This window comes from Serratia sp. CY33525 (assembly GCF_052169115.1).
Taxonomy (GTDB): Bacteria; Pseudomonadota; Gammaproteobacteria; order Enterobacterales; family Enterobacteriaceae; genus Serratia; species Serratia sarumanii.
The window spans coordinates 110,947-167,668 of sequence record NZ_JBJNLK010000002.1 but is presented as its reverse complement, the minus strand read 5'-3'; the positions used below and the strand labels follow the sequence as shown (position 1 = coordinate 167,668).

Here is a 56,722-nt window from a genome sequence, read left to right as displayed (position 1 = left end):
GCGCAGTTCGGCATCACCGCCCTGCTGACGCGCCGCTTCAAATACCTCTCCACCGGCGAAACGCGCAAAACCCTGCTGTGCCGGGCGCTGATGCCAGAGCCTGACCTGCTGATCCTCGACGAACCCTTCGACGGGCTGGACGTGCACTCGCGCGCGCAGCTCGCCACGCTGCTGAGCGAGCTTTCCGCCCAGGGCCAGACCGTGGTGCTGGTGCTCAACCGGTTCGACGACATCCCGGATTTTGTCCGGCAGGTGGGCGTGCTGGCGGACTGTACCCTGACCAACCGCGGGCCGCGCCGCCAGGTGATGGCGGACGCGCTGGTGGCGCAGCTGGCGCACAGCGAAAACCTCAGCGGGCTGGCGCTGCCGGAGGAGGAGGATCCAACGCAAAAGGTGGCGCTGCCGGCGGATCGGCCGCTGATCGTCCTGCGCGACGGCGTAGTCAGCTATAACGATCGGCCGATCCTCAATCATCTCGACTGGCAGGTTAACCCCGGTGAACATTGGCAGATCGTCGGCCCGAACGGCGCCGGCAAATCCACGCTGCTCAGCTTGATCACCGGCGATCACCCGCAGGGCTACAGCAACGATCTGACGCTGTTCGGCCGCCGCCGCGGCAGCGGGGAAACCATTTGGGAGATCAAGCGCCATATCGGCTACGTCAGCAGCAGCCTGCATCTGGATTATCGCGTCAACACCAGCGTGCGCAACGTGGTGCTGTCGGGGTTCTTCGATTCGATCGGCATTTATCAGGCGGTTTCGGATCGTCAGCGGCAGCTCACCGAGCAATGGCTGGCGCTGCTCGGGCTCGACGGCGCGCGCGGCGACGCCCCGTTCCACAGCCTTTCCTGGGGCCAACAGCGGCTGGCGCTGATCGCCCGCGCGCTGGTGAAACACCCGGCGCTGCTGATCCTCGACGAGCCGCTGCAAGGGTTGGATCCGCTCAATCGCCAGCTGGTGCGCCGCTTCATCGACGTGCTGATCGGCCAGGGCGCCACCCAGCTGCTGTTCGTCTCGCACCATGCAGAAGACGCGCCGCAGTGCATCACACACCGCCTCAGCTTCGTGCCCGACGGCGAGGGCGGCTACGGCTACCAACAGCAACGGCTGGAGGCGGCTTCCGCCTGAAGCGCGGCGTAAACATATCCGGCAACACTTCACCGCAGCACATCACATTTGGCCTTTTATCATAGAAAGAAAGAAGGCCATTTTCTGGAGACGCCATGTCCGCTGCGTTGATTATCATCGACCTGATCGAGGATCTGATCGGGCCCAAAGGGCGCGCCAACCACTGCCGCGAACAGGTGACGGCAAGCCACCTGCTCGCCAACGTCAATGCCGCCGCGGCCTACGCCCGGGTGCGAAAAATCCCGGTGATTTGGGTGCGGACGGGATTTGCCGACGATTATCATGACATCCCGCTCCACTCGCCGCTGTTCAACCATTTGAAACAGATAGGCGCGCTGCGGCTAAACGGCCCGGGCTGCCGCTGGGCGCCCGATCTGCATCAGGAGGAGACCGATCTGCAGTTTGATAAAACGGCGGTGAGCGCCTTCTCCGGTAACAATTTGTTAGCCTGGCTGCGGCAACATCGGTGCCATCATCTGCTGCTGGCGGGCGTCAGCACGTCGCTCACCATCGAGAGCACCGCGCGTCAGGCGCACGACGCCGGCTTCCAGGTGACCGTGCTGCACGATCTGTGCGCAGCCCCCACGCAGGAGCTCCACCAGCAGAGCCTGGACACCCTGCAAAACCTGGCGGAAATCGCCCGTTCGCAGGCCTGGATGCAAGGCTGACCTCAATACCGCCGGTCGTGTGGGCCGGCACCCTGCACGGATGCGTCACTGCCCCGACCTTTAGCGTCATCTTGGTGTGCTACTATCCGCTCTAGCGCTCAATTTCGCCATCATCGCACGCCGCATAGGCGCTGAGCGCCGTGTACATATTTTAAAGGGACATATCATGTGGGGCGTACTGGCTGCTTCGTTATTTTTCTTACCGTTTAACCGGCTGATAGCCTGGGTTATCCTGGCCGCCTCGGCGGGCATGGGGCTTTATCATGGGGTGTTGACGCCGCTCAGCCTGGGTTGCCTGTTGGCCATCGTGGCGCTGGCGGGGCTGCGTCACCATTTTCGCGAGCGGCGTAGTCTGGCGATCGCGTTCGAAGGGTTGGTGGTCGCCGGCTGCGTGGCGCTGTTCTTGCACCTGGTGCCGGGCATCCACAATCAGCTGATGATCGACGGTGAAAAAGCCGGCCCGCTCAGCGCGCCGTTCACCATGTATTACAACTTCGACAAGGCGATGGTGCCCTTCCTGCTGTTCGCCTGCTTGCCCACGCTGTTTTCCGCTGAACGCGGCGGCAACGTCGGCAAAACGGGCTGGATTGCGCTGCTGCTGGCCGTGCCGGCGCTGTTGCTGCTGGCCGTGGCGCTGGGCGGCTTAAAAATCGAGCTGCATGCGCCCGCCTGGATCCTGCCTTTCGTGATGGCGAACCTGTTCTTCGTCTGTATGGCCGAAGAAGCGCTGTTTCGCGGCTACCTGCAGCAGCGCCTCAGCCAGTGGCTGGGCGCCTGGCCGGCGCTGATCGTCGCTTCTCTGGTGTTCGGCGCCGCGCATTTGGCCGGCGGCATGCTGATGGTGATCTTCGCGACGCTGGCCGGGGTGATCTACGGCCTGGCGTGGATGTGGAGCGGCCGCCTGTGGGTGCCGATTCTGTTCCATTTCGGGCTTAATCTGACCCATCTGCTGTTCTTTACCTACCCGCTGTATCAGCATCCTTAACGGCTGACGCTGGCAGAGAGCCCTTCTCTGCCGGCAGGTCGGGTGAAAACGCTATCACCGGTAGCGCATCGCAATGCCCTCAATCACGTTGCCACCGGCTTTTCTCCGCCCATCAGGCGCTTTTTATCACAGTGTAAACGATTCCATTTTTCGCGTTAGATCACCTTTTTAACGCCGCGGGCGTGCTATCTTTTTGCGCAATGAGCTCTCCCTGTTCAGTAACGGGCGTATTAAGACGGTAATTGGAAGCGATTACACCCTCGTCGACGCCAAGAAAGGAACCGTATGACAGAATTTAACCCTATCGATCATCCGCACCGCCGCTACAACCCGCTGAGCGGCCAGTGGGTGCTGGTCTCACCGCACCGCGCCAAGCGCCCCTGGCAGGGCCAGCAGGAGGCCGTCCCGACGGAAACGCTGCCGGCGCACGATCCCGACTGTTTCCTGTGTCCGGGCAACGCGCGCATCACCGGCGATCGTAATCCGGATTATCGCGGCACCTACGTCTTCGCCAATGATTTCGCCGCGCTGCTGAGCGATACGCCGCCGGCGCCCGACAGCCAGGATCCGCTGATGCGCAGCCAGAGCGCGCGCGGCGTCAGCCGGGTGATCTGCTTCTCTCCCGATCACAGCAAGACCCTGCCCGAACTGACGCTGCCGGCGCTGGAGCAGGTGATCGCCGCCTGGCAGGCGCAAACCGATGAGCTGGGCAAGCACTATCCCTGGGTACAGCTGTTCGAAAACAAAGGCGCGGCGATGGGCTGCTCCAACCCGCACCCGCACGGGCAGGTCTGGGCCAACAGTTTTCTGCCGAACGAGGCCGAACGCGAAGATCGGCTGCAGCACGCGTATTTTCGGGAACACGCCTCCCCGCTGCTGCTGGACTATGCGCAGCGCGAGCTGGCCGCCGGCGAACGCATCGTGGTGAACACCGAACACTGGCTGGCGGTGGTGCCCTACTGGGCCGCCTGGCCGTTTGAAACGCTGCTGCTGCCGAAAGCGGCGGTGCAGCGCATTACCGATCTCAGCGCGGCGCAAAGCCAAGATCTGGCGCTGGCGCTGAAGAAGCTGACCAGCCGCTACGACAACCTGTTCCAGTGCTCCTTCCCCTATTCGATGGGATGGCACGGCGCGCCGTTCAACGGCGCCGACAACCGACACTGGCAGCTGCACGCCCATTTCTATCCGCCGCTGCTGCGTTCAGCCAGCGTACGCAAATTTATGGTCGGTTACGAGATGCTGGCGGAAGCCCAGCGCGATCTGACCGCCGAACAGGCCGCAGAGCGTCTGCGCGCCGTCAGCGATATTCATTACCGTGAAGCCGGAGCCCAAGCATGAGCCTGAAACCGCTTACCCATTCTCTGTTTACCGAACACTTTGGCTACGCGCCGGCGTTGACCATCCAGGCGCCGGGGCGGGTGAACCTGATCGGCGAGCATACCGATTACAACGACGGCTTCGTGCTGCCCTGCGCCATCGATTACCAAACCGTCATCGCCTGCGCCAAGCGCGACGACCGCCAGATCCGCGTGCTGGCCGCCGATTATCAGCATCAGCAGGATCAATTCTCGCTCGACGATCCGATCGTCAGCCACCCCGATCAGCGCTGGTCGGACTATGTGCGCGGCGTGGTGAAGCACCTTCAGCGCCGCAATGCCGACTTCGGCGGCGCGGATCTGGTGATCGCCGGCAATGTGCCGCAGGGCGCGGGGCTCAGCTCCTCCGCCGCGCTGGAAGTGGCGGTAGGCCAGGCGCTGCAGGCGCTCTATCAGCTGCCGCTGGACGGCGTAGCGCTGGCGCTGAACGGCCAGGAAGCGGAGAACCAGTTCGTCGGCTGCAACTGCGGCATCATGGACCAGCTGATCTCCGCGCTCGGCCGGCGCGACAGCGCTCTGCTGATCGACTGCCGCTCGCTGGAGACCCGTGCGGTGCCGATGCCGGACAACGTCGCGGTGGTGATCGTCAACTCCAATGTGCAACGCGGGCTGGTGGACAGCGAATACAACACCCGCCGCAAACAGTGCGAGGAAGCGGCGCGCTTCTTCGGCGTCAAGGCGCTGCGCGACGTCAGCCCCGAACAGTTTGAAGCGCGTCAACACCAGCTCGATCCATTAGTGGCCAAACGCGCATGCCATGTGATCAGCGAGAACGCCCGCACGCTGGCAGCGGCCGACGCGCTGGCGGCCGGCGATCTGCAGCGCATGGGTCAGCTAATGGCGGAGTCGCATGCCTCGATGCGCGACGACTTTGAAATCACCGTGCCGCCGATCGATAAGCTGGTCGAGATCGTCAAAGCGGCGATCGGCCCGCGCGGCGGCGTGCGCATGACCGGCGGCGGCTTTGGCGGCTGTGTCGTCGCGCTGATGCCGCAGGATCTCGTGGAGACGGTGCGTGCCGCCGTAGCGCACGAGTATCCGCGGCAAACCGGCGGATTACAGGAAACCTTCTATGTCTGCCAGGCTTCGCAAGGCGCCGGCCTATGCTGACCGCAACCACGGCAGTTGCCCCCGATGGGCAACCTTATCAGCTGACGCAGCTGCAAAACGCCGGCGGCATGACGGTGACGCTGATGGACTGGGGCGCCACCTGGCTGTCCGCCATCTTGCCGCTCAAATCCGGCGAAAGGCGCGAGCTGTTGCTTGGCTGCCGCAGCCCGGCGGACTACCAACGTCAGGGCGCCTATCTGGGCGCCACCGTCGGCCGTTACGCCAACCGCATCGCCAACGCCAGCCTGGCCATCGACGGAAACCCCCATGCGCTGGCCGCCAATCAGGGCGCCCACCAGCTGCACGGCGGCCCCGACGGTTTTCATGCCCGCCGCTGGCGCCGGGTACAGCATGATGCGCAACAGGTCTGCTATGCGCTGCACTCGGCGGAGGGCGATCAGGGCTTTCCCGGCAATCTCGACGTGCAGGTTTGTTACCGCCTGACTCATGACAATCGCCTGGAAATCAGCTATCTGGCGCAGGTCGATCAACCCTGCCCGGTCAATCTGACCAACCACGCCTATTTCAACCTGGACGGCGCCGGCACCGACGCCCGCGCCCAGCGGCTGCAGCTGTTCGCCGATCGCTATCTGCCCGTCGACGCCGAGGGCATTCCCTGCGCCGATCTGACGCCGGTAGACGGCAGCGGCATGGATTTTCGTCAGCCGAAAACGCTGCTGCAGGATTTCCTGCGCGACAGCGACCAGCAGCGGGTGAAAGGCTACGATCACGCATTCCTGCTGCATCGTACCTGTGGGGCGCTGGAGAGCCCGGCGGCCCATTTGTGGTCCGCCGACGGGCAAGTGCAAATGAGCGTGTTCACCGACGCGCCGGCGCTGCAACTCTACAGCGGCAATTACCTGGCCGGCACGCCGGCGCGCGATGGCGGCAGCTACGCCAACCATGCCGGCGTGGCGCTGGAAAGCGAGTTCTTGCCGGACAGCCCGCACCATCCCGAGTGGCCGCAGCCGGACTGCTGGCTGCAGCCGGGGAGCCGCTACCGCAGCGCCACGCATTATCAGTTTTATCCTATCTGACCCGCCACGCCCCTCGCCGTGCGGCCGGGGGCAATTTGTTATAAATGCTTACCTTTTAACGCTATCCCCCCACCGGCGCCCGCCTTCCCTTATTCCAAAGCGCGCACTACACTCAGGCTACCGTGATAAGCACAACGCCTTGTGCAACGTCACCTTTTTCGGCCGATGGCGGCCAATCAATAGCTGAAGGAACACCTATGCGTCTGATTACTGCACTTCCATTGCTGGCGGGCTTAATGCTGAGCACCAATCTGATGGCGGCCGACGCGACGACGGCGACGAAAACGCCTTCGCCGGCGCAGGCGGCTCAACAGAAACGCATGACCGACTGCAACCAGCAGGCATCCACCAAATCGCTGAAAGGCGCCGATCGTTCCACCTTCATGAGCACCTGTCTGAAATCCGAAGGCTCCGCCGCGACGGGCAAAACCCTGACGCCGCAGCAGCAGAAAATGAAGAACTGCAACGCCGACGCCAAGACCAAGGATCTGAAGGGCGACGCGCGTAAAACCTTCATGAGCAACTGCCTGAAAAAATCGGCCTGATTTTCCCCACGCCACGGCGCGCTCGAAGCGATTTTGGCGCGCCGTTTCCCCCCTCGCAGCGCCAGCCTGAACGATTCAGCTTTTTCCTTTCGCCAGCCCTTACTTTGCGGCAAGAAATTGGCTATGGTTAGACACTATCGATTGCCGAGCCCCGGCCCGCGGCAATATAATGATTTTCGTTATCATTGAAATGTCAGATTATTAAGGAGTTAAGCTATGGCTGTAACTAAGCTGGTTCTGGTGCGTCACGGCGAAAGCCAGTGGAACCAAGAAAACCGCTTCACCGGTTGGTACGATGTTGATCTGTCCGACAAGGGCCGCACCGAAGCGAAAGCAGCAGGCAAGCTGTTGAAAGAGGAAGGTTTCACTTTCGACTTCGCTTACACCTCCGTACTGAAGCGCGCGATCCACACCCTGTGGAACATCCTCGACGAGCTGGATCAGGCCTGGTTGCCGACCGAAAAATCCTGGAAGCTGAACGAACGTCACTACGGCGCGCTGCAGGGTCTGAACAAAGCGGAAACCGCTGAAAAATACGGCGACGAGCAGGTGAAACAATGGCGTCGCGGCTTCGCGGTGACCCCACCTGAGCTGACCAAAGAAGACGAACGTTACCCTGGCCACGATCCGCGCTACGCTTCTCTGACCGAGCAAGAGCTGCCGCTGACCGAAAGCCTGGCGCTGACCATCGATCGCGTTATTCCTTACTGGGACGAAGAGATCCTGCCACGCATCAAGAGCGGCGAGCGCGTGATCGTTGCGGCGCACGGCAACTCGCTGCGCGCGCTGGTGAAATACCTGGATAACCTGAGCGAAGACGAAATCCTCGAGCTGAACATCCCAACCGGCGTGCCGTTGGTGTATGAGTTCGACGAGAACTTCAAGCCAATCAAACGTTACTACCTGGGTAACGCCGACGAGATCGCTGCAAAAGCGGCCGCCGTGGCAAACCAGGGTAAAGCGAAGTAATTTCGCCCGTTAACGAAAAAGCCCCCGGTGAAAACCGGGGTTTTTTTTATTACTGCTGCGCCATCGCCTCGTTCACCGCGTCCAGCCGTTCCTGCATCGCCGGATGGGTGCTGAGCCAGGCCGGCAGCGCCCAGCCGTCAGCCGTTTCGCGTTCAGGTGCCTGCGCCAACGCGCGGTAGATCGCCGCCATTTGCGCCAGCGAACGCTCCTGGCGCTGCATTTCCGCTATCGCAAACGCATCCGCCTCACGCTCCATGCCGCGGGAAAACTGCATCTCATTCACGAAGGACGCAGACTGCAGCAGCGTGTCGCCGATGCCGCTGACGTCGCCGGTCATCCACATCAGCGTCAACGCCACCAGTGACGAACGCACCAGCATGCGCATCGGATGGCGATAAGCGTGATGCCCCATCTCATGCAGCATCACCGCCGCCAGAGCATCGTCGTTTTTCGACAGGGCGACCAGCCCATCGCTGAGCACCAGCGTGCCGTCCGGCAACATAAAAGCGTTCGGCGCACCGGGCGCCGCCATCAGCTTCAACGACAGCGGCGTACGCTCCTGGCGCATCTCGGTCGGCATCACCTGCCGGAACAGCTGCTGCAACGCCTGCTGCCGCTCGGCCGGCAATGCGGAGGGTTCAAAGCCGCTTTGGCTCAAAAACGTCTGCGTGTGTTCGCCCAGCGTCTGTTCCACCGAGGTAGGGATGCGCATGGCGATCTCGCTGCTCGCCCACGGCAGCACGACGTTAACGTAGGCCACGACCGCCAGCAGCGTCATCAGCAGCGCCACGACGACGCCGCGTTTGTGGCGCTCCAGGCGATGCACCCAGCCCGGCGAACGGCGCTGATAGAACCAGCGGCGGAAGGCCGCATCGTCATCCGGCACAAAGCGCGCGCCGTCCTTAAAGGTCAGCGTCAGCGGAATATTGCCCAGCGCCGCAGAGACGGTAATGTCCGCCAAGGGGATGTAACGTTGCTCATCCTGCCGCTGCAGCGTCACGCCCTCGCCGCTTTCGTTCACCAGCAGGCGAGCCGCCTCACGTGCGGCCCGCCCCGGCAACTGATAGGCGCCCTCGAGGATCATCGGCGCCTCAGAAGCTACCGCCCAGATCCAGCGCCTGCACCGCTTCTTCGGCCACCGCGCTGTTGGCGGTTTCCTGATGCGCCGCGATGTCCAGCAACGCCAGATCGCCTTCAACCGCCGTGCACTCCGCCAGATAACGGGCGTGGCGCACTTCCGCCACCGGCACGGCGAAACCGAGCGAGAACAGGGTGATCAGGGTATTGGTGATCAACAGCCCCATATACGGCAGCGTTTGCATGGAAGAGCGCAGTTTAACGTTGCCGTTCAGCGTCGCCTGGTTAAACAGATAGTTGCGTTGGGCGACGACCTGATAGCTGCCTGCGATCAAGGCGCCAATCAGCAGCACCACCATCATCAGCAGCAGGCTGCCAATATTTTCCAACACCAGCAAATCGGCGGTTTCATCCGTCAGCATGCCCATCAATACCATTTGGTACAGCGACAGAATGAACGACCCCATACACACCAGCGCCGCCAACATAAACGGCAGGAAAATGAGCAGGCCGATCAAGGCAAATTTGATAAAGGCCGACTTTTTCAGCTCGGCAATAAACGGCGTATTCCCGAAAAACAGGTTATTAACGTACAGATCGTGCTGCAGCGCGCTAATAATACCGTTGACGGCGGCGAATGCCGGTACGGCCAACAGCAGCGTCAACACCAACATCAGGCCGATGGCGTTGATGCTTTCAAAACCGCTGCCAATGCTGAGCAAAATGATTAAGGCGACATAAAGTCCGATAATCAGCAATAGCGGGCAGAACAGTAACGCCCAATAAGCGCGCCCGGTGCGGCAAACATAATTAAAACGCACGCCGCGATAGCTCGACATAATCGCATTGTAGCGCCAGCTGCGGATAACGATCCACGGCAGCAGGGCAAGCAACACCAGCAAAGCCAGCAGCCCCAGCAGTGGCGTTACCGCCAACAGGATATAAAATACGATGAGGCCGCCGATCACCAACAGCCGCCCTTTCAGAATTTGCAGCGGTTGCGCATGGTAATCGAAACGATCGCCGTCCAATTCCGTGTTGCCGTAAAAATAGCGGCGGCGGCGCACCGTCGCCCAGGCGGAATAGATGCCCAGCGTCACGATGGTCAATAATGCGTTAACCAACCAAATCGCGAAGTACTCGCCGCCTTTCCCATGGAATTTAATCCGGTGCAGCCCCAGCGGCTGCGAGGTATTGCTTGTCATAATTCTTTCGTCCTGAAAGGAATAGGTCATACCACTCCCCGCTTATTTGTCATGCGGGGTTTGTGGAATAAAAAAAGCGTCTTATATAAGCACAATGCCATGAGCAGTGACAATTATTCTTTTATTAAATAGGAATAATGCGAAGGTGGCCGCTTAATGATTTCATTGGCCTATTAAGTGTAAGCCTTAAATGAGTGGGATATATAGAGGTGCAATGACAAGGATAAAACAAGGGCCCGCTGCCGGGCCCTTGTCATTTTAGCTATTATCCGCGGCGCGCTTTCACCGCCACCGCCAGATCGCGCAGCACGGTTTCGGTATCCTGCCAGCCGATGCAGCCGTCGGTCACGCTCTTGCCGTAAACCAGCGGTTCGCCGCTTTCAAGGTTCTGGTTGCCTTCCACCAGGTGGCTTTCGATCATCACGCCGATGATCGCTTTTTCACCGCCGCTAATCTGCCCGCAAACGTCAGCGCTCACATCCATCTGCTTTTTGAACTGTTTGCTGCTGTTGGCATGGCTGAAGTCGATCATCACCTGCGCCGGCAGCCCGGCTTTGCTCAGGCCGGCTTTGACGTCCTTCACGTGCGCCGCGCTGTAGTTCGGCTCTTTGCCGCCGCGCAGGATAATGTGGCAGTCGCCGTTGCCGCTGGTGTTCACGATCGCCGAGTGGCCCCATTTGGTCACCGACAGGAAGCAGTGCGGCGCGCCGGCGGCGTTGATGGCGTCGATCGCCACCTTGATGGTGCCGTCGGTGCCGTTCTTGAAGCCGACCGGGCAGGAAAGGCCGGAGGCCAGCTCGCGGTGCACCTGCGATTCCGTGGTGCGCGCGCCGATGGCGCCCCAGCTCATCAGATCCGCCAGGTACTGCGGCGTGATCATGTCGAGGAATTCGCCGGCGGCCGGCAGGCCGCTGTCGTTGATCTCCACCAGCAGCTTGCGCGCCAGGCGCAGACCGTCGTTGATGTTGAAACTGTTGTCCATCTGCGGATCGTTGATCAGGCCTTTCCAGCCCACGGTGGTGCGCGGTTTTTCGAAGTATACGCGCATGACCACTTCCAGCTCGCCGCTCAGTTCTTCACGCAGCGCCAGCAGGCGCCCCGCGTACTCTTTGGCGGCTTTCGTATCGTGGATAGAGCAAGGGCCAATCACCACCAGCAGGCGATCGTCGCTGCCGCGGAGGATATTGTGAATTGCGCTGCGGGCCTGGGACACCGTCTTTGCTGCGCGTTCAGTGGCCGGGAATTTCTCCAGCAAAGCCACCGGCGGCAGGAGTTCCTTAATATCATTAATGCGTAAATCGTCGTTTTGGTAATTCATAGCTTTTCCATTCGGTATCGAGGGGTATTTCGCAGTGCGTAACGGTGTAGATCCCAACAATCTAGCCTGTGGGAATGGCGCTGTAAATCACCTTTGCCCCCCGCCGCTGGAACCGCCAAATTAACAGCAGATTGTGCTGTTTCATCAGGGGAGCGCAGAGCCTCCTTTTTCGCTATGCTAGCGATCGGAATATAAAGCGACCCGAGTTGAACATGCCCTCTCTGTTATTAGTTGATGACCACCCGGTGGTTCATGTCGCACTGGAAGCGGCGCTAATGAAATCATCCCGCCCCTACCGCCTGCAGGCGGCGCAGGACGACGTCCAGGCGCTGGCCCTGCTGGCCGAGGCCACTTTCGGCCTGGTGATCCTGGATATTGGCCTGCCGCAGGTCGACGGGCTGCAGCTGTTGAAAAAAATCCGCCGCCGCTACCCGCAGCAGCCGATCCTGATCTATACCGCGCAGGAGGCCGAGGTCTATGCGCGCATGGCGCATGCCGCCGGCGCCAACGGTTTCGTCAACAAAGGCAGCTCGTTGGCAGAGTTGTTGCAGGCGATCGAGCAGGTGCTGGACGGTGAAACCCACTTCCCCGCCGCCGCGCTGGCCGAAGAAGCGCCGACGGCAGACGGCGGGCTGCTCACGCCTAAAGAGCTCGAGGTGCTGGGCTTGTTGAGCCAGGGGCTATCCAACCTGCAGATCGCCGATCGGCTGCACATCAGCAACAAGACCGTCAGCACCCACAAGAAGAACATCCAGCGCAAAACCGGCGCCGGCAACCTGCTGGAGCTGGTGGCGGTGTTTAAAGAGCTGGCGCCATGATGCGCCGCGCCCTGCTGCTGCTGCTCCTGTGGTGCGGTCTGGCGCAGACGGCGGAGCCGGTGCGCTATCAGCTGGTCAGCAATCTGAATACCCCCGAGAATATGCTGATCGTCGGCGAGAAAAACCCCTGGCGCGACCGTACGCTGCGCGTCGGCATCGTCAGTGAGAACACCAGCCCGTACAACATCATCGTGGATGACGATCTGTATGGGCTGAATGCCGACTACCTCGGCTATATCCAGCAGGTGACCGGCATTCGCTTCGCCATTTACGGCTTTGCCGATCTGACGCAGCTGGAGCAGGCGCTGCACGACGGCAAGATCGATCTTCTGTACGGCATCCCGCAGAGTGAGGCGCTGCACGGCCTGGCGATCTCTCAGCCCTATTACGTCAGCAACCTGCGCGTATTGCGCGATCGCAGCAACGATCGCCCGGTGATGCTCAACTCCGCCAACGCCCGCGTCGCGATCGGCGCGCTGACCGACATGCAGTCCGGCGGCGCTCTGCAGGCGGTCGCGTCGCAGATCCAGCGCTACGACAACAATCTGCAGGCGGTCTACTCGCTGCTCAACGGCAGCAGCGACTACTTTATCGCCGACGAGGCCAGCGCCAGCTTTATCATCGATCAGCTGCAGCTCGGCCAGCTCTATCAGATTGAAAGCAACGAGAACCTGGGCAACCTGTCCTTCGTGTTCGCCGCCGACGACTCGCGGCTGATAGACACGCTGGACACCGCCATCGCCGACGCGCCGATGGAGCTGATGAACGCCCTGCAGGGCCGCTGGAGCAAGAAGATCCCCAGCTACCTCGACACCGGCAATGCCGATCTGACGACGATGGAGAAGAATTGGGTGGCGAGCCACCGCGTGGTTTACTACGCCGCCATCGAAAACAACTTCCCGTTCGCCTACCGCGGCTCCGACGGCCAGCCGCGCGGCTACGCCATCGACATTCTCAACATCATCGCGCAAAACACCGGGCTGCGTTTCGCGCCGCTGTGGGCGCGCAACGCCGAGCAGGCCGATCTGCTGGTGCAGTCCGGCCAGGCCAGCTTCCGCGCCGCCCTGCCGCTGGCGCGCGGCGTCAAGGCGCGCTACGGCGCCAGCATGCCGATCCACCGTTCGCTGTGGGGGGTTTACGTCGGCCAGCACGCCAACGGCATTTCCACCTGGAGCGATTTGGCCGGCAAGCGCATCGGCGTGCTGCAGGGCGATTTGGCGCAGGGGCTGGTGCCGGAACAGGAGCAAACCATCAGCTTCGCCGACAGCAAGTCGATGTACGACGCGCTGGCCAACGGCCAGCTGGATGCGCTGGTGGATAACGTCATCTCCGCCAACTTTTTGGCGCTGTCGCGCTATTCCGGCGCCATCAAGCTGGCCTTTGCCGCCAACAACATCCCCTACCCAGTGGCCTTCGGCGTGCGCCGCGATCAACCTCTTCTGTTGGCGATCCTTGATAAGAACCTGATGCAGATCCCGGCGGACACCCTGCAATCGCTGCGCGACGAGTGGATCGTCGATCGCAGCAACCTGATCGACGCGGTGAACGACAACCGCATGCCGCCGCAGACCACCTGGCTGCTGGCGCTACTGGCCGCCGCCACCGTGCTGCTGCTGGCGCTGACGCTGCGCCGTTTCATGCTGCAGCGCCGTGAAAAACGCGAACGCGAAGAACTCGAGCACGCGCGCCGCCGCGCCGAGGCGGAAAACCGCATGAAGAGCAAATTCCTCGCCACCGTCAGCCATGAGCTGCGCACGCCGATGCACGCCATCCTCGGCCTGCTGGAGCTGGAGCTCAAACGCCAACCCGCGCCGGAAGGCCTGCCGGTGATATACAGCTCGGCCTCATCGCTGCTCAACCTGCTCAACGACCTGCAGGATCACGCGCGGTTGGAAACCGGCTCGCTGACGCTGGCGCCGAAACCGGTGGTGCTGCGCCCCTGGGTAGCGCGCATCGACGCCCTCTACCGGCCGCTGATCGGCGAGCGGCCGTTGACGCTGAGCGTGGTGGCGGATCCGGCGCTGCCGGAGGCGGTGATTATTGACGGTGAGCGTTTACTTCAGGTGGCTAACAACCTGATAAACAACGCGATAAAGTTTACGCCGCGCGGCGCCATTCAGGTCGAGATCGGCTGGCGCGCGCAGGATGAGCGGCAGGGGGAATTGCATCTGACGGTGAACGACAGCGGCTGCGGTATCGCCGCCGATGAAATAGACAAGCTGTTCCAACCGTTTTACCGCGCGCGCGGCGCGCAACGCATCTCGGTGCAGGGTACCGGTTTGGGGCTGTCGATCTGCAAAGAGATCGTCGAACAGATGAGCGGCCGCATCGAGCTGCGCTCGCAGCCGGGCGTAGGCACCCGCGTCGAGGTCGCGATACCGGTCGAGCTGAGCGGCGCGGCGCCGGTTGCCGCCCCGGAGGAAAGCCCCTTTGCTCTGCCATCTTCCGCCTTGCGTACCGCGCTGATCGACGATCACCCCACCAATCTGTTGCTGATGGAACGCCAGCTGCGCCACTTCGGGCTGCAACCCGCCCGCTTCGAACAAGGCTATGCGCTGTTGAAGGCCCAACGCCGGCAACCGTTCGATCTGCTGTTTATCGACTATAACATGCCGCGCCCGGACGGCCTGACGCTGGCCAGGCTGATCCGCCGCGACGAACAGCGGCTGCAACGCCCGCCTTGCCGCATCGTGCTCTGTTCGGCAGACGTGCAGGAGTTTACCCGCATTCCTCCGGGGCTGGTGGCGATCGACCACTTCCTGACCAAACCGATTTCACTGGCGGCGATCGGCCAGGTGCTGGCTCAGCAACCGCAGGTGCAGGAAGCAAAGTCAGTCCTTACTGACCTGCGACAAACGCTGGCCGAAATGGCGGGTGGCGATCGCGCCATGCTGCAGCGGCTGGCGCAGACGCTCGGCGATACGCTGCGGCAAGACCGGCAGCGGCTCGCGGACGCCGTCGCCGCGAACGACTGGCCGCGCCTGGAGCAGGCGGCGCACCGCATCAAGGGCAGCCTGCTGATGCTGCAGCTGCCGGAAGCCGCGCAGCTGTGCCAGCAGCTGGTGGAAACCGCACGTCGGGGCGCGCTTGCCGCCGCCGCTTATACTAAATTAAAGGCGTTAGTGGCGCAGATAGTGCCGGAGCTGGACGCTCTGCTCGCCGCCGCCCCCTCTTTGGCTATGCATAAGGATGAATAATGTCGGACACTCCACACGTACACCTGCCGAAAGACAGTAATAGTAAACGCCTACTGACCGCTTTTTTAGTCACCGCCGTCTTTATGGTGGCCGAGGTGGTCGGCGGCCTGTTGTCCGGCTCGTTGGCGCTGTTGGCCGACGCCGGCCACATGCTGACCGATGCCGCCGCGCTGCTGGTGGCGCTGATGGCGGTGCACTTCTCCCAGCGCAAGCCCAACGCGCGCCACACCTTCGGCTACCTGCGCCTGACCACCCTGGCGGCCTTCCTCAACGCCGCGGCGCTGCTGGTGATCGTGGTATTCATCCTGTGGGAGGCGATACGGCGTTTCTTCGAGCCGCAGCCGGTGATGGGTACCCCGATGCTGATCATCGCCGTAGCGGGGCTGCTGGCGAACCTGTTCGCCTTCTGGCTGCTGCATCGCGGCAGCGAAGAGAAAAATATCAACGTGCGCGCCGCCGCGCTGCATGTGCTGGGCGACCTGCTCGGCTCGGTGGGCGCCATCGTCGCCGCCATCGTCATTCTTGCCACCGGCTGGACGCCGATTGACCCGATCCTGTCGGTGCTCGTCTCCTGTCTGGTGCTGCGCAGCGCCTGGCGGCTGCTGAAGGAGAGTTTCCACGAGCTGCTGGAAGGCACGCCGCAGGAGGTCGATATCGCCAAGCTGCAAAAAGACCTGTGCCTGAATATCCCGGAAGTGCGCAACATCCATCACGTGCACGTCTGGCAGATCGGCGAACAGAAGCTGATGACGCTGCATGCGCAGGTGATCCCGCCGCATGACCACGATGGGCTGTTGCAACGCATTCAGGCTTTTCTGTTGGAACACTACAAGATTGGCCACGTGACCATTCAGATGGAGTACCGGCACTGCGAGACGCCGGACTGCGGTATCAACCGGGCGCCGGAGCCGAGTGAACACTCACATGCCGAAGCCCACTCCCATCTGGGACATCGGCACTAAGCCAAGAGGGCGTCATCACGGCGCCCTCTGCGTTGTTAAGGTGCGGAAGAGAGCGGGTTGGAACCATTGCGCCCGGCGCTCTTGATCCATAGCCAGGAGCCGTTCAGGGCAATCAGCGTCAGAATGACATACTCCAGCGCCATCGCGTACACCCCCTGGTAGGCGAAGATCGCCACGCTGATGACATCGATAACCACCCACAGCAGCCAGTTTTCCACGTACTTGCGCGTCATCAGAATCATCGCCACGATGGAGAGCACCATCATCGCCGAATCCCAGAACGGGAACGCGTCCGGCTGCAGCTCAGGCATCTGCACGTTCAGCCCCAGCCCTTGCATCACCGCCACCGCGATCTGCGTCAGCCAGGCGAACACGCGGTCGATATTGAAGGTCATCAGGCCGATGCCGATGACGCAGACCGCCGCCCAGGCCAACGCTTTCGGCAGCGGCAGCCAGCGGATCTGCAGCTCAGCCTGATTATCCTGGGTCTGGCGGCTCCAGGCATACCAACCGTAAATATTGGCGCCGAAAAAGAACAGCTGCAGCAGCAGGCTGGCGTACAGCTGGATCTGGAAGAAAATCACCGCGAACAGCGTGACGTTGATCAGGCCGAACAGGTAGTTGATGATTTTTTCCTTGCTGGCGTACCAGATGCACAGCAACCCGAACAGCGTGCCGATGGCTTCGATCCACGACAGATCGTAACCGCCCGCGCCAAGCGGAATGTGCACCAGAATATTGCTGGTACTGAAGAAGCTCATGAGGTCATCCTTTTAAACGGTTAAGCGTTGCCTTTAACCTGCATTTTAAGCTGAGCGGCGAAATCCAGCATGCGGTTCAGCGGCACCAATGCCTTCTCACGCAGCGCGGCGTCCACGTGGATCTCATGCTGCGCGCCCCCCTGCTCCAGCCCTTCGGCAATCGCCTTCAGACCATTCATCGCCATCCACGGGCAGTGCGCGCAGCTGCGGCAGGTCGCCCCTTCTCCGGCGGTCGGCGCTTCGAACAGCTCCTTGTCCGGACAGGTCTGCTGCATCTTGTAAAAGATACCGCGATCGGTGGCGACGATCAGCTGTTGATGCGGCAATGTTTTCGCCGCCTGGATCAGTTGGCTGGTCGATCCCACCGCATCCGCCAATTCAACCACCGCCTGTGGCGATTCGGGATGCACCAGGATGGCCGCCTGCGGATAGAGCGCCTTCATGCGCCGCAGCGCCTGAGTCTTGAACTCGTCATGGACAATGCAGGCGCCTTGCCAGCACAGCACGTCGGCGCCGGTCTGCTTTTGCACGTAGCTGCCGAGATGGCGATCCGGCGCCCAGATGATCTTCTCGCCCAGGCTGTCCAGGTGTTCGATCAGCTCGACGGCGATGCTGGAAGTGACCACCCAGTCAGCGCGCGCTTTGACCGCCGCCGAGGTGTTCGCATAGACCACCACGGTACGATCGGGATGGCTGTCGCAAAACGCATGAAACTCCTCTTCCGGGCAGCCCAGATCCAGCGAACATTCGGCAAACAGCGTCGGCATCAGCACCTGTTTTTCCGGGCTGAGGATCTTGGCGGTTTCCCCCATGAAACGCACGCCGGCCACCAACAGCGTGGAAGCCGGATGGGCGCTGCCGAAGCGCGCCATTTCCAGCGAATCCGCCACGCAGCCGCCGGTTTCTTCCGCCAGCGCCTGGATTTCCGGATCGGTATAATAGTGGGCGACCATCACCGCATTGCGCTGCTTGAGCAGGGTTTTGATCTTCTCGCGATAAAAGGCTTTTTCGGCTACGTCCAGCGGTACCGGTTTAGGCGGGAAGGGATACACCGCCGCATTGACATCAAACATTTCACTCATCGCTGCAATCTCATGCTAGGCTGGGCGCCTGCCGCGTGAATATCGCCTGCCGCAACGCCCTTCGTTTTATATACTAAACAAAATACCTAAATTTGCGCGAAAAGTCCGCTGATATTTTCATATTTGCGCATCCATTGTTTAATGAATTAAAAACACGGACGCTGGCCGTGCAGTTCACAGCGGATAATGGCCTGACGAGACCGTATAGCCCGTTCAGAGAACAGCGGGATGATGATCGGTGCAGTGTTGAAACGAGAAAGCACGAATGTAGATTACGGTGCTGCAGATGCGAAAAAAGCGCCAAAAGGCGCTTTTTTCTGAATTGGTGGGTCGTGCAGGATTGATTCGGCCTTTGGCCTCACCCTGCGGGCAACGCTGCGCGTTGTCGTATCGCTGCGCGATGCTCGAACCTGAGCGCAGGCTCTCACCCGCACGACTCGGTGAACTCTGTTGGCAAGAGGATAAAGCAGAATCTGGTGGCGTAGATGCGAAAAAAGCGCCAAAAGGCGCTTTTTTCTGAATTGGTGGGTCGTGCAGGATTCGAACCTGCGACCAATTGATTAAAAGTCAACTGCTCTACCAACTGAGCTAACGACCCGCAGTGTGGTGGGTGATGACGGGCTCGAACCGCCGACCCCCTCCGTGTAAAGGAGATGCTCTACCAACTGAGCTAATCACCCACTGCTGTGGTACTGCTATTTTTCACACCTTGCTCTATCAAAGAGTGGTGGGTCGTGCAGGATTCGAACCTGCGACCAATTGATTAAAAGTCAACTGCTCTACCAACTGAGCTAACGACCCACTGATGTGGTTTACTGCTGATGGCGAATGGGTTACTGAAACCAACTCGCGGAAAACAAGGATGGGGATGTTCAGGACAACTCGACGGGTACTCGACTCGGACCTTTACTTTGCCACATCAAACCGATTCTGAAGCTGCCATTCTTTCTTAAAGAATGGTGGATCGTGCAGGATAACTTGGCCTTTGGCCTCGCCCTTGCGGGCCATCACCGGAGTGATGTTGTCTCGCTTCGCGAGACTCGAACCTTTACGGTTCTCATCCTTTACGATTCTCTATCGCAGCCATTCTTAAAGAATGGTGGGTCGTGCAGGATTCGAACCTGCGACCAATTGATTAAAAGTCAACTGCTCTACCAACTGAGCTAACGACCCATAACAGTGGTGGGTGATGACGGGCTCGAACCGCCGACCCCCTCCGTGTAAAGGAGATGCTCTACCAACTGAGCTAATCACCCACTGTTGTGGTTACTGCTACTTCAGAAATTGGTGGGTCGTGCAGGATGACTCGGCCTCTGGCCTCGCCCTGACGGGCCATCACTTCGTGATGTTATCCTTCCCGATTCCACTTCATTTCTTGCTTCAAAATTGGTGGGTCGTGCAGGATTCGAACCTGCGACCAATTGATTAAAAGTCAACTGCTCTACCAACTGAGCTAACGACCCAATTTCCCTGCCGCTTTAACATCTTGCAAGATGTCTTGGCAACGGCGGCATATATTACTAATTTATCTTGGCAGCGCAACCTAAATTTTTTACCGATGCGTTCAACTGCTTGTTCTTCACGCGAATGAGCCCAGAAATCGGTCAAATCGACTAACTTCTGGGCTCATTTTTCTGACTGTTAACCGCCTACGCGACTTTTCGCCTGTTTGGCCGCCGCACTGGTTGGGTACTGTTTAATCACCTGCTGGAACACGGCTTTGGCTTTATCGGCCTGCCCTTTCTCCTGCATGATGATACCCACCTTGTACATGGCGTCCGGCGCCTTCGGTGATTTAGCGTAATTCTTCACCACCACCGCAAAATAGTAGGCCGCGTCGTCTTTTTTACCCTTGTTGTAGAACAACTGGCCCAGCCAATAGTTGGCGTTGGGCTGGTAAGTAGACTTCGGGTACTGTTTTACGAAGGACTGAAAGGCGGAAATCGCCTGGTCATACTGTTTTTTTTCCAGCGCCAGAGAAACAGCGGCGTTGTAGTCGCTGTTCTCATCACCGCCGCTCGGCGTGGCGGAGGCGGCTGCGGGAGCGCTGCCGCCCGCATCGGAAGATGCGCCTGCGGCTGCCCCGCCGGCAGCACCCGCGGCCGCAGAGGCGCTCTGAGCGCCGCCCTGGCTGAGGCTATCCATCTGCTGATAGATTTGCTTCTGGCGTTCAACCACCTGATTCAACTGATACTGGCTTTCCTGGATTTGCCCACGGAGAGAATCAATGTCGCGTTGGTTATCAGAGAGTTGTTGCTGGAGTTGATTTAAAAGCTGGCCTTGAGCATTGCTGATACGCTCAAGCGAGGTGACGCGGTCTTCGACCGAGCCGGAGCCGACATTACTGATTGGCGCTTGGGCAGTAGCGGCCCAGGGGGCCGCTACGCCAACCAGTAACGACAGACTCAACAGGTGACGTCTGAAGTTACTGTTCATGCGATTCTCTTAGTAAACCAGAACGGCACGACGGTTTTTAGCATAAGCCGCTTCGTCGTGGCCCAGTACTGCTGGTTTTTCTTTACCGTAAGAAACGATAGAGATCTGGTCAGCGGAAACGCCTTTACCCTGCAGGTACATTTTAACGGCGTTAGCACGGCGCTCACCCAGAGCGATGTTGTATTCCGGCGTGCCGCGTTCGTCAGCGTGGCCTTCAACGGTCACTTTGTAAGACGGGTTGTTACGCAGGAATGCAGCGTGCGCGTCCAGCATCTGAGCGAATTCGGAGCTTACGTCATACTTGTCCAGGCCGAAGTAAACGATGTTGTTCTTCTGCAGTTCTTGCATCTGCAGACGAGCTTGTTCTTCGGAAGACAGGTTGCTGCTGCCGTTTTCCATACCAGTGCCAGCGCCCATACCAGATTGGTCGTTGTTTGCGCTTTTGTTAGAACTACAAGCTGCTACAGCCAGAACTGGCAGTGCCAGCAGAAGCCCTTTCAGCACTTTGTTCAGTTGCATTTCTTTGATCCTTTTATAGTTTGCCATACATATTTACACATGCATCACAGATACGGCGACCAGGCAGGGAATTTGACCTGTCCATCAGTTGCCGGAAGACGCGCTTTGAAACGCCCATCAGTTGACACCAACTGCAGCACGGAGCCCATACCTTGCGTGGAGCTATAGATCACCATGGTGCCGTTTGGCGCAATACTAGGCGTTTCATCGAGGAAGGTACCGGTCAAAACCTGAACGGCGCCCGATCCAAGATCTTGTTTGGCGATGTGTTGCGCACCACTGTTGGTGCTGACCATCACCAGGAATTTACCGTCGGAGCTGACTTCAGAATCCTGGTTCTGAGCGCCTTCCCACGTCAGGCGCTGTGCGGCACCGCCGCTGGCGCTGATTTTATAAATCTGCGGACGCCCGCCCTGGTCGGAGGTAAACGCCAGAGACTGGCCATCCGGGAACCAGGTCGGTTCGGTGTTGTTGTTGCGGCCATCGGTCAGCTGCGTGATCTGGCCGGAGCCGAGGTTCATCACGTACAGGTTCAGGCTACCGCTCTTGGACAGCGCGAAGGCCAGTTTGCTGCCGTCCGGCGAGAACGCCGGCGCACCGTTGTGGCGCGGGAACGAGGCGATCTGGCGGATGGCGCCGTTAGCCAGGGTCTGCACCACCAGCGCGGAACGGCCGCTCTCAAAGGTCACGTAAGCCAGTTTGCTGCCGTCCGGCGACCAGGCCGGGGACATCAGCGGCTCAGGCGAACGGTGCACCGTAAACTGGTTGTAACCGTCGTAATCCGCTACGCGCAGCTCATACGGGAATTTCCCGCCGTTGGTCTGCACCACGTAGGCGATACGGGTACGGAACGCGCCCTTGATGCCGGTCAGCTTCTCGAACACTTCGTCGCTGGCGGTATGGGCAGAATAACGCAACCACTGTTTGGTCACTTTATACTGGTTCTGCGCCAATACGGTGCCCGGCGAACCCGAGGTGTCCACCAGTTGGTAGGAGATCAGGTAGCTACCGTCGGCGCCAGGTTGAACCTGGCCGACAACCACGGCGTCGATGCCCAGCGCAGTCCAGGCCGCCGGCGTCACTTCAGACGCGGAGGTCGGTTGCTGCGGCATGCGCGCCACGTCGATCGGGTTGAATTTGCCGCTGTTGCGCAGATCCGCACCGACAATCTTGCCGATATCTTCCGGCGGCGTGCCTGGGCCCGCCCATTTAAACGGCACCACGCCAATCGGACGAGCGGAGTCGACCCCTTGGGTGATTTCAATGCGAACTTCCGCGTGCAGCACGGACGCCCACAGAATTAAAAAACCTAGCGCTACTCGAAATGCCTGCTTCATCTCATCTCCCTTATCCAGGCGGGATGCCTGCGATAAATTAGCAGAATTTTAACAAACCAACTTACGTAAAACTACATAATCCCTGTTGGTTACCTTAGTACATCCCTGTGATCTTACTCAGCTCAAACAACCATTATTGCGGCTTGAACGTAAGGGGAGCATTCTTAAACACCTCATACACCGCCAGAGAAGTCGTTACCGAGGATTAAAATCAATTGGTGCATTTTTAAATGCCTCGTAAACCTCTTTACTTGGTGGTTTAGGCATTTTCGCCTGCCGAGCTGCAGCTGCAGCTGCTTGGCAAAGTGCAGGATCGCCACCCTCTACTTTCACACCAATCACGAGACCATCAGGGGCCATATTGATTCTCAACGTACAAGTACGTCCCTTGTATGAGTCCCAATCATAGAACTTGTTCTGCACCGCAATTTTTATCTGGTTACCGTAGCTGGCCAAATCCGCCCCGCTGGCCCCAGCCGTTTTGGCATTGCCCTGCCCGGCCGGTTTACCGTCGCCCTTCGATTTGGCACCGCCGCCTTTCGGCGCGTTCTTGCCGTCCGCCAGGCCACCAAACAGATCGTTGACCTCCTCCGATTGCTTCGCAGCCTCAGCGGCGGCCTTCTTCTTGGCGTCCGCGGCGGCTTTCTTGGCGGCAGCGGCTTTCTCGGCTGCAGCTTTCTTCTCGGCTTCCGCTGCGGCTTTTTTCTCGGCTTCAGCGGCCGCTTTCTTCTCCGCAGCTTCTGCGGCTTTTTGCTCTGCGGCGGCGGCCGCGGCTTTCTTCGCCTCTTCCGCCTGTTTCTTGGCGGCGGCAGCGGCGGCCGCTTCTTTCTTGGCTTCCGCTTCGGCTTTCTTCTGCGCGTCCGCCTGCGCTTTGGCTATCTTGTCCGCTTCAGCCTTTGCCTTCGCGGCGGCGGCCTCGGCGACCTTCTGTTGCTCTTTGGCCTTGGCTGCGGCGGCTTCCGCCGCTTTTTGCTGCTCGGCGGCCTGTTTCTGCTGCTCCGCCGCCTTCTGCTGTTGCTCAGCCTGCGCTTTGGCGTCCTGCGCGGCTTTCTCCTGCGCCGCCAAACGCTCTTTCTCCAGCTCTTTCAGGCGCTGCTGTTGCTCCGCCTGCTTCTGCTGAAGCTCTTCGGCCTGTTGCTCCGCCTTTTTCTGGCGCTGCTTTTCGGCACGCTGCGCATCGTTGCTCTGCTGCTGCTGGCGATTGTACTGCTCCACCACCGCGCCGGGATCGACCATCACCGCGCCCACCACGGTGCCATCACCGCCACCGCCGGCGCCCATGTCGACATTTTCCTGCAGCGATCCCCAAATCAGCAGGGCAATCAGTATGAAGTGCAGAACGACCGAAACAATAACGGCGCGGTTCAGCTTATCGTTTTGCTCAGTTGCCTTTACCAAAATAGATTCCCAAAAACTGGTGTTGCTTATACGGGGTTCCTGGGCCGCAGCGCAGGAACCGGGTTGCCGTTCGCCTTACGGTCAGATTGGCTGGGTCATCAGCCCCACGGAAGCCACGCCCGCCTGATGGAGAATATTCAATGCCTTGATAATCTCATCGTAAGGGACTTCCTTCGCACCGCCGATCAAAAAGACCGTTTTCGGGTTAGCCGCCAAACGCGACTTGGCTTCGGCCGCGACTTGCTCAGGCGGCAACAGCTCCATACGGTTGTGATCCACCACCAGGGTGTATTGACCTACGCCGGAAACCTCAAGGATCACCGGCGGATTGTCATCGCTGGACACCGTTTTGGAATCGGTGGCGTCCGGCAGGTCAACCTCCACGCTCTGCGTGATGATTGGCGCGGTTGCCATAAAGATCAGCAGCAGCACCAGCAACACGTCGAGCAGCGGAACGATGTTAATTTCGGACTTCAGCTCGCGCCGACTACGTCCACGTACTCTCGCCATGCTACCTCCTACTTATTTGCTGTCGCTGGAGAAGGCCTGACGATGCAGAATAGCGGTGAACTCTTCCATAAAGTTGTCGTAATTCTGCTCAAGCTTGTTGACGCGCTGGTTGAGACGGTTGTAGGCCATGACCGCCGGGATGGCGGCGAACAGACCGATCGCGGTGGCGATCAGCGCTTCGGCGATACCCGGCGCCACCATCTGCAGCGTGGCTTGCTTCACCGCGCCCAGTGCGATAAAGGCGTGCATGATCCCCCACACGGTGCCGAACAGGCCGATGTACGGGCTGATCGAACCGACGGTGCCGAGGAACGGAATATGGGTTTCCAGCGTTTCCAGCTCGCGGTTCATCGAAATGCGCATCGCGCGCGACGCCCCTTCGATCACCGACTCCGGCGCATGGTTGTTGGCGCGGTGCAGGCGGGCGAACTCTTTGAAGCCGGAATGGAAGATCTGCTCGGAGCCGGTCAGGCTATCGCGACGCGCCTGACTTTCCTGGTACAGACGGGAAAGCTCGATACCGGACCAGAATTTGTCTTCAAAGGCTTCGGCGTCACGCGTCGCCGCATTGAGGATGCGGGTGCGCTGAATGATGATCGCCCAGGAGGCTACCGAGAAGCATATCAAAATCAACATGATAAGCTTAACCAGCAGGCTCGCCTTCAAGAATAAATCTAGGATGTTCATGTCAGTCACTGCTTAAACTCCGCGACAATAGACTTAGGAAGCGCTCTCGGCTTCATTTGGTGTGGATCAATACAGGCAATCAGGACATCTGCCTGGCTCAGTAGGGCCCCGTCAGAATTGACAATGCGTTGAGCAAACGTGAGAGAAGCCCCGCGCAGACAGGTGATTTCGCTCTGTACCTCCAGTTGCTCGTCGAGACGAGCCGGAGCCAGATAATCCACCGTCATGCGCCGGACGACAAAAGCGACTTGTTCACTGAGCAGCTGCTGTTGATGAAAGTTGTGCTGACGCAGCATCTCTGTGCGCGCTCTTTCAAAAAAGGCGACGTAGCGGGCGTGATAGACCACACCACTGGCATCGGTATCCTCGTAGTAAACGCGAACCGGCCATCGAAACAACGTATTACTCACTCTACTTCCCAGCAATGCAATTTAACGCTGCTACTATACGCAAGACGGATCGGGTTGGGAATGGGTTACAAGATGGGAATGAAAATAATTATGGGCCGTGAGGGCCCATAACATGGGGACATCGGGGAGATTATAAAGAAACGTAAAGTAATCCTGCGCACAAGATCACAATTGCGGGAAGCGGCGCGAAAAAGGCCCGCCAAATGCTGCGCTGCGGGCGGAATCCGAAACCGTGGATCACCCCGGCGCACACCGCCCAAATCAGCAGCAGCCCTTCCCAAATCTCCAGCGAACTGGTTTTGGCGGCGAAACGCGTCGGATCCCAGAACACGCACCCCGCCAAAACCAACGCCAGCACCAGGGAAAGGGCCCGGATCGGGCCCTTGTCGGTGACAGCGTACAGCTTGTCAATCACGGACGAGCTCATCACTTACCGTCTTGCTGAGCTTTAGTCGCTTCGCTCTGCTCAAGCGCCAGCGCCGTGATGATGCCGAAGGCGCAGGCAAGAAGCGTTCCGAGAATCCAGGCAAAATACCACATGGTTTAGCTCCTTATCCTTAGTACAGCGAATGCTTGTTGTTTTCGATGTAGTTCTTGTCGAGGCGACCGAACATTTTGTAGTACGACCAGCTGGTGTACGCCAAAACGATAGGCACAAAGATCGCCGCCACGACGGTCATCACTTTCAGCGTCAACAGGCTCGACGTCGCGTCCCACATGGTCAGGCTGACGTTAGGCACGGTGCTGGACGGCATCACGAACGGGAACATGGTGACCCCGGCGGTGAGGATGACGCAGGCGATGGTCAGCGACGAGGTGACGAACGCCAGCGCGCCTTTCTCCAGACGCGAGAACAGGATGGTGAACAACGGCAGCACCACGCCCAGCGCAGGCAACGCCCACAGCAGCGGATACTTGTTGAAGTTGATCAGCCAGGCGCCGGCCTGATGCGCCACTTCTTTACGCATCGGGTTGGATTCCGCCAGGGTGTCCAGCGCCGACGTCACGACGAAACCGTCGATGCCTTTCACCAGCCATACGCCCGCCAGCAGGAAGCACACCGCCATGATCAGCGTCGCGATCTGCGCCGCAGCGCGTGAACGCAGGTGGATCTCGCCGGTGGTGCGCATTTGCAGGTAGGTCGCCCCCTGGGTGACCAGCATGGTCAGGCTGACCACGCCCGCCAACAGACCGAACGGATTCAGCAGTTGGAAGAAGTTGCCGGTGTAGAACAGGCGCATGTACTCGTCCATGTGGAACGGCACGCCCTGCAGCAGGTTGCCGAACGCCACGCCGAAGACCACGGCGGGCACAAAGGAGCCGATGAAGATGCCCCAGTCCCACATGTTGCGCCAGCGGCTGCTCTCCAGCTTGGAACGGTAATCGAAACCGACCGGGCGGAAGAACAAGGCGGCCAGCACCAGGATCATGGCGACGTAGAAGCCGGAGAAGGCCGCTGCGTAGACCATCGGCCAGGCGGCGAACAGCGCGCCGCCTGCGGTGATCAGCCACACCTGGTTACCGTCCCAGTGCGGGGCGATGGAGTTGATCATCACCCGGCGCTCGGTATCGGTTTTCCCGATGATGCGCACCAGAATGCCGACGCCCATGTCGAAACCGTCGGTGACGGCGAAGCCGATCAGCAGTACGCCAACCAGGACCCACCAAATAAATCGCAGTACTTCATAGTCAAACATACGTGGACTCCTGTTTAGCGCGCTTCCTGCACGGCGGCAGTCGGTTGTTCAAAGTGATAGCGGCCGGTTTTCAGGCTGCTTGGACCCAGACGCGCAAACTTGAACATCAGGTACAATTCAGCCACCAGGAACAGGGTGTACAAGCCGCAGATCAGCCCCATCGAGAACAGAATGTCGCCCGCGGTCAGCGAAGAGTTGGCGACCGCCGTCGGCAGCACCTCACCAATCGCCCACGGTTGACGGCCGTATTCCGCCACGAACCAGCCGGACTCGATCGCGATCCAAGGCAGCGGCAAACCGTACAGCGCCGCGCGGTGCAGCCATTTTTTCTGGCCGATGCGGCCGCGGATCACGTTCCAGAACGACAGGCCGATGATCAACAGCATGATCACGCCACAGGCCACCATGATGCGGAAGGCGAAGTACAGCGGCGCCACGCGCGGAATGGAGTCCTTGGTCGCCAGCTGGATCTGCGCTTCCGTCGCGTCGGTGACGTTCGGGGTATAGCGCTTCAGCAGCATGCCGTAGCCCAGGTCTTGCTTGGTTTTGTTGAATTCGGCGCGCACCGCAGGATCGGTGTTGCCGCCGCGCAGCTCTTCCAGCAGCTGGTAGGCTTTCATCCCGTTGCGGATGCGCACTTCATGCTGCGCCATCAGATCTTTCAGGCCGGTGACCTGAGTGTCCGTGGAGCGGGTGGCGATCAGGCCAAGCGCATACGGGATCTGAATAGAGAAGGAGTTTTCCATCTTGTCCTGATCGGGAATGCCGAACAGGGTGAAGGACGCCGGCGCCGGCTGGGTGTCCCATTCCGCTTCGATAGCGGCCAGTTTGGTTTTCTGCACGTCGCCCATTTCGTAGCCGGATTCATCACCCAGAACGATAACGGACAGAATGGCAGCCATACCGAAGCTGGCAGCGATGGCGAAGGAGCGCTTGGCGAAGGCGATGTCGCGGCCTTTCAGCAGGTAGTAGGAGCTGATGCCCAGAACGAACATCGCGCCACAGGTGTAGCCGGAAGCCACGGTGTGAACGAATTTCACCTGCGCAACCGGGTTAAGCACCAGTTCGGAGAAGCTGACCATCTCCATGCGCATGGTTTCGAAGTTGAAATCCGACGCGATCGGGTTCTGCATCCAGCCGTTGGCGACCAGGATCCACAGCGCGGACAGGTTGGAGCCGAGGGCCACAAACCAGGTTACCGCCATGTGCTGCACCTTGCTCAGACGATCCCAGCCGAAGAAGAACAGGCCGACCAGCGTCGATTCAAGGAAGAACGCCATCAGACCTTCGATAGCCAGTGGGGCCCCGAAGATATCGCCGACGTAGTGAGAGAAATACGACCAGTTAGTCCCGAACTGGAACTCCATGGTCAAACCGGTGGCCACACCCAGAGCAAAGTTAATCGCAAATAACTTTCCCCAGAATTTGGTCATGTCTTTATAGATTTGTTTGCCAGACAGGACATATACCGTTTCCATAATTGCCAGCAAGAACGCCATACCGAGCGTTAATGGGACAAATAAGAAATGGTACATCGCCGTTAAAGCAAACTGTAAGCGCGACAGTTCGACAATATCAAACATCTTGACTCCTTGCTCCTCGCAGGAAGACTCCGACACGCGGTTATCGGCACGCCTCTTTCAAAGCCGCCAGTAACGCCCCGCAGTGAATGCCCTTAAACACAACAAATTTGATCCAGCTTCTCCGCTTTCAACCGCACACTCGGCCAATAGCCCCTCGGGCCCTCGACAAGCACGCCACTGAAAACCGACAACGGGTAACAAATGCAACAAGATCAACCATCCATAATCACAACATGGATGATACTCGCCCAATCCCACACAATAAATAGGTTTTTACGTGACGTGGGTTAGACTTTTGGTTACAGGTCAAATCTTAGCCGAAAGAGGTACTTCGGGCTAATTTGATCTGAGACAATTTAAGCCTATCCGCATCTTATTTCCATATTCATCAGCACATTTCGCATAATTTTCTTAGGGTCATGTTGCGCAATGGTTTAATTGTTTTTTAATGATATTTTTGTGTTAAATAAATGTAATTTAAAAGAGCCGCCATTGTATTATTACGCGCTTATTATGCGACATAATTAACCTTTTATTTCCAATAAGCCGTGACAGTGATAGCAGTCACAAAACAACAAATCTCTCTCCAATATTAGTCTATTTCTCGCGATGGGATCGTAAAGGTTGCGATTTTGTAGCAGAATGACCACTTATGTTAAAATTGCATTGAGTGACAATAACTTATGAAAAAAATCATCTTTGCCTCTGTCTTGGGACTCTCGGGAAACGCCATGGCCGCCGAAACGGTAAATATCACCCTGCTGGGCACCTCCGATCTGCACGGCACCTTCGTGCCCTGGGACTACGCCAGCGACACGGAGAATCTGGCGGGCAGCCTGAGCCAGATAGCCACCCAGGTGAAAAAGGTGCGCGCCGAGCAGCCCAACCTGATCCTGGTGGACGCCGGCGACACCATTCAGGGCAACTTCGTCGAAACCTTCAAGCATGAGGCCGTCAGCCCGATGATGCTGGGCCTCAACGCGCTCAATTATGACGTCTGGGTGATGGGCAACCACGAGTTCGACTTCGGCCTGCCGGTGCTGGCTACGCCGCTCAAGCAGTTCAAGGGCGCGGCGCTGGCGGGCAATATCGTCTGGGACAACGGCAAGCCCTATCTGCCGGCTTACACCATCGTCGAACGCCAGGGCGTGAAGATCGGCATTATCGGCATGGACACGCCGATGACCGCGGAATTCGCCAAGGGCACCGATCGCATCAAAGGGCTGAACTTCACCGATCCGGTGCAGGCGGTGAAGCAGGTCATCAGGCAAATCGACGGCCAGGTCGACGCCATCGTGCTGGTGGCGCATATGGGCATCGACAATGAGAACCAGCGCCCCAGCACCGGCGTGGCCGACATCGCCAACGCCAACCCGGAGCTGGCGGCGATCGTCGCCGGCCATATGCATGTGAAGATCGACAAAGCGGTGGTTAACGGCGTCATCATCACCGAGCCGGATAAATACGGTCGCGCGCTGTCGCGCATCGATCTGCAGTTTGAACGCCGCGACGGCAAATTCACGCTGATCGACAAAAACAGCTACACCTACCCCATCAAGGGGATGACGCCGGACAGCGCCATGCAGGCGCTCTACCAGCCGTACCATGACATTTTGCGCGCCAATGCCAACCGGGTCGTGGCGAAGCTGAGCGGCAGCGATCTGGTGCCCGCCGACGAATTCCGCGGCATTCCCCAGGTGCACGTGCAGGATACCGGCATCAGCGCGCTGTTCCAGCAGGCCGCCCGCCACTATGCGCCGCTGGCGCAGGTGATCGCCCTGCAGATCGACAACGATCGCGCCAAACTGGACGTCGGCGACATCAAGGCCAAGGATATCGCCTTTAACTACCAATACGCCGGCGGTGAGATCACCGTGTATCAGCTCAACGGCAAAGCGCTTAAACGCTACATGGAGTGGTCCGCCGACTATTTCAATCAGCTGCAGCCGGGCGACGTCACCTACAGCTTTAACCCGGCGCGGCGATCGTCCAAATATTCCACCAACGATTTCTTCGACGGCGTCACTTACACCATCGATCTGCGCCAACCCGCCGGCGCGCGCATTGTCGATCTGCGCCTGACGGACGGCACGCCGGTCACCGACGATATGCCGATCCGTCTGGGCATGAACAGTTACCGCATGGGCCACCTGACGCAAAAGGGTGGCGCGCTGGAGGGGCAATCCTTCCCGGTGCTGTTCGACAGCAAAGCGCAATACGGTGAAGAAGAAGGCACCATCCGCCACCTGACCCTGCGCTACCTGACGGAGGTGAAACACGGCCAGTATCAGGGCGTGCCGCCGCAGCGCTGGAAGCTGGTCGGCATGGAGGGTTACGAACCGCAGCGGGCGATCGTCAAACGGCTGCTCAATGAGGGCGTTATCCAGGTACCGACCACCGACGACGGCCGCTACACCAACATCGCGTCGATCAACGTCAAAAACGCGCTGTTCCGCAACGCCGACGATTACCGCGCCGCCCTCACCTCGCTGGAGCAACAACGCCAAGCCGCCGTGGATCCGGTGCAACAGCGCCGCCTGCAGGATCGGATCGCGCTGATCAAGGCGCTCAACGACTTCTGATCGTCGCCCATAAAAAAGGCCACCCAATGGGTGGCCAAACATGTCGAGATAGTGTTATTTCGTACTAAATGCTTAGCGCTTCAGCACCGCTTTTACCGCGTCGCCGATGTCCGCCAGGCTGCGAACGGTTTTCACGCCCGCCGCTTCCAGCGCAGCAAACTTCTCGTCCGCCGTGCCTTTGCCGCCTGCGATGATGGCGCCCGCGTGGCCCATACGCTTGCCTTTCGGCGCGGTTACGCCGGCGATGTAGCCGACAACCGGTTTGGTGACGTGTTCTTTGATGTAAGCTGCCGCTTCTTCTTCAGCGCTGCCGCCGATCTCACCGATCATCACGATCGCTTCGGTCTGCGGATCCTGCTGGAACATCTTCAGGATATCGATGAAGTTGGAGCCCGGGATCGGGTCGCCGCCGATGCCCACGCAGGTGGATTGGCCCAGACCGGCATCGGTGGTTTGTTTCACCGCTTCATAGGTCAGGGTGCCGGAGCGGGAAACGATGCCCACTTTGCCCGGCAGGTGGATGTGGCCAGGCATGATGCCGATTTTGCACTCGCCTGGGGTGATCACGCCTGGGCAGTTCGGCCCGATCATACGCACGCCGGCTTCGTCCAGCTTCACTTTCACGGTCAGCATGTCCAGGGTCGGGATGCCTTCGGTGATGGTGATGATCAGTTTGATACCGGCATCGATCGCTTCCAGGATGGAGTCTTTGCAGAACGGCGCTGGAACGTAGATCACCGAGGCAGTGGCGCCGGTCGCTTCAACCGCTTCGCGCACGGTGTTGAACACCGGCAGGCCCAGGTGCTGAGTGCCGCCTTTGCCCGGGGTTACGCCGCCAACCATTTTGGTGCCGTAAGCGATAGCTTGTTCGGAGTGGAAAGTCCCCTGGCTACCGGTGAAGCCCTGGCAAATTACTTTGGTGTTCTTATCGATTAAAATGGACATTATTTACCCTCCACTGCTGCAACAACTTGCTGAGCCGCATCAGTCAGGCTGGTCGCAGCAATGATATTCAGGCCGCTGTCCGCCAGTTTCTTGGCGCCCAGTTCGGCGTTGTTCCCTTCCAAGCGCACCACCACCGGGACGTTAACGCCCACTTCGGCCACTGCGCCGATGATGCCGTCGGCGATCAGATCGCAACGTACGATACCACCGAAGATGTTAACCAGAACCGCTTTCACCTTATCGTCGGACAGGATGATTTTGAACGCTTCGGTCACGCGCTCTTTGGTCGCGCCGCCGCCAACGTCCAGGAAGTTGGCCGGTTCGCCGCCGTGCAGTTTAACGATGTCCATGGTGCCCATCGCCAGGCCGGCGCCGTTAACCATGCAGCCGATGTTGCCGTCGAGGGCAACGTAGTTCAGCTCCCACTGAGCCGCACGGGATTCGCGCTCGTCTTCCTGGGAAGGGTCACGCATTTCACGCAGTTCCGGCTGGCGGAACAGGGCGTTGCCGTCGGCGCCCAGTTTGCCGTCCAGGCACACCAGATCGCCCTGCTTGGTGATCACCAGCGGGTTGATCTCAACCATCGCCAGGTCGCGCTCCAGGAACAGCGTCGCCAGGCCCATGAAGATCTTGGCGAACTGGCTGACTTGCTTACCGGTCAGGCCCAGTTTGAAGGCCAGCTCACGGCCCTGATAAGGCTGTGGACCCGCCAGCGGATCGATGGTCATTTTGTGGATCAGTTCTGGGGTTTCTTCCGCCACCTTCTCGATTTCCACGCCGCCTTCGGTAGACGCCATGAACACGATGCGACGGGTCGCACGGTCTACGACGGCGCCCAGATACAGTTCTTTATCGATGTCGGTCGCCGCTTCAACCAGGATCTGGTTAACCGGCTGGCCCAGCGCGTCAGTCTGGTAAGTCACCAGACGCTTGCCCAACCAGGCTTCCGCGAAGGCACGGATATCTTCTTTGCTGTTGACGACTTTAACGCCGCCCGCTTTACCGCGGCCGCCAGCATGAACCTGACATTTCACCACCCACGGGCCGGAGCCGATTTTGGATGCGGCTTCTTCTGCTTCACGCGGAGTGGTACAGGCGTAACCGGTCGGTGCCGGCATGCCATACCGAGCAAACAGCTGTTTTGCCTGATATTCGTGTAAATTCATGATGTTCTATCCATTCAGTTCTGAAGGTTTTTAGCCGGACCATTATTACGCGGTAAACCGCATGGTTTTCCGGCCACATAGCACAGAGTGCGGGCGCGGCATGCCGCGCCCGGCAAGGGTTACTAGACGTCCAGCAGCAGACGAGCCGGATCTTCCAGCATCTCTTTGACCGTCACCAGATAACCGACGGATTCTTTACCGTCGATCAGGCGGTGGTCATAAGACAGCGCCAGATACATCATCGGCTGGATCACCACCTGACCATTGACCGCCATTGGGCGATCTTTAATGGCGTGCATGCCCAGGATGGCGCTCTGCGGCGGGTTGATGATCGGGGTAGACATCAGGGAGCCGAATACGCCGCCGTTGGTAATGGTGAAGTTACCGCCGGTCAGCTCTTCCACGGTCAGTTTGCCGTCGCGGCCCTTAACGGCCAGCTCTTTGATTTTCTTCTCAATGTCAGCCATGCTCATGGCGTCCACATCGCGCAGTACCGGCGTCACCAGGCCGCGCGGGGTCGAAACCGCGATGCTGATGTCGAAGTAGTTGTGGTAAACCACGTCGGAACCGTCGATCGACGCGTTCACTTCCGGGAAGCGCTTCAGTGCTTCAACCACCGCCTTGATGTAGAAGGACATGAAGCCCAGACGCACGCCGTGGCGCTTCTCGAAGGCTTCGCCGTACTGCTTGCGTAGATCCATGATCGGCTGCATGTTGATTTCGTTGAAGGTGGTCAGCATCGCGGTGCTGTTCTTCGCTTCCAGCAGACGCTCGGCGACGCGTTTGCGCAGGCGAGTCATCGGCACGCGTTTTTCGCTGCGGCCGGCCAGAGCAGGCTGCGGCGCGGCTTCAGCAGCGGCGGCCGGTTTGGCGGCGGCGCCGCCTTTGGCCAGGTGTGCTTCCACGTCTTCACGCGTGATGCGGCCACCCACACCGGTGCCTTTGATGGCGCCGGCATCGAGATCGTGTTCGGCGATCAGGCGGCGAATCGCCGGGCTGAGCGCGTCATTGCTTTCTTCTTCCAGGCTCGCGGTAGCGCGCTGGGCAGGCGTGGCTTCTTTCTCCTGGCTCTTCTCAGCGGTCGGCTTGCCGGAGCTGTCGCCCGGACGGATGCGGCCGAGCAGCTGGCGAGACAGTACGGTCGCGCCCTCTTCTTCCACGATAGCATCGAGAATGCCCGCTTCACTGGCCGGCACTTCCAACACCACTTTGTCGGTTTCGATTTCAACCAGGACTTCATCACGCTGCACGCTGTCGCCCGGTTTTTTGTGCCAGGTGGCTACGGTCGCATCGGCAACCGATTCAGGAAGGTCAGGAACCAGAATATCTACGCTACTCATTTAGCTTTCCCTTAAGTTTTTTATCATCTGCTTGCCGGCCCCTCGGCCGGCAAGCGAGCGAACATTAGTCAATATTCAGCGCGTCGTTCACCAGAGCCTGCTGCTGCTTCTGGTGTACGGACATATAGCCCACCGCCGGAGAAGCGGAGGCCGGACGTCCTGCGTAACGTAAAGAAGCCCCGAACGGCACCACTTCACGGAAGTTGTGTTGGCTGCAGTACCAGGCGCCCTGGTTCAGCGGCTCTTCCTGACACCAGACGAAATCATGCACGTGCGAGTATTGCTCCAGCACGGCCTGCACGGCCTGATGCGGGAACGGATACAGCTGCTCGATACGCACGATGGCCACGTCTTTCTGCTCGTTCTTGCGACGCTGTTCCAGCAGGTCGTAGTAGACCTTGCCGGAGCACAGCACGACGCGCTTGACCGCTTTCGGATCCAAGTCGTCGATCTCGCCGATCGCCGGCAGGAAGGTGCCGTTGGCCAGTTCGTCCAGCGAAGAAATCGCCAGCGGGTGACGCAGCAGCGACTTCGGCGACATCACCACCAGCGGGCGGCGCATACCGCGCAGCGCCTGACGGCGCAGCATATGGTAAACCTGCGCCGGCGTGGACGGGACGCACACCTGCATGTTCTGCTCTGCGCACAGCTGCAGATAGCGTTCCAGACGTGCGGAAGAGTGCTCTGGGCCCTGGCCTTCATAGCCGTGCGGCAGCAGCATCACCAGGCCGCACATACGGCCCCATTTTTGCTCGCCGGAGCTGATGAACTGGTCGATAACGACCTGCGCGCCGTTGGCGAAGTCACCGAACTGCGCTTCCCAGATGGTCAGCGTGCGCGGTTCCGCCGTGGCGTAGCCGTATTCGAACGCCAGCACCGCTTCTTCAGACAGCACGGAATCCCAGACCTTGAATTCGCCCTGGCCGCTGTGGATGTTCGCCAGCGGAACGTAGACCGAACCGTTTTTCTGGTTGTGCACCACCGCGTGACGGTGGAAGAAGGTACCGCGGCCGGCGTCTTCGCCGGAGATGCGGATTGGAATGCCTTCATCCACCATGGTGGCGTAGGCCAGCGTTTCGGCGGCGCCCCAGTCGAACGGCTTGTTGCCCGCTGCCATCTCGGCGCGGTCCGCGTAGATTTTCGCCACGCGCGACTGCATTTCGATCGCTTCCGGCACGGTGCTGATGCGGCGGCCCAGCTCCTGCAGGCGCTTCATCTCAACCTTGCTCGGGTACTCTTCGTCCCACTCGTGGTTCAGATACGGTGACCAGGTGAAGGAGTGCAGGTTCATCGGACGCCATTCTTCAACCACGCAATCGCCGCGGTCGAGCGCGTCGCGGTACAGGTTGACCATTTCCGTGGCATCTTCCAGGCTGGCCACGTTCTGTTCGGTCAGAACGTCAGCGTAGATTTTGCGCGGCGTGGGGTGTTTCTTGATCTTCTGATACATCACCGGCTGGGTGGCGCTCGGCTCGTCGGCCTCGTTGTGCCCATGGCGACGGTAGCAGACCAGATCGATCATCACGTCACGCTTAAAGGTGTTACGGAAATCCAACGCCAGGCGGGTGACGAAGGCCACGGCCTCCGGATCGTCCGCGTTGACGTGGAAGATCGGTGCCTGAACCATTTTGGCGATGTCGGTGCAGTATTCGGTAGAGCGCGCATCCAGCGGGTTGGAGGTGGTGAAACCAACCTGGTTGTTGATGACGATACGCACGGTGCCGCCCACTTCGTAGCCGCGAGCCTGAGACATGTTCAGGGTTTCCTGAACCACGCCCTGGCCGGTGATGGCGGCGTCGCCGTGAATGGTGATCGGCAGCACCATGTTGCTGCGCGCTTCGTCCAAGCGATCGCGACGGGCGCGAACCGAGCCCATGACCACCGGGCTGACGATCTCCAGGTGCGACGGGTTGAACGCCAGCGCCAGGTGAACCATGCCGCCTTCGGTTTCCACGTCGGAAGAGAAGCCCTGGTGATATTTCACGTCACCGGTGCCGAGGTGTTCTTTATGCTTGCCGGCGAATTCGTCGAACAGATCGGCCGGCTTTTTGCCCAGCACGTTGATCAGCACGTTCAGACGGCCGCGGTGGGCCATGCCCAGCACCACTTCGCGCGTGCCGTTCTTGCCGGCGTGGCGCACCATCTCTTTCAGCATCGGCACCAGCGCGTCGCCGCCTTCCAGCGAGAAGCGTTTGGCGCCCGGGAATTTGGCGCCCAGGTAGCGTTCCAGGCCTTCCGCCGCGGTCAGCTCGTTCAGGAAACGGCGTTTTTCGTCGGCGGTAAAGCTGGCGCGCCCCACCACCGACTCGATGCGCTGTTGGATCCAGCGTTTCTCTTCGGTGTTGGTGATGTGCATGTACTCAGCGCCGATCGACCCGCAATAGGTCTGCTTCAGCGCGGCGTACAGATCGCCCAGCTTCATGGTTTCTTTGCCGATGGCGAAAGAGCCCACGTTGAAGGTTTCCTGGAAATCGGCTTCAGTCAGGTTGTGGTAAGCGGGATCAAGGTCAGGAACTTGCTCGCGCTGCCACAGGCCGAGCGGATCGAGGTTGGCATGCTGATGCCCGCGGAAGCGGAAGGCGTTGATCAGCTGCAGTACCTTGACCTGTTTGGCGTCGGTTTCCGGATCGGTGATGGTGGTATTGTAGCGCGCGGAGTCTTTCGCCAGGCGGCGGAAGTAATCGCGCGTTTGAGAGTGAAGCTGATCGGGTTTGACACCCGCGGTTGGTAGCTGTTGAAAAATGGAACGCCAGCTATCTTCAACGGAACCCGGATCGGTTAAGAAGTCTTCATAGAGCTGCTCTATGTAAGACTGGTTCGCGCCCGCCAGATAGGAGGAATCCAGCCAGGCCTTCATTGCGCCGTTCTGCATCATGATCCCTTAAGCTTTGAAGCTTTAGTTTTCGCCGTGGTTAACATAATTACCGTGATGAATACGGTTTGCCGTAAAACGGTTCACTCGACGTACTTGCGGCCATGACGGCCCGATACGTTCTGTTATGGACCTTGCGGTCCCTTACAAGGAACCTCTAAAAACCGGCGGAAGAACCAGGCTGCATAGCGCCGCAGCCGCGGGTCAGTTTTTAGAGGTTCCCTCCCCTATGGGATGTGCGCCGGAAAAGAGCCCGGCGCAGCATCTCATTCCGTTTATGCGCCGCGTTGCAGCAGCATGGACTTGATATGCCCGATCGCACGCGTCGGGTTCAAGCCTTTAGGACATACACTGACACAATTCATAATGCTATGGCAGCGGAAAACACTAAAAGCGTCGTCCAGATCATCTAAACGTTCTTGCGTTTCCGTGTCGCGGCTGTCGATCAGGAAGCGATACGCCGCCAGCAGACCGGCAGGCCCGATGAACTTGTCCGGGTTCCACCAGAACGATGGGCAAGAGGTCGAGCAGCAGGCGCACAGAATGCACTCGTACAGACCGTCCAGCTTGGCGCGCTGCTCCGGCGACTGCAGGTGCTCACGCGCCGGCGGGTTCTTGCCGTCGTTCAGCAGGTATGGCTTGATCTTTTCATACTGGGTATAGAACTGGCCCATATCCACCACCAGATCGCGTACCACCGGCAAGCCCGGCAGCGGACGGATCACGATCTTGCCGTTGCCTTTGCGCAGCGACGAAATCGGGGTGATGCACGCCAGGCCGTTTTTACCGTTCATGTTCAGGCCGTCGGAACCGCACACGCCTTCGCGGCATGAGCGACGGAACGACAGGGTCGGGTCTTTTTCTTTCAGCTGGATCAACGCATCCAGCAGCATCATGTCGCGACCTTCTTCCGCTTCCAGGGTGTAATCCTGCATGTGCGGCGCGTCATCGACATCCGGGTTGTAGCGATAAATGGAAAATTCGAGTTTCATCTGTCGATCTCCGCAATTAGTAAGAACGCACTTTCGGCGGGAATGCCGGGCGCAGCTTCGGTTGCATGTTCACTTCACGACGCGTCATGCTTTCCGATTGCGGCAGATACAGCGAATGGCACAGCCAGTTGGCGTCATCGCGTTCCGGGTAGTCGAAGCGGCTGTGCGCGCCGCGGCTCTCGGTACGGAAGTTGGCCGACACGGCGGTGGAATACGCGGTCTCCATCAGGTTATCCAACTCCAGGCACTCGATGCGCTGGGTGTTGAACTCGCTGGAGGTATCGTCCAGGCGTGCGTTCTTCAGACGTTCACGGATCACTTTCAGTTCTTCCAGGCCCTTGGCCATCGCATCGCCTTCGCGGAATACCGAGAAGTTGTGCTGCATGCAAGACTGCAGCGCCTTGCGAATTTCGACCGGGTCTTCGCCGGAACGGGTGTTGTTCCAACGGTTCAGACGATCCAGCGAGGCTTCCACGTCGGAGTCGCTGGCGTCACGGCTCACGCCCTGCTCTTCCAGCGATTCCTGCAGGTGCATGCCGGCGGAACGGCCGAACACCACCAGGTCGAGCAGCGAGTTGCCGCCCAAGCGGTTGGCGCCGTGCACCGATACGCAGGCGATTTCGCCCACCGCGAACAGCCCCGGGATCACCACGTCTTCGCCTTTCTCGTTCACGGTCAGCGCCTGGCCGGTCACCTTGGTCGGAATGCCGCCCATCATATAGTGACAGGTCGGGATAACCGGGATCGGCTCTTTCACCGGATCGACGTGCGCGAAGGTGCGGGACAGTTCCAGAATGCCCGGCAGACGGGATTCCAGCACCTCTTTGCCCAGGTGATCCAGCTTCAGCTTGGCGTGCGGGCCCCAAGGACCGTCGCAGCCGCGGCCTTCGCGGATTTCGATCATGATCGAACGGGCAACCACGTCGCGGCCCGCCAGATCTTTGGCGTTCGGCGCATAACGCTCCATGAAGCGCTCGCCGTGTTTGTTCAGCAGGTAACCGCCTTCGCCGCGGCAGCCTTCGGTCACCAGCACGCCCGCGCCGGCGATGCCGGTCGGGTGGAACTGCCACATTTCCATGTCCTGCACCGGCACGCCGGCGCGCAGCGCCATGCCGACACCGTCGCCGGTGTTGATGTGGGCGTTGGTGGTGGACTGGTAAATACGGCCTGCGCCGCCGGTCGCCAGCACGGTGGCCTTGGCTTTGAAGTAAACCACTTCACCGGTTTCGATGCAGATAGCCGTGGTGCCAACCACCGCGCCGTCCTGGTTTTTCACCAGATCGAGCGCATACCACTCGGAGAAGATGGTGGTGTGGTTTTTCAGGTTCTGTTGGTACAGGGTGTGCAGCAGCGCGTGGCCGGTACGGTCGGCTGCGGCTGCGGTACGCGCCGCCTGCTCGCCGCCGAAGTTCAGCGACTGGCCGCCGAACGGGCGCTGATAGATGCGGCCGTCGTCCAGACGAGAGAACGGCAGGCCCATGTGTTCCAGTTCCAGAATCGCTTCCGGGCCGGTTTTACACATATATTCGATGGCGTCCTGGTCACCGATATAGTCGGAACCTTTCACCGTGTCGTACATATGCCATTCCCAGTTGTCCTCGTGGCTGTTGCCCAGCGCGACGGTGATGCCGCCCTGTGCGGACACGGTATGGGAACGGGTCGGGAAAACTTTGGACAGCAGGGCACAGGTCGAGCCCGCTTGGGAAATTTGCAGCGCGGCACGCATGCCCGCACCGCCGGCGCCGATTACGACGGCATCAAACTCTCTGACTGGCAGTTTCATTTAAGCACCCCACACTACGATTGTTCCGTACAGTAAATAGACCAGCAACGCGACCACGACAGCCAGCTGCAACACCAGGCGAACCGCCAGCGGCTTGACGTAGTCCGTCAGCACCTGCCACAGCCCGATCCAGGCGTGCACCAGAATCGACAGCAAGGTCAGCAGAGTGAACACTTTCGTAATGGAAGTGGCGAAGAAACCGCGCCAGATGTCATAAGTGAGTTCCGGAGCCGTGACGAAGAAGCCCAGGATATACAGGACGTACAGGGTGATAATGATAGCGGAAGCGCGCAGCAGCAGCCAATCGTGCACGCCGTTGCGCCCTAATGCAGAAACGTTGTTTACCATACGAGGACTCCAGCCAGAACTGACAGCACGACGGTCAGGCCGATCGCCACCTGGGCGGAACGGGTACCGGCGGCCAAACTCTCTTCGATGTAGCCAAAATCCATTAACAAGTGACGGATGCCACCGCAAATGTGATAGGCCAGCGCCGTGAGGATGCCCCAGAATATGAATTTGACGATGAAGCTATTCATGATGGCGGCCGCCTGCAGGAACCCCTCTTGGGAAGAGAGTGACAGGCCCAGCAGCCAGAGGAGGATACCCACGGCAACGAAGGTAATTACGCCAGAGACTCGGTGTAAGATAGACGCTATCGCAGTTACGGGGAACCGGATCGTTTGCAGATCCAAGTTGACAGGTCGTTGTTTTTTCACGTATTTGCCCACACAGCTCTTATTATTTTCCTTCCTCCGGGCCTGGGCGGGGATCAGACAGCGTTAAGAGCCTAAAACCCTTACACGTCACGCGCTCAAACATCAACATCCTCTGTGCTCAAACGGCGCGCATTTATAACGCTGGGTGCTCCTACTTCAGGGTAATCCGGAGACCTGGCGGCAGTATAGGAGGATCACATTCTGATTACAATTCTCATACAACCGCTTTGATAACATTTCCCCCGAACAGTGATTCAGATCACGGATTTCACAATTAGTGCAAAATTAATTATCTGATTTGACAAGAGATCAACATTTCCATTACATATAGGGGCACAAACGGTCCTATGATGCGCTATGGGTCAGCAGATACACTTCCCCCCGGGTTCGAGTTGTGCAACAGTGTATTTGACGAACCTATCCCAATAGCCGTTGTTTCCCGCTCGATTTTGCCGGCGTCAAAAAGCAAATAAAGCAAATAAAAACAGATTATTGGGATAGGTTCACATCTCTTCGAACAGCTCATAGGTAAGATTAACAGACTATAACGAATTACTATGAATCGTTAACAACTGGTCACCCGTCTCGTTCGCCTGGTCAGCACTCTGTACCCTACCCGCGCACAGTTGCGCAGTCGCTCACAGAGTTAGCGTCCGCACCATTTTTTTGCGGGCAACCTGCAGAGATTTAAGGTATTTCAGTTGTTAGTGGTTTTTAAAATAAGGCGCTAAGGAGACAGTAAATGACTGATAAGAAAGCGACGCTAACCATTAACGACAGCGAAGCTCCGATCGAACTGGGCGTATTGACACCGACACTGGGCCCCGATGTCCTCGATGTCCGCGCTCTGGGTTCCAAAGGTTATTTCACATTTGATCCCGGCTTTACCTCCACCGCTTCTTGCGAATCCAAGATTACCTTCATCGACGGCGACAAAGGCGTGCTGCTGCACCGCGGCTTCCCTATCGAGCAGCTGGCGAAAGAATCTTCCTACCTGGAAGTGTGCTACATCCTGCTCTACGGCGAGACCCCAACGCCGGAAGAGTTCGAGACCTTCAAGACCACCGTCACCCGCCACACCATGATCCACGACCAGATCACCCATCTGTTCCGTGGCTTCCGTCGCGACTCGCACCCGATGGCGGTGCTGTGCGGCGTGACCGGCGCGCTGGCGGCGTTCTACCACGATGCGCTGGACGTCAACAACGAGCGTCACCGTGAAATCACCGCGTTCCGCCTGCTGTCCAAAATGCCGACCGTGGCGGCGATGTGCTACAAATACTCCCTGGGCCAGCCGTTCGTTTACCCGCGCAACGATCTGTCCTATGCCGGCAACTTCCTGCACATGATGTTCGCCACCCCGTGCGAAGAGTACGTGGTGAACCCGGTGTTGGAACGCGCCATGGACCGCATCCTGATCCTGCACGCCGACCATGAGCAGAACGCCTCTACCTCTACCGTGCGCACCGCCGGCTCTTCCGGCGCCAACCCGTTCGCCTGCATCGCGGCCGGCATCGCTTCCCTGTGGGGGCCGGCACACGGCGGCGCCAACGAAGCGGCGCTGAAAATGCTGGAAGAGATCAAGACCGTCGAGCACATTCCGGAATTCATCAAGCGCGCCAAGGACAAGAACGACTCCTTCCGCCTGATGGGCTTCGGCCACCGCGTGTACAAGAACTACGATCCGCGCGCTACCGTGATGCGCGAAACCTGTCACGAAGTGCTGAAAGAGCTGAACAAGAAGGACGACAACCTGCTGCAGGTCGCGATGGAGCTGGAACACATCGCGCTGAACGACCCGTACTTCATCGAGAAGAAACTGTACCCGAACGTCGACTTCTACTCCGGCATCATCCTGAAGGCGATGGGCATTCCTTCTTCCATGTTCACCGTGATCTTCGCCATCGCGCGCACCATCGGCTGGATCGCCCACTGGAACGAAATGCACGACGAAGGCATCAAAATTGCCCGTCCGCGTCAGCTGTACACCGGCTATGCCGAACGCGATTTCAAATCCCAGCTGAAAAACAAGTAAGCCGCTTTCCCGGCTGAAACCGCACCGCGCCGCCCCTTCGGGCGGCGTTTTTTTTGGTTATTTCTGGCAACCCGGGCACCAATAAAACGGCCGCGACGACAGATCGGTACGCACGATCATCCCGCCGCAGCGTTCGCAGGGCTCGCCGCTGCGATGAAACACCTTGAAGCGAAACAGCGCGCCGTGATGCCGGTTGTCATCCGCCTGCCCGCGCGTCTGGTAGGAAAGGCGCGGCACTGCCAGCAATGCTTCCGCCAGGCGGCGCAGCGCCTCCGGCGGCAGATCCTGCGGTTTGTGCTGCGGTGCCAGTTCGGCCTGCCACAGGATTTCGGCGCGCAGATAATTGCCCAATCCGGCGAGAAACGCCTGGTCGAGCAGCATGCCGCCCAGCTGCCGGCGGCGAAAACGCGGCGTCAGCAACCGCTCCTCCACATCGTCTACCGTCAACGACATGTCCAACACGTCGGGGCCGATGCGTTGCAAAAACGGGTGTTGCTCTATCTCCTCGCGCGGCCCGACGGTAATGTCGGAAGCGCTGTAGAGCAATATCGCGCTGCGGGCGGTTTCCAGCCGCACCCGCAGATCGCGCCTGGTCTCCGGCGTTTCCCCGGCCGCCGCCACTTTCCACACGCCATACAGCTGGTTGTGGCTGTACATCGTCAACCCATTGGAGAAATGGGTCAGCAGCGCCTTGCCGCGCGGCTCGATGGCGACGATGCGCTCGCCGAGCAGACGCTGGCGATAGTGTTTCAGCTGGGGAAAAGCGAAATCGACGGCGGTCAACGGCTGATCGATCACCGCCGCCGCCAGTTTGTCCGCCGCCCGGCGAATCTCCGGTCCTTCCGGCATAGACCACTCCTTACGTAGACCCGGCGCAGCCCGATGCGCCGGGGATTTTCTTGATTAATGCGTCGCGCCGCCCACCACTTTCAGATCGTGTTCCACCTGCAAAGCGATGGAAACGGCCAGCTCCAATGCAAACAGCACCGTCGAAGCCGCCATGCTCGGCGCGCCGGGGTGCGCCGCCGCCTGCTCCGGCAGATACGGGATATGGATAAAGCCGCCCTTCACCTCGCGCTGGCCGCTCAAACGGTGCAGCAAGCCATACATGACATGGTTGCACACGTAGGTGCCGGCGGTCTGCGAAACGGCGGCCGGAATGCCGGCCTCACGCATCGAACTGACCATCGCCTTGATCGGCAAGGTGCTGAAATAGGCCGCCGGGCCGCCGGCGACGATCGGCTCGTCCACCGGCTGTTGCCCCTGATTGTCGGGGATACGCGCATCGTCGACGTTGATCGCCACCCGTTCAATCGTGATGTCGGTGCGGCCGCCGGCCTGGCCGATAGCCAGCACCATCACCGGCTGCACCTCGTCGATCGCCGCATTGAGCGCGTCCAGCGCCGCGCCGAACACGCACGGCAGCTGGCGCGCCACGATGCGCGTGCCGACCAGCTCCATATCATTGAGCTGCTTCACCACTTCCCAGGAGGGGTTAAGGCGCTCGCCGCCAAACGGCTCAAAGCCGGTAATCAATACTTTTTGCATCCTTACTCCTACAGGAACATCAGGAAATACAGCAGAAACACGTTAACCAACAGCAGCAGCACGCCGGTCGGCACCTGCGCCTTGATCACCGCATTCTTGTCCGGTAGCTCCAGCAGCGCCGCCGGCACGATGTTAAAGTTCGCCGCCATCGGCGTCATCAGGGTGCCACAATAGCCGGAGAACATGCCGATCGCCGCCATCACCGCCGGGTTGCCGCCGTGCTGCAACACCAGGATCGGAATGCCGATGCCGGCGGTAACGATCGGGAAAGCGGCGAAGGCGTTGCCCATCACCATGGTCAGCACCGCCATACCGATAGCGTAGACTGCCACGGCGATAAAGCGGTTATCGACCGCCAGATACTCCTGGGTCAAATGCGAGATCGCGGTGCCGACGCCGGCGACGGTAAACAGCAGCCCCAGCGTGGCGAGGATCTGCGGCAGAATGAACGCCCAGCCGATCGAATCCAGCAAGCGCCGCGCTTCCTGTATCGGCTGCAGGGCCTTCTCATGGGTCATTTTCACCGCGATCGCCAGACCGATCAGGCAGCCGACGGTCATCGAGAACAGGGTGATCAGCGTCGCATGGTTGCCGCTGCCGAATACCGCGCTTTGCAACGCCGGCACGTTGTTGAAGAGCAGCACGCCGATCACCGTCACCACCGGGATTGCCAGAGCGGGAATAAACAGCTTGTTGCCCAGGCGCTTGGCGCTGGCCTCGCGCTCCTGCGGCGTCCGTTGATGATAGCTGCCGAGGCGCACACCGCCAAAGCCGGCGATCAAGGCCATCACCACCACCACCACGCCAACGATGATATGCAGCATGCGTTTTTCGTTGCTGCCCTCGCCCAGCACGTCGCCCAGCAGGCGGTAAGTCCAGTCGCCGACCAGGAACACCAGGCCGTACAGCCCCCAAAACAGCCCGGTGGTGATGCGGCGCGGGTTGGCGCGATCGCGGAAGGACATCACCGCCACAATCAGCAGCACCGCGCCGGCCAGCCAGTAGAGATATTGTTGCTGGAAGTTCATCGTGCCTCCCCCTTCGCCTGCAGCGCCGCCTGATTCAGCTGCGCCAGCTCGGCGCTCAGCTGCTTATCCATCCGATACAGCCGGAACGCGTGGATCAGGAAAGCGAAAATCGCGGTCGGAATGCCCCACAGCGCGATATGCAGCGGCTCGGTCTGAATGCCGCCGGACTCCAGCATAAAGTTGTGCATGAAGATGATCGCGCCGAAGGCGACGAAGATATCTTCGCCGAAGAACAGCCCGACGTTGTCGGTCGCGGCCGACATGGCACGCAAACGGTGGCGCGTGCGCTCCGGCAGCTCGCCGTAGCGGTTTTCCGTCGCCCCTTCCGCCATCGGCGCCAGCAGCGGCCGCACCATCTGCGGATGCCCGCCCAGGCTGGTCAGCCCCATCGCCGCGGTAATCTCACGCACGAACAGGTAGACGATCAGCAGACGGCCGGCGGTGGCGCTTTTGATCCTGGCGATCCACGTCTGCGCCCGTTCTTTCAGCCCGTGGCGCTCCAGCAGGCCGATCACCGCCAGCGGCAACAGCAGGATCAGCGGCAGGTTGCGGGTGTTGAGAAAACCCTCGCCGAGCTTTTCCAAAATGACGTCCAGCGGCATCAGCGCCGCCAAACCGGTGATGATACCGGCGGCGATCACCACCAGCACCGGGTTGAAACGCAATACAAACCCGACCACGATGGCGGCGATGCCGATCAGTGGCCAGAGATTCACGGCCTGTTCCATAGTCTTCCCTCGATATTTTCTAATAGTTTTTTGCTTGTGATGTTGTGTCTTGCTTTACTGCTCCGCGCTGACGCGGATGCCCTGCTGAACAAAACTGTCCCGCAGCTTGCGCGCATACGCCAGCGCATGCTCGCCGTCCCCGTGCAGGCAGACGGTTTCCGCCTGAACGGCGGTCCAGACGCCATCCACGCTGCGCACCCGGTGATGGCGCACCATCTCCAGCGTTTGCGCCAGCGCCTGTTCGTCATCCTCAATCAGCGCCCCCGGCAAACCGCGCGGCACCAGCGTGCCGTCGGCCTGATAGCCGCGATCGGCGAATACCTCCTGTCGGGTAGTCAGACCAAGTTTTTCCCCGGCGCGAATCAGCTCGCTGCCGGCCAGCCCCACCAGCCGCAATGCCGGATCGACCGCCTGCACCGCCCGGGCGATCGCTTCCGCCAGCGCCGGCTCAACCGCCGCCTGGTTGTACAGCATGCCGTGCGGCTTAACGTGCACCATCACCCCGCCCTCGGCGCGGGCGATCGCCGCCAGCGCCCCGAGCTGATACACCACCTGCGCGTACACCGTTTCCGGCGGCAGCTGCATGCGGGTGCGGCCGAAGTTCTCCCGATCGGGAAAACTCGGGTGGGCGCCGATCGCCACGCCGTACTGCAATGCCCAGCGCACCGACTGACGCATGGTCTGCGCATCGCCGGCGTGGAAGCCGCAGGCGATGTTGGCCGAGCTCACCAGTTGCAACAGCGCCTGGTCGTTGGCGCAGCCTTCGCCGAGATCGGCGTTCAAATCAACGATCATGTAACCCCCAGGCAATCTGTCGAAGGAAGAGATCCTGCTCGGCTTTGGCGCGCTGCGCCTCCGTCAGTGAGCAGAGAACGAAGTGGATCGGTTCGCCGAGACGGATCTGCGCCAAGTGGTAGAGATCGGCCTCGATCACGCAGGCGATACGCGGGTAACCGCCGGTAGTTTGCGCATCGGCCATCAGCACGATCGGCTGGCCGTTGTGCGGCACCTGCACCACGCCGGGCAGCAGGCCGTGCGACAGCATCTCGCGGTCGGTGGTGCGTTCCAGCGGCGTGCCGCCGTGCAGGCGGTAGCCCATGCGGTTGCTCTGCGGGCTGAGCTGCCAGGCGGTGCGCCAGAACGTGTCCTGCGCCTCTTCGCTGAATTCAGCGTACTCCGGCCCCGGCAGCGCGCGAATGCGGTTGGTGAACAGCAGTTGCTTCACGCCGCAGCGGTGTTGCGGCAGCACGGTGGATTTGCCCAGCGGCAACCGATCGCCGTCCTTCAGATTACGGCCTTCGTGGCCGCCAAAGGCGGCTTTCATGTCGGTGCTGCATGAGCCCAGCATTTCCGGCACGGCGATGCCGCCCGAGATCGCCAGGTAGCTGCGCATGCCGCGTTTCGGCGTGCCCAGCGCCAGCCGCTGCCCCTTTTTCACCGGGTAGCGCCAGCCGGTCCACAGCGGCTTGCCGTCCAGCTGCGCGTCGCAGCCGGCACCGGTCAAGGCGATCCAGCCAGGGCGGGTAAACTCGGCGCTGAACTGGCCGAGGGTGATCTCCAGCCCGGCGGCCTCCGGCGCATTGCCCACCAGCAGGTTGGCGATCTTCAGCGCCGGTTGATCCAGCGCCCCGCCGGTGCTGATGCCCAGGCGGCGGAATCCCTCGCGGCCCAAATCCTGCACCGTGGTATAGATGCCGGCACGCAGAATAATCAGCATACGCCCTCCTTCTGCGGCACGAAGCGCACGTTATCGCCCGGGCGCAGCAGCGTCGGCGGCATTTCATGCGGATTGAACAGCGCCAGCGGCGTGCGGCCGATCAGCTGCCAGCCGCCGGGCGTCACCAGCGGATAGATACCGGTCTGGCCGCCGCCGATGCCGACGGAGCCGGCCGCCACCGCCAGACGCGGTTCCGCGCGGCGCGGCGTCGCCAGTTGTTCCGGCATGCCGCCCAAATAGGAGAAGCCCGGCTGAAAGCCGAGGAAATAGACCACGTAGGCCGCCGCCGCGTGGCATTCCACCACCTGCCGCGGCGTCATGCCGGTATGGCGCGCCACTTCATCCAGATCGGGGCCTTGCTCCCCGCCGTAGACCACCGGAATATCCACCTGGCGCGATTCCGGCGTCAGGCTCTCTTTGCTTTCCCAACCTTGCTGCAGCAGCACGAGCATCGCTTCGGCGTCGGCCTGCGGCGTATGCAGCAACAGCGTCAGGTTATTCATCCCCGGCACCACTTCCCGCACGTCGGGGTGGTGATTCAGCTTTTCCGCCAGCGCCCAGATGCGCTGCTGGCTCGGTAAGGTCACCGGCGGCGACAGTTCAAGCACTACCGCTCTTTCACCCAACAGGTAATAACGTGCTTGTTGCACCCTTATTCTCCTTATTATTATCGCGATGAAAAACACACCAGTTATGCGTGACGCGGCCCCGGCTGTCAATAGAACGCAACCATAGGGAAAATAAGGAAATAGCGCGATAGAAGGATTCAGCCGGCGCACAGGCCGGGCTGGATCCGGGGAAGAAAAAAATCAGGCGGGATTCGGGATGTCGATAAAGGTCACATCAAAGCCGTGGTGCTGCGCCAGCCAGTCGCCCAGCGCCTTCACGCCGCCGCGCTCGGTGGCGTGGTGGCCGGCGGCGAAGAAATGCACGCCCATTTCGCGCGCGCTGTGAATGGTCTGCTCAGACACTTCACCGCTGATGAACGCATCGACGCCGAAGCGCGCCGCGCTGTCGATAAAGCCCTGGCCGCCGCCGGTGCACCAGGCCACCCGGCGAATGTACTCAGGCGCGTTATCGCCGCAGTGCAGCACCGCGCGCCCCAGCCGGCTTTCGATACGCTGCTGCAGCGCTTCGCCGGTCAGCGGCTGTTCAAATTCGCCGTGCGGCACCAGCGGCTCGACGTCGCCAATCACCCGAATGCCCAGCGCCTGCGCCAGCTGCGCGTTGTTGCCCAGCACCGGATGCGCGTCCAGCGGCAGGTGGTAGCCGTACAGGTTGATATCATGGGTCAGCAGCGTTTTCAGGCGGTTGCGCTTCATGCCGCGCACCGCCGGCGCCTCGTTTTTCCAGAAATAGCCGTGGTGCACGATAATCGCGTCGGCCTGATGCGCCACCGCGGCGTCCAGCAGCGCCTGACAGGCGGTGACGCCGGTCACGATGCGCTGCACGTGCGGGCGGCCTTCCACCTGCAATCCGTTGGGGGCGTAGTCCTGAAACGCCGCGGCGTTCAGTTCCGTGTTGATCAGTTGTTCCAGATCGAGGTTACGCATTCTCTTCTCTCTTCATAGTCAAAATGTCTGCCGGTCGCCCTGCGCCATCAGGATGAATTTCACCCCCAGATCGTTGCCCTGAGCCAGCTGTTGCGCAATGGCGGCGCGCGTGTCTTCGCCCTGCTTCAGGCTGGGCTTGATGTGGCTGATCACCACCGGCAAACCGTTCAGCGAGCCTTCGCCGCCGCTGTACTGCGTCAGGTTCTTCAGCTCCTTCAGCAGCCAGGCCGGCGTCAAATGGCCGTACAGATGTTTGTCCTCCACCCCGTTAGGGTAAGAGGTTTCGATAATCATGCCCTTGAGCTTCTTCTGCTCGACAAGCGGCCCCAGCGCGCGCCAGACGGTATCGAGATCGCGCGACTGCTCCACCTTATCCGGCCCGGTATCGCCGAAGTAGGCGAAGAACTCGTTGCCGTTGGAAATCAGCAGCATCGACGAAGGATAGCGATCGTGGCTGAGCAGGTACATCACGCCGGTCAATCCGGTCAGGCCGAGGGTAAACCGCTGCTGCGGCCGCACCGTTTGCAGCCGGTAGGTGCCCAGCCGCGAGCCGTTGCCGGCGTCGGTAAAGTTCGGCCACGCCTTCCAGTTGAAGTAGTGATTACGCAGGGTCAGTACGGTGTCCGCCTGGGCGTAAACGGTTTTTTTATTGTCCTCAGGTGAGCCGAGGATCAGCCCCGCCACGTGGTCCAGGTGGCCGTGGCTGATAAAGTAGCTGCCGATCAACTGCCGGAACACATAGCCCTGCGGCGTGTAAGGCGCGGCCAGCTCGGGCGTCACCTGCGGGAAGCTGCCCTTCTCCAGCCCTTTGGCGATGCCCGGCAGCAGCGAACCGGCGTCCAGCGCCACATACCGCGGCTGATTGTCGCTGCGGATCAGGTAGGAGGTCAGGTTGCCGTCGCTGACGCCGCCGTCGACGCCGAGCGCCACCACGTCAAAGCCGGCGATCGCCAGCGCGGAATAGCCGCTCAGGCACAGGGCCAGCACCTTTTTCATCATTGCGTCGCTCCTTGCAGTTGCCTCAAGACTCTCCCCGTTTTGCCGCCTCGAACGCCGCCAGCGTCTCCAGCCGGGCTTGCTTATGATCGACGATCGGCAGCGGGTAGTTCAGCGTGCATCGCTGCTTTTCCGCCCAGCGATGGGGATGATGGATGTCATTGTCGGGCACATCCGCCAGTTCCGGCAACCATTTACGGATAAAAGTGCCTTGTGGATCAAAACGTTCACCCTGAGTCGTCGGGTTGAAGATGCGGAAATACGGCGCGGCGTCGGTGCCGGTGGATGCCGCCCACTGCCAGCCGCCGTTATTGGCCGCCAGATCCCCATCCAGCAGTTGCGACATGAAATAGCGCTCCCCGGCGCGCCAGTCGATCAACAGATCCTTCACCAGAAAACTGGCGCTGATCATGCGCAGCCGGTTGTGCATCCAGCCGGTGGCGTTCAGCTGGCGCATGGCGGCATCGACGATCGGATAGCCGGTCTCGCCCCGCTGCCAGGCGTGCAGCTTCGCCGCGTCATCGCACCAGCGCACCTTGTCCGTCCAGGCAATAAACGGCCGATGGCGGCACAGATCGGGATAGGCTACCAGCAGATGGCGATAGAACTCACGCCAAATCAGCTCGTTGAGCCAGGCGAAGGCACCGCTTTCGCGATCTTCCAGCAGCTGCGGGCATTCGGCGCGCAGGCGGTTGAAGCACTGGCGCGGCGACAGCACGCCGATCGCCAGATAGGGCGACAGGCTACTGGTGCCGTTGAGGGCCGGCAGATCGCGCTGCCGGAGGTAATCCTGCACCTGCTCGCGGCAAAAGGCGCGCAGCCGCTGCAACGCGGCCTCCTCACCGGCGGGATAGCCATCCCCAGTCTCCGCCATAGGGTAATCGAACGCCGCCGGCGCTTCAGGCGCAGGCAACGCGCCACCGGCGCGAGTCTTCGGCGCCGGCAGGCAACTCACGTCGGACTCGGTCAGGCGTTGAAGAAAGGCGTTGCGAAACGGCGTATAGACCTTGTACATCTCGCCGCCGCCGGTGAGTACGCTGCCCGGCGGCAACAGCAGGCTGTCATCGAAACCGTGACACCTCACCCGGCCACTCAACCGCTGTTCCAGCCGCGCATCGCGCCGCCGTTCGTTCAGTTCGTACTGGCGATTGTAAAACAGCGCATCCACCTGCTCTCGCTCGCAATAGTCCGCCAGCCAGTCGATCGACGCGGCAAAGTCCGCACAGGAATGGCAATGCAGCGCAATGCCCTTGTGCGCCAGCGCCTGCTGCACCGCCCGCAGGCTGGCGTGGATCAGCGCCGCCTGCCGCGGCGCCATCTCATGTTGCCGCCACTGCTGCGGTGTGGCGATAAACACCGCCAGCACCCGGGCTTCGGGATCGCTGCAGGCGGCGTGCAGGGCTTTGTTGTCGGTGATACGCAGATCGTTACGCAACCAGACCAGATGCGTGGTCATAAAACTCCTTGTCAATCAATGGCCGTAACGCAAACGCAGCGCCTCCGGATAAGGTTCGAAATAGCGTTGTTCCGCCAGATAGCGATCGGGGTATTCCGCCATGTAATGCTTGAGCAGCGCGATCGGCGCCAACAGCGGCTGCATGCCCTGCCGGTAGCGGTCGATCAGGTGCGCCAGCTCCTGGCGCTGCGCCGCGCTGAGCTGACGGCGGAAGTAGCCCTGCACGTGCATCAACACGTTGGTGTGGTTGCGCCGCGTTGCCTTGTGCGCCAATAGCGCCATCAGGCGGCTGCGGTATTCCACGGCGAAGGCCTCCAGCGAATCCCAGCGGTGAATATCGGCGACGAAGCGCCCCAATTCGCGATACGCCGGCTGCGAATGCGCCAGCAGCGACAGCTTGTAGCGGCTGTGAAACGCGATCAGCCCGCCGCGGGACAGCCCCTGGCGCCACAGCATGTTCAACTCGTACAGCGCGTACACCCGCTCGATAAAGTTTTCCCGCAGTGCCGCATCCTGCAATCGTCCGTCTTCTTCCACCGGCAGCCACGGCATCTGGCGCAGCAGTTCCGCGGTAAACAGCCCGACGCCGTTTTTACGCGAGTCCTTGCCGTTTTCGCTGTAGACCCGCACCCGCTCCAGGCCGCAGCTCGGTGACTTGGCGCAGACGATATAGCCGCACAGATGCTGCAAGGCCGCCACGCGCTGCGCGGAGAAGCCGCGCATCTCCTCGGTCAGATCCACGCCGGCGTCGTTGCTGTAGCGCATCGCCGGCCACGGCTGCGCCTGTTTCACCAGGCGCAGCGCCGGGCGTGGCGTAGGCAGGCCGATCGCCATTTCCGGGCAAACGGGCTCAAAGCGCACATAGGGCGCCAACTGTTCCACCGCAAAGGCCAGCCGTTTGTGGCCGCCGTCGAAACGCACCGCGTCGCCCAGTAAACAGGCGCTGATGCCGATAGGGATCTTGTCGCTCATACCGCTCTCCCGTGTTGTTGACCGATGAGGAAAGTGTAGAAGAATGGCTTGCCGAATACGACCTTGCGCTTGATAGGGCCGGCTATAGGCATAAAAAAACCCTCGCCGCAGGGCGAGGGTTTTCGTGAATCGGCAGTGGCTCAGTAGAAATCGCAGGACGCCAGTTCCGCCTGCTGCAGCCAGACCGGCTTATCGCTGGTTTTTGACCAGACGCGGTGCAGGTAGCTGTAAAAACGCCCGCGATCGCTGCGGAACAGCATCACCGGCAGGGCCAAAATGCCCGCGATAACCACTGCGCTGCGGCGCAGGAGAATCCGATGCAGTGAATAAGCGTGATAGGTCGTAGACATGCGAACCTCCTTAAAAACGCCTGCCGTTGATTTGTCAGGGAAAACGGCGTCGGCGTATCAAATGAACAATCGGTAATTTGGTAACTGGACAAAATTTTAGCGCACTTGATGAAAGTTTACTACTCATCCGACCACTGAATCGCACAAAAAATCGCTAATCGCCGCCGCGATCCGTAATTTTGTTACAGAAAGGTTAATTTTTAACTTACCATGAGTTACATTGTGGTTATTATCTGGTTCATTATTTCCCGCTTACGCCTGTTCTCCCTCCCCCATCAGGGACAATCTCGCCACCGGCCTGATGATTGAAATGCTAAATTTTCGCTGAAATTTCAGCCATTTTTATACTTTTTTTACACCCGCCCGCGCGATTTTTTCATCTTCTTTCTACCCCTCTCCCTACACTGCTTCTATCAAAAACAACACCTCTGGAGGTGTCCCGTGAGTTTCAGCGTTATTGGTGGTGCGCTGTTGGTTCTGCTGCTGTTGGCCTATCTGGTCTACGCCCTGTTTAACGCGGAGGATTTCTGATGGCGGCTTCAGCCTTTTTACTGATCGCCAGCTTCCTGCTGGTGCTTCTGCTGCTGGCCCGGCCGCTGGGCGGCTTTATGGCGCGCCTGATCGAAGGTGAGCCGCTGCCTGCGCTACGCGGGGTGGAAGCCGGCGTCTGGCGCGCCTGCGGCATCCGCGTCACCGAGATGAACTGGTGGCAGTACGCGCTGGCGATCCTGGCGTTCAACCTGCTCGGCCTGGCGCTGCTGTTTGCCCTGCTGATGACACAGGGCTCGCTGCCGCTCAACCCGCAAGGCTTCCCGGGCCTCTCCTGGGATCTGGCGCTCAACACCGCCGTCAGCTTCGTCACCAACACCAACTGGCAGGCCTACAGCGGCGAAAGCGCCCTCAGCTATTTAAGCCAGATGGCCGGGCTGGCGGTGCAGAACTTCGTCTCCGCCTCTACCGGCATCGCCGTGGCCTTTGCGCTGATCCGCGCCTTTACCCGCCGCGCCGGCAAGACCGTCGGCAACGCCTGGGCCGATCTGTTCCGCATCACGCTGTATGTGCTGCTGCCGATCGCGCTGCTGATCGCCCTGTTCTTCGTCAGCCAGGGCACGCTGCAAAACTTCCTGCCTTACCTGCACGTCACCACGCTCGAAGGCGCGCAGCAGACGCTGCCGATGGGGCCGGTGGCCTCGCAGGAAGCGATCAAGATGCTCGGCACCAACGGCGGCGGCTTCTTCGGCGCCAACTCGGCGCACCCGTTCGAGAACCCAACCGTGCTGACCAACTTCGTGCAGATGCTGGCCATCTTCCTGATCCCCTGCGCGCTGTGCTTCTCCTTCGGCCAGTTGGCCGGTGAAAACCGCCAGGGCCATGCGCTGATCTGGGCGATGGCGCTGATCTTCGTGGCGGCGGTGGTGGCGGTGATGGTCGCCGAGCTGGCAGGCAACCCGCACCTGAGCGCGCTGGGCGCCGACAGCAACATCAATATGGAAGGCAAAGAGTCGCGCTTCGGCATTCTCGCCACCAGCCTGTTCTCGGTAGTCACCACCGCCGCGTCCTGCGGGGCAGTCAACGCCATGCACGACTCCTTCACCGCGCTGGGCGGCATGGTGCCGATGTGGCTGATGCAGATCGGCGAAGTGGTGTTCGGCGGCGTCGGCTCCGGCCTGTACGGCATGCTGCTGTTCGTGCTGCTGACGGTGTTTATCGCCGGTCTGATGATCGGCCGCACCCCGGAATATCTGGGCAAGAAGATCGACGTTTACGACATGAAGATGACCGCGCTGGCGATCCTGGTCACGCCGACGCTGGTGCTGCTGGGCAGCGCGCTGGCCATCGGCACCGACGCGGGCCGCGCCGGCATCCTCAACCCGGGCGCCCACGGCTTCAGCGAAGTGCTGTACGCCCTGTCCTCCGCCGCCAACAACAACGGCAGCGCCTTCGCCGGGTTGAGCGTCAATACGCCGTTCTACAACCTGCTGCTGGCCTTCGCCATGTTCGTCGGCCGCTTCGGGGTGATCCTGCCGGTGCTGGCGATCGCCGGCTCGCTGAGCGCCAAGCAGCGCCAGCCGGCGGGCAACGGCACCCTGCCGACCTATGGGCCGCTGTTTATCGGCCTGCTGATCGGCACCGTGCTGCTGGTGGGCGCGCTGACCTTCGTGCCGGCGCTGGCGCTGGGCCCGGTGGCCGAGCATTTGCAGCTTTGGTTGGCAAACTAATCGACGTCACAGAGAGAGAATAAGAGATGACTCGCAAACAACGCGCGCTGTTTGAACCGGCTCTGGTGCGCACCGCGCTGATCGATGCGGTGAAAAAACTGGACCCTCGCGTTCAATGGCGCAACCCGGTGATGTTCGTGGTGTATATCGGCAGCATTCTGACCACCGCCATCTGGCTGGCGATCCTCACCGGCCAAACCGACGGCGCCGCCGCCTTCACCGGCAGCGTCGCCCTGTGGCTGTGGTTCACCGTGCTGTTCGCCAACTTCGCCGAGGCGCTGGCCGAAGGGCGCAGCAAGGCCCAGGCGGAAAGCCTGAAGGGCACCAAGAAAACCAGCTGGGCGAAAAAGCTGGCCGGCCCGCGCCGCGACGGCGCCACGGAGAAAGTGGCCGCCGAGAGCCTGCGCAAAGGCGATATCGTGCTGGTGGAAGCCGGCGATACCATCCCGTGCGACGGCGAAGTGCTGGAAGGCGGCGCCTCGGTGGATGAAAGCGCCATCACCGGCGAATCCGCGCCGGTGATCCGCGAGTCCGGCGGCGACTTCTCCTCGGTCACCGGCGGCACCCGCGTGCTGTCCGACTGGCTGGTTGTGCAGTGCAGCGTCAACCCGGGGGAAACCTTCCTCGATCGCATGATCGCCATGGTGGAAGGCGCCAAACGCCGCAAAACGCCGAACGAGATCGCGCTGACCATCCTGCTGGTGGCGCTGACCATCGTGTTCGTCCTGGCCACCGCCACCCTGTTCCCGTTCTCGCAATACAGCGTGGAAGCGGCCGGCAGCGGCAGCGTGGTCACCATCACCGTGCTGGTCGCGCTGCTGGTCTGCCTGATCCCCACCACTATCGGCGGCCTGCTGTCCGCCATCGGCGTGGCCGGGATGAGCCGCATGCTCGGCGCCAACGTGA

Annotated in this window: 52 protein-coding genes, 6 tRNA genes and 2 other RNA genes (2 of these 60 running past the window's edge); 16 read left to right on the top strand and 44 right to left on the bottom strand. The window is 60.3% G+C overall.

What is annotated here, in order from left to right; genetic code table 11:
* The 8 genes from modF to gpmA all read left to right on the top strand — a co-directional run.
* Window positions 1–1,128 carry the 3' portion of a molybdate ABC transporter ATP-binding protein ModF gene (gene modF, locus ACJ8IM_RS05745; RefSeq protein ID WP_033653545.1) on the top strand. It extends 360 nt beyond the left edge of the window, so only the last 1,128 of its 1,488 coding nucleotides appear in the window; its start codon lies off the left edge, out of view; the stop codon is at window positions 1,126–1,128.
* A 95-nt stretch (window positions 1,129–1,223) separates the two neighbouring features.
* Window positions 1,224–1,796 carry a cysteine hydrolase family protein gene (locus ACJ8IM_RS05740; RefSeq protein WP_033647142.1) on the top strand — a complete coding sequence of 191 codons (573 nt, stop codon included), beginning with the start codon at window positions 1,224–1,226 and terminating at the stop codon, window positions 1,794–1,796.
* Between the two features lie 166 nt (window positions 1,797–1,962).
* Window positions 1,963–2,781 carry a CPBP family intramembrane glutamic endopeptidase gene (locus ACJ8IM_RS05735; RefSeq protein ID WP_033653526.1) on the top strand — a complete coding sequence of 273 codons (819 nt, stop codon included), beginning with the start codon at window positions 1,963–1,965 and terminating at the stop codon, window positions 2,779–2,781.
* 285 nt (window positions 2,782–3,066) lie between these two features.
* Window positions 3,067–4,119 (top strand): galactose-1-phosphate uridylyltransferase, encoded by a 1,053-nt coding sequence (gene galT, locus ACJ8IM_RS05730; RefSeq protein ID WP_033647144.1) that lies wholly within the window; start codon window positions 3,067–3,069, stop codon window positions 4,117–4,119.
* Complete coding sequence (galK, locus tag ACJ8IM_RS05725) at window positions 4,116–5,267, top strand: galactokinase (RefSeq protein WP_033653527.1); 1,152 nt, start codon at window positions 4,116–4,118, stop codon at window positions 5,265–5,267. Before galT ends, galK begins: the two co-directional genes overlap by 4 nt.
* Window positions 5,261–6,304: a galactose-1-epimerase gene (galM, locus tag ACJ8IM_RS05720; protein WP_033653528.1), complete on the top strand. Its 1,044-nt coding sequence runs from the start codon at window positions 5,261–5,263 to the stop codon at window positions 6,302–6,304. The genes galK and galM overlap by 7 nt, the downstream gene beginning before the upstream one ends.
* 197 nt (window positions 6,305–6,501) lie before the next feature.
* Window positions 6,502–6,849, top strand: a complete 348-nt coding sequence (locus ACJ8IM_RS05715) for a PsiF family protein (RefSeq protein ID WP_033637480.1) — start codon at window positions 6,502–6,504, stop codon at window positions 6,847–6,849.
* A gap of 216 nt (window positions 6,850–7,065) precedes the next feature.
* Entirely contained in the window at window positions 7,066–7,818 is a 753-nt protein-coding gene (gene gpmA, locus ACJ8IM_RS05710) for a 2,3-diphosphoglycerate-dependent phosphoglycerate mutase (protein ID WP_033647147.1), read from the top strand.
* A 49-nt stretch (window positions 7,819–7,867) separates the two neighbouring features.
* On the opposite strand, the gene ACJ8IM_RS05705 is transcribed toward gpmA, so the two are convergent.
* From ACJ8IM_RS05705 to aroG, 3 genes are all read right to left on the bottom strand, one after another.
* Window positions 7,868–8,902: a M48 family metallopeptidase gene (locus tag ACJ8IM_RS05705; protein ID WP_033653529.1), complete on the bottom strand. Its 1,035-nt coding sequence runs from the start codon at window positions 8,900–8,902 to the stop codon at window positions 7,868–7,870.
* A gap of 7 nt (window positions 8,903–8,909) precedes the next feature.
* The gene (locus ACJ8IM_RS05700; protein WP_033647495.1) at window positions 8,910–10,100 is read right to left on the bottom strand and encodes a YjgN family protein; all 1,191 of its coding nucleotides are present in this window, start codon (window positions 10,098–10,100) and stop codon (window positions 8,910–8,912) included.
* A gap of 265 nt (window positions 10,101–10,365) precedes the next feature.
* Complete coding sequence (gene aroG, locus ACJ8IM_RS05695; protein WP_033653530.1) at window positions 10,366–11,418, bottom strand: 3-deoxy-7-phosphoheptulonate synthase AroG; 1,053 nt, start codon at window positions 11,416–11,418, stop codon at window positions 10,366–10,368.
* Between the two features lie 212 nt (window positions 11,419–11,630).
* Here aroG and ACJ8IM_RS05690 point away from each other — a divergent pair, with 212 nt between their 5' ends.
* The 3 genes from ACJ8IM_RS05690 to zitB are packed head-to-tail and all read left to right on the top strand — an operon-like array spanning window position 11,631 to window position 16,395.
* A complete protein-coding gene (locus ACJ8IM_RS05690; RefSeq protein WP_033653531.1) occupies window positions 11,631–12,236 on the top strand; it encodes a response regulator in 606 nt (201 codons plus the stop codon).
* Window positions 12,233–15,433, top strand: coding sequence for an ATP-binding protein (locus tag ACJ8IM_RS05685; RefSeq protein WP_033653532.1), 3,201 nt, complete (start codon window positions 12,233–12,235; stop codon window positions 15,431–15,433). The genes ACJ8IM_RS05690 and ACJ8IM_RS05685 overlap by 4 nt, the downstream gene beginning before the upstream one ends.
* Complete coding sequence (gene zitB / locus ACJ8IM_RS05680; RefSeq protein ID WP_033653533.1) at window positions 15,433–16,395, top strand: CDF family zinc transporter ZitB; 963 nt, start codon at window positions 15,433–15,435, stop codon at window positions 16,393–16,395. Before ACJ8IM_RS05685 ends, zitB begins: the two co-directional genes overlap by 1 nt.
* Window positions 16,396–16,430: 35 nt before the next feature.
* On the opposite strand, the gene pnuC is transcribed toward zitB, so the two are convergent.
* The 21 genes from pnuC to cydA all read right to left on the bottom strand — a co-directional run bounded on the left by pnuC (window position 16,431) and on the right by cydA (window position 28,815).
* Window positions 16,431–17,156 carry a nicotinamide riboside transporter PnuC gene (pnuC, locus tag ACJ8IM_RS05675; protein ID WP_033637475.1) on the bottom strand — a complete coding sequence of 242 codons (726 nt, stop codon included), beginning with the start codon at window positions 17,154–17,156 and terminating at the stop codon, window positions 16,431–16,433.
* A 20-nt stretch (window positions 17,157–17,176) separates the two neighbouring features.
* On the bottom strand, window positions 17,177–18,238 hold the full coding sequence (nadA, locus tag ACJ8IM_RS05670) for a quinolinate synthase NadA (RefSeq protein ID WP_033653534.1): 1,062 nt from the start codon (window positions 18,236–18,238) through the stop codon (window positions 17,177–17,179).
* Between the two features lie 323 nt (window positions 18,239–18,561).
* A non-coding RNA gene (locus ACJ8IM_RS05665) (RtT sRNA) lies at window positions 18,562–18,686 on the bottom strand.
* Window positions 18,687–18,760: 74 nt separating this feature from the next.
* Window positions 18,761–18,836: transfer RNA gene (locus ACJ8IM_RS05660), tRNA-Lys, on the bottom strand.
* 6 nt (window positions 18,837–18,842) lie between these two features.
* A tRNA-Val gene (locus tag ACJ8IM_RS05655) sits at window positions 18,843–18,918 on the bottom strand.
* Window positions 18,919–18,963: 45 nt separating this feature from the next.
* Window positions 18,964–19,039 (bottom strand) — tRNA-Lys (locus ACJ8IM_RS05650).
* A gap of 156 nt (window positions 19,040–19,195) precedes the next feature.
* Window positions 19,196–19,320, bottom strand: a non-coding RNA gene (locus ACJ8IM_RS05645) — RtT sRNA.
* Between the two features lie 15 nt (window positions 19,321–19,335).
* Window positions 19,336–19,411 (bottom strand) — tRNA-Lys (locus ACJ8IM_RS05640).
* Between the two features lie 7 nt (window positions 19,412–19,418).
* A tRNA-Val gene (locus ACJ8IM_RS05635) sits at window positions 19,419–19,494 on the bottom strand.
* A gap of 131 nt (window positions 19,495–19,625) precedes the next feature.
* Window positions 19,626–19,701 (bottom strand) — tRNA-Lys (locus tag ACJ8IM_RS05630).
* A gap of 178 nt (window positions 19,702–19,879) precedes the next feature.
* Complete coding sequence (gene cpoB, locus ACJ8IM_RS05625; protein ID WP_033647153.1) at window positions 19,880–20,674, bottom strand: cell division protein CpoB; 795 nt, start codon at window positions 20,672–20,674, stop codon at window positions 19,880–19,882.
* Between the two features lie 9 nt (window positions 20,675–20,683).
* Complete coding sequence (pal, locus tag ACJ8IM_RS05620) at window positions 20,684–21,193, bottom strand: peptidoglycan-associated lipoprotein Pal (protein ID WP_025160033.1); 510 nt, start codon at window positions 21,191–21,193, stop codon at window positions 20,684–20,686.
* Between the two features lie 44 nt (window positions 21,194–21,237).
* The gene (gene tolB, locus ACJ8IM_RS05615) at window positions 21,238–22,530 is read right to left on the bottom strand and encodes a Tol-Pal system beta propeller repeat protein TolB (protein WP_033655159.1); all 1,293 of its coding nucleotides are present in this window, start codon (window positions 22,528–22,530) and stop codon (window positions 21,238–21,240) included.
* Between the two features lie 195 nt (window positions 22,531–22,725).
* Window positions 22,726–23,928, bottom strand: a complete 1,203-nt coding sequence (gene tolA, locus ACJ8IM_RS05610; RefSeq protein ID WP_033655160.1) for a cell envelope integrity protein TolA — start codon at window positions 23,926–23,928, stop codon at window positions 22,726–22,728.
* An 81-nt stretch (window positions 23,929–24,009) separates the two neighbouring features.
* Window positions 24,010–24,438, bottom strand: coding sequence for a colicin uptake protein TolR (tolR, locus tag ACJ8IM_RS05605; protein ID WP_004939859.1), 429 nt, complete (start codon window positions 24,436–24,438; stop codon window positions 24,010–24,012).
* Window positions 24,439–24,450: 12 nt separating this feature from the next.
* Window positions 24,451–25,134 (bottom strand): Tol-Pal system protein TolQ, encoded by a 684-nt coding sequence (gene tolQ / locus ACJ8IM_RS05600; protein WP_004939862.1) that lies wholly within the window; start codon window positions 25,132–25,134, stop codon window positions 24,451–24,453.
* Window positions 25,131–25,535, bottom strand: coding sequence for a tol-pal system-associated acyl-CoA thioesterase (ybgC, locus tag ACJ8IM_RS05595; protein ID WP_025160034.1), 405 nt, complete (start codon window positions 25,533–25,535; stop codon window positions 25,131–25,133). The genes tolQ and ybgC overlap by 4 nt, the downstream gene beginning before the upstream one ends.
* 130 nt (window positions 25,536–25,665) lie before the next feature.
* Window positions 25,666–25,962, bottom strand: a complete 297-nt coding sequence (gene ybgE, locus ACJ8IM_RS05590; RefSeq protein WP_033647158.1) for a cyd operon protein YbgE — start codon at window positions 25,960–25,962, stop codon at window positions 25,666–25,668.
* The gene (gene cydX / locus ACJ8IM_RS05585; RefSeq protein WP_004939868.1) at window positions 25,962–26,075 is read right to left on the bottom strand and encodes a cytochrome bd-I oxidase subunit CydX; all 114 of its coding nucleotides are present in this window, start codon (window positions 26,073–26,075) and stop codon (window positions 25,962–25,964) included. Before cydX ends, ybgE begins: the two co-directional genes overlap by 1 nt.
* A gap of 17 nt (window positions 26,076–26,092) precedes the next feature.
* Window positions 26,093–27,232 (bottom strand): cytochrome d ubiquinol oxidase subunit II, encoded by a 1,140-nt coding sequence (gene cydB / locus ACJ8IM_RS05580; RefSeq protein WP_019454033.1) that lies wholly within the window; start codon window positions 27,230–27,232, stop codon window positions 26,093–26,095.
* A gap of 14 nt (window positions 27,233–27,246) precedes the next feature.
* Window positions 27,247–28,815 (bottom strand): cytochrome ubiquinol oxidase subunit I, encoded by a 1,569-nt coding sequence (gene cydA / locus ACJ8IM_RS05575; protein WP_019454034.1) that lies wholly within the window; start codon window positions 28,813–28,815, stop codon window positions 27,247–27,249.
* Window positions 28,816–29,498: 683 nt separating this feature from the next.
* Between cydA and ACJ8IM_RS05570 the strand changes: the two genes are divergently transcribed.
* Window positions 29,499–31,397 carry a bifunctional metallophosphatase/5'-nucleotidase gene (locus ACJ8IM_RS05570; RefSeq protein WP_033655161.1) on the top strand — a complete coding sequence of 633 codons (1,899 nt, stop codon included), beginning with the start codon at window positions 29,499–29,501 and terminating at the stop codon, window positions 31,395–31,397.
* Window positions 31,398–31,469: 72 nt separating this feature from the next.
* Here the strand turns inward: ACJ8IM_RS05570 and sucD are convergent, their stop codons facing one another.
* From sucD to sdhC, 8 genes are all read right to left on the bottom strand, one after another.
* The gene (gene sucD / locus ACJ8IM_RS05565) at window positions 31,470–32,342 is read right to left on the bottom strand and encodes a succinate--CoA ligase subunit alpha (protein WP_004939878.1); all 873 of its coding nucleotides are present in this window, start codon (window positions 32,340–32,342) and stop codon (window positions 31,470–31,472) included.
* Window positions 32,342–33,508: an ADP-forming succinate--CoA ligase subunit beta gene (sucC, locus tag ACJ8IM_RS05560; RefSeq protein WP_015376978.1), complete on the bottom strand. Its 1,167-nt coding sequence runs from the start codon at window positions 33,506–33,508 to the stop codon at window positions 32,342–32,344. Before sucC ends, sucD begins: the two co-directional genes overlap by 1 nt.
* A gap of 122 nt (window positions 33,509–33,630) precedes the next feature.
* Window positions 33,631–34,848 carry a 2-oxoglutarate dehydrogenase complex dihydrolipoyllysine-residue succinyltransferase gene (gene odhB, locus ACJ8IM_RS05555; protein WP_033637469.1) on the bottom strand — a complete coding sequence of 406 codons (1,218 nt, stop codon included), beginning with the start codon at window positions 34,846–34,848 and terminating at the stop codon, window positions 33,631–33,633.
* A 64-nt stretch (window positions 34,849–34,912) separates the two neighbouring features.
* Complete coding sequence (sucA, locus tag ACJ8IM_RS05550) at window positions 34,913–37,720, bottom strand: 2-oxoglutarate dehydrogenase E1 component (protein WP_033655175.1); 2,808 nt, start codon at window positions 37,718–37,720, stop codon at window positions 34,913–34,915.
* Between the two features lie 275 nt (window positions 37,721–37,995).
* Window positions 37,996–38,712 carry a succinate dehydrogenase iron-sulfur subunit gene (locus tag ACJ8IM_RS05545; protein ID WP_004939885.1) on the bottom strand — a complete coding sequence of 239 codons (717 nt, stop codon included), beginning with the start codon at window positions 38,710–38,712 and terminating at the stop codon, window positions 37,996–37,998.
* A 16-nt stretch (window positions 38,713–38,728) separates the two neighbouring features.
* Window positions 38,729–40,495 carry a succinate dehydrogenase flavoprotein subunit gene (sdhA, locus tag ACJ8IM_RS05540; protein ID WP_015376974.1) on the bottom strand — a complete coding sequence of 589 codons (1,767 nt, stop codon included), beginning with the start codon at window positions 40,493–40,495 and terminating at the stop codon, window positions 38,729–38,731.
* Window positions 40,496–40,843 (bottom strand): succinate dehydrogenase membrane anchor subunit, encoded by a 348-nt coding sequence (gene sdhD / locus ACJ8IM_RS05535; protein WP_004939891.1) that lies wholly within the window; start codon window positions 40,841–40,843, stop codon window positions 40,496–40,498. It lies immediately after the preceding gene.
* Window positions 40,837–41,226 (bottom strand): succinate dehydrogenase cytochrome b556 subunit, encoded by a 390-nt coding sequence (gene sdhC / locus ACJ8IM_RS05530; RefSeq protein ID WP_004939893.1) that lies wholly within the window; start codon window positions 41,224–41,226, stop codon window positions 40,837–40,839. The genes sdhD and sdhC overlap by 7 nt, the downstream gene beginning before the upstream one ends.
* Window positions 41,227–41,956: 730 nt before the next feature.
* Here sdhC and ACJ8IM_RS05525 point away from each other — a divergent pair.
* Window positions 41,957–43,249: a citrate synthase gene (locus ACJ8IM_RS05525; protein WP_016928730.1), complete on the top strand. Its 1,293-nt coding sequence runs from the start codon at window positions 41,957–41,959 to the stop codon at window positions 43,247–43,249.
* A 57-nt stretch (window positions 43,250–43,306) separates the two neighbouring features.
* Here ACJ8IM_RS05525 and nei read toward each other — a convergent pair whose 3' ends face one another.
* The 12 genes from nei to ACJ8IM_RS05465 all read right to left on the bottom strand — a co-directional run bounded on the left by nei (window position 43,307) and on the right by ACJ8IM_RS05465 (window position 53,597).
* Complete coding sequence (nei, locus tag ACJ8IM_RS05520; RefSeq protein WP_033655162.1) at window positions 43,307–44,098, bottom strand: endonuclease VIII; 792 nt, start codon at window positions 44,096–44,098, stop codon at window positions 43,307–43,309.
* Between the two features lie 54 nt (window positions 44,099–44,152).
* Window positions 44,153–44,797, bottom strand: a complete 645-nt coding sequence (pcp, locus tag ACJ8IM_RS05515) for a pyroglutamyl-peptidase I (RefSeq protein ID WP_033655163.1) — start codon at window positions 44,795–44,797, stop codon at window positions 44,153–44,155.
* 8 nt (window positions 44,798–44,805) lie between these two features.
* Window positions 44,806–45,825: a DUF979 domain-containing protein gene (locus ACJ8IM_RS05510; RefSeq protein ID WP_033655164.1), complete on the bottom strand. Its 1,020-nt coding sequence runs from the start codon at window positions 45,823–45,825 to the stop codon at window positions 44,806–44,808.
* Window positions 45,822–46,553: a DUF969 domain-containing protein gene (locus ACJ8IM_RS05505; RefSeq protein WP_033655165.1), complete on the bottom strand. Its 732-nt coding sequence runs from the start codon at window positions 46,551–46,553 to the stop codon at window positions 45,822–45,824. Before ACJ8IM_RS05505 ends, ACJ8IM_RS05510 begins: the two co-directional genes overlap by 4 nt.
* 54 nt (window positions 46,554–46,607) lie before the next feature.
* Complete coding sequence (gene pxpA / locus ACJ8IM_RS05500) at window positions 46,608–47,348, bottom strand: 5-oxoprolinase subunit PxpA (protein ID WP_033655166.1); 741 nt, start codon at window positions 47,346–47,348, stop codon at window positions 46,608–46,610.
* Window positions 47,338–48,270: a 5-oxoprolinase subunit PxpC gene (pxpC, locus tag ACJ8IM_RS05495; RefSeq protein WP_033655167.1), complete on the bottom strand. Its 933-nt coding sequence runs from the start codon at window positions 48,268–48,270 to the stop codon at window positions 47,338–47,340. The genes pxpA and pxpC overlap by 11 nt, the downstream gene beginning before the upstream one ends.
* Complete coding sequence (pxpB, locus tag ACJ8IM_RS05490) at window positions 48,264–48,920, bottom strand: 5-oxoprolinase subunit PxpB (protein ID WP_101427886.1); 657 nt, start codon at window positions 48,918–48,920, stop codon at window positions 48,264–48,266. The genes pxpC and pxpB overlap by 7 nt, the downstream gene beginning before the upstream one ends.
* A 159-nt stretch (window positions 48,921–49,079) precedes the next feature.
* Window positions 49,080–49,823, bottom strand: coding sequence for a type 2 GTP cyclohydrolase I (locus tag ACJ8IM_RS05485; protein WP_033655168.1), 744 nt, complete (start codon window positions 49,821–49,823; stop codon window positions 49,080–49,082).
* A gap of 18 nt (window positions 49,824–49,841) precedes the next feature.
* Entirely contained in the window at window positions 49,842–50,822 is a 981-nt protein-coding gene (locus tag ACJ8IM_RS05480; protein WP_033655169.1) for an MBL fold metallo-hydrolase, read from the bottom strand.
* A 22-nt stretch (window positions 50,823–50,844) separates the two neighbouring features.
* Entirely contained in the window at window positions 50,845–52,275 is a 1,431-nt protein-coding gene (phrB, locus tag ACJ8IM_RS05475) for a deoxyribodipyrimidine photo-lyase (protein WP_033655170.1), read from the bottom strand.
* 15 nt (window positions 52,276–52,290) lie between these two features.
* A complete protein-coding gene (locus ACJ8IM_RS05470) occupies window positions 52,291–53,247 on the bottom strand; it encodes a YbgA family protein (RefSeq protein WP_033655171.1) in 957 nt (318 codons plus the stop codon).
* A 140-nt stretch (window positions 53,248–53,387) separates the two neighbouring features.
* The gene (locus ACJ8IM_RS05465) at window positions 53,388–53,597 is read right to left on the bottom strand and encodes a YbfA family protein (protein WP_004939916.1); all 210 of its coding nucleotides are present in this window, start codon (window positions 53,595–53,597) and stop codon (window positions 53,388–53,390) included.
* Between the two features lie 441 nt (window positions 53,598–54,038).
* Here ACJ8IM_RS05465 and ACJ8IM_RS05460 point away from each other — a divergent pair, with 441 nt between their 5' ends.
* The 3 genes in view from ACJ8IM_RS05460 to kdpB are tightly spaced (at most 26 nt apart) and all read left to right on the top strand, a layout consistent with a single transcriptional unit that may run on beyond the window.
* The gene (locus tag ACJ8IM_RS05460) at window positions 54,039–54,128 is read left to right on the top strand and encodes a K(+)-transporting ATPase subunit F (RefSeq protein WP_016928742.1); all 90 of its coding nucleotides are present in this window, start codon (window positions 54,039–54,041) and stop codon (window positions 54,126–54,128) included.
* Entirely contained in the window at window positions 54,128–55,816 is a 1,689-nt protein-coding gene (gene kdpA / locus ACJ8IM_RS05455) for a potassium-transporting ATPase subunit KdpA (protein WP_033655172.1), read from the top strand. The genes ACJ8IM_RS05460 and kdpA overlap by 1 nt, the downstream gene beginning before the upstream one ends.
* A 26-nt stretch (window positions 55,817–55,842) precedes the next feature.
* A protein-coding gene (kdpB, locus tag ACJ8IM_RS05450; protein ID WP_033637460.1) for a potassium-transporting ATPase subunit KdpB crosses the window boundary here: on the top strand, window positions 55,843–56,722 show its beginning. The gene runs 1,190 nt beyond the window's last position; only the first 880 of its 2,070 coding nucleotides appear in the window; it begins with the start codon at window positions 55,843–55,845; its stop codon lies beyond the right edge, outside the window.

Bases quoted from the DNA above. Each gene is read 5' to 3' on its own strand.
- ACJ8IM_RS05740 (WP_033647142.1), top strand. From the start codon at position 1,224: ATGTCCGCTGCGTTGATTATCATCGACCTGATCGAGGATCTGATCGGG.
- ACJ8IM_RS05735 (WP_033653526.1), top strand. From the start codon at position 1,963: ATGTGGGGCGTACTGGCTGCTTCGTTATTTTTCTTACCGTTTAACCGG.
- galT (WP_033647144.1), top strand. From the start codon at position 3,067: ATGACAGAATTTAACCCTATCGATCATCCGCACCGCCGCTACAACCCG.
- galK (WP_033653527.1), top strand. From the start codon at position 4,116: ATGAGCCTGAAACCGCTTACCCATTCTCTGTTTACCGAACACTTTGGC.
- galM (WP_033653528.1), top strand. From the start codon at position 5,261: ATGCTGACCGCAACCACGGCAGTTGCCCCCGATGGGCAACCTTATCAG.
- ACJ8IM_RS05715 (WP_033637480.1), top strand. From the start codon at position 6,502: ATGCGTCTGATTACTGCACTTCCATTGCTGGCGGGCTTAATGCTGAGC.
- gpmA (WP_033647147.1), top strand. From the start codon at position 7,066: ATGGCTGTAACTAAGCTGGTTCTGGTGCGTCACGGCGAAAGCCAGTGG.
- ACJ8IM_RS05705 (WP_033653529.1), bottom strand. From the start codon at position 8,902: ATGATCCTCGAGGGCGCCTATCAGTTGCCGGGGCGGGCCGCACGTGAG.
- ACJ8IM_RS05700 (WP_033647495.1), bottom strand. From the start codon at position 10,100: ATGACAAGCAATACCTCGCAGCCGCTGGGGCTGCACCGGATTAAATTC.
- aroG (WP_033653530.1), bottom strand. From the start codon at position 11,418: ATGAATTACCAAAACGACGATTTACGCATTAATGATATTAAGGAACTC.
- ACJ8IM_RS05690 (WP_033653531.1), top strand. From the start codon at position 11,631: ATGCCCTCTCTGTTATTAGTTGATGACCACCCGGTGGTTCATGTCGCA.
- ACJ8IM_RS05685 (WP_033653532.1), top strand. From the start codon at position 12,233: ATGATGCGCCGCGCCCTGCTGCTGCTGCTCCTGTGGTGCGGTCTGGCG.
- zitB (WP_033653533.1), top strand. From the start codon at position 15,433: ATGTCGGACACTCCACACGTACACCTGCCGAAAGACAGTAATAGTAAA.
- pnuC (WP_033637475.1), bottom strand. From the start codon at position 17,156: ATGAGCTTCTTCAGTACCAGCAATATTCTGGTGCACATTCCGCTTGGC.
- nadA (WP_033653534.1), bottom strand. From the start codon at position 18,238: ATGAGTGAAATGTTTGATGTCAATGCGGCGGTGTATCCCTTCCCGCCT.
- cpoB (WP_033647153.1), bottom strand. From the start codon at position 20,674: ATGAACAGTAACTTCAGACGTCACCTGTTGAGTCTGTCGTTACTGGTT.
- pal (WP_025160033.1), bottom strand. From the start codon at position 21,193: ATGCAACTGAACAAAGTGCTGAAAGGGCTTCTGCTGGCACTGCCAGTT.
- tolB (WP_033655159.1), bottom strand. From the start codon at position 22,530: ATGAAGCAGGCATTTCGAGTAGCGCTAGGTTTTTTAATTCTGTGGGCG.
- tolR (WP_004939859.1), bottom strand. From the start codon at position 24,438: ATGGCGAGAGTACGTGGACGTAGTCGGCGCGAGCTGAAGTCCGAAATT.
- ybgE (WP_033647158.1), bottom strand. From the start codon at position 25,962: ATGAGCTCGTCCGTGATTGACAAGCTGTACGCTGTCACCGACAAGGGC.
- cydX (WP_004939868.1), bottom strand. From the start codon at position 26,075: ATGTGGTATTTTGCCTGGATTCTCGGAACGCTTCTTGCCTGCGCCTTC.
- cydB (WP_019454033.1), bottom strand. From the start codon at position 27,232: ATGTTTGACTATGAAGTACTGCGATTTATTTGGTGGGTCCTGGTTGGC.
- cydA (WP_019454034.1), bottom strand. From the start codon at position 28,815: ATGTTTGATATTGTCGAACTGTCGCGCTTACAGTTTGCTTTAACGGCG.
- ACJ8IM_RS05570 (WP_033655161.1), top strand. From the start codon at position 29,499: ATGAAAAAAATCATCTTTGCCTCTGTCTTGGGACTCTCGGGAAACGCC.
- sucD (WP_004939878.1), bottom strand. From the start codon at position 32,342: ATGTCCATTTTAATCGATAAGAACACCAAAGTAATTTGCCAGGGCTTC.
- sucC (WP_015376978.1), bottom strand. From the start codon at position 33,508: ATGAATTTACACGAATATCAGGCAAAACAGCTGTTTGCTCGGTATGGC.
- odhB (WP_033637469.1), bottom strand. From the start codon at position 34,848: ATGAGTAGCGTAGATATTCTGGTTCCTGACCTTCCTGAATCGGTTGCC.
- sucA (WP_033655175.1), bottom strand. From the start codon at position 37,720: ATGCAGAACGGCGCAATGAAGGCCTGGCTGGATTCCTCCTATCTGGCG.
- ACJ8IM_RS05545 (WP_004939885.1), bottom strand. From the start codon at position 38,712: ATGAAACTCGAATTTTCCATTTATCGCTACAACCCGGATGTCGATGAC.
- sdhA (WP_015376974.1), bottom strand. From the start codon at position 40,495: ATGAAACTGCCAGTCAGAGAGTTTGATGCCGTCGTAATCGGCGCCGGC.
- sdhD (WP_004939891.1), bottom strand. From the start codon at position 40,843: ATGGTAAACAACGTTTCTGCATTAGGGCGCAACGGCGTGCACGATTGG.
- ACJ8IM_RS05525 (WP_016928730.1), top strand. From the start codon at position 41,957: ATGACTGATAAGAAAGCGACGCTAACCATTAACGACAGCGAAGCTCCG.
- nei (WP_033655162.1), bottom strand. From the start codon at position 44,098: ATGCCGGAAGGACCGGAGATTCGCCGGGCGGCGGACAAACTGGCGGCG.
- pcp (WP_033655163.1), bottom strand. From the start codon at position 44,797: ATGCAAAAAGTATTGATTACCGGCTTTGAGCCGTTTGGCGGCGAGCGC.
- ACJ8IM_RS05510 (WP_033655164.1), bottom strand. From the start codon at position 45,825: ATGAACTTCCAGCAACAATATCTCTACTGGCTGGCCGGCGCGGTGCTG.
- ACJ8IM_RS05505 (WP_033655165.1), bottom strand. From the start codon at position 46,553: ATGGAACAGGCCGTGAATCTCTGGCCACTGATCGGCATCGCCGCCATC.
- pxpA (WP_033655166.1), bottom strand. From the start codon at position 47,348: ATGATCGTTGATTTGAACGCCGATCTCGGCGAAGGCTGCGCCAACGAC.
- pxpC (WP_033655167.1), bottom strand. From the start codon at position 48,270: ATGCTGATTATTCTGCGTGCCGGCATCTATACCACGGTGCAGGATTTG.
- ACJ8IM_RS05485 (WP_033655168.1), bottom strand. From the start codon at position 49,823: ATGCGTAACCTCGATCTGGAACAACTGATCAACACGGAACTGAACGCC.
- ACJ8IM_RS05480 (WP_033655169.1), bottom strand. From the start codon at position 50,822: ATGATGAAAAAGGTGCTGGCCCTGTGCCTGAGCGGCTATTCCGCGCTG.
- phrB (WP_033655170.1), bottom strand. From the start codon at position 52,275: ATGACCACGCATCTGGTCTGGTTGCGTAACGATCTGCGTATCACCGAC.
- ACJ8IM_RS05470 (WP_033655171.1), bottom strand. From the start codon at position 53,247: ATGAGCGACAAGATCCCTATCGGCATCAGCGCCTGTTTACTGGGCGAC.
- ACJ8IM_RS05465 (WP_004939916.1), bottom strand. From the start codon at position 53,597: ATGTCTACGACCTATCACGCTTATTCACTGCATCGGATTCTCCTGCGC.
- kdpA (WP_033655172.1), top strand. From the start codon at position 54,128: ATGGCGGCTTCAGCCTTTTTACTGATCGCCAGCTTCCTGCTGGTGCTT.